This window comes from Nocardia sp. NPDC059691 (assembly GCF_042733915.1).
GTDB lineage: Bacteria > Actinomycetota > Actinomycetes > Mycobacteriales > Mycobacteriaceae > Nocardia > Nocardia sichangensis.
The window spans coordinates 273366-330192 of the sequence record NZ_JBHWFB010000009.1 but is presented as its reverse complement, the minus strand read 5'-3'; the positions used below and the strand labels follow the sequence as shown (position 1 = coordinate 330192).

Below are 56827 nucleotides of genomic sequence, written 5' to 3'. Positions count from 1 at the left end.
GACCACCGCCGATCTGCTCGCCGCGCTGCACGCTCCGCCGGGCCACGGCCACCGGTACGGCCAGGATCAAGGGACGGCGATGGGCTCGTGCTGAGCTGTTCGGCACGCCACTCGCCAGCGACCGCCATAGAACATGTTCTAATTTCTTCATGGCCTTCGTCATCGACCTCGCCGCCGACATCGACGCCCCAGCCGACCTGGTGTGGCAGGTGATCACCGACTTCCCGCGCTACGGCGAATGGAATCCCTTCGTCACGGAGTGCCGCAGTTCGCTGGTGCCCGGCGAGCCGATCGACATGCTCGTCCAGGTCTCCGGCTCGAAGCCGCGCAAGCAGCGGGAATGGATCCGCTCGCACACCCCCGGCAGCGAGCTGAGCTACGCGATGAAACCCGTGCCCCTGGGCGCGCTGCACAGCCTGCGCTCGCACACTGTGACGCCGCTGCCGGACAACCGCACGCGCTACGAATCGCACTTCGAACTCGGCGGATGGCTGCACCCCGTGGTCGTCGCCTCGCTCGGCAAGAATCTGCGCCGGGGTTTCGAGGGCATGACCGACGGCATCAAGAAGCGGGCCGAATCGCTGCGCGCTTCCTGAGGGCCGCCGCCCAGCCGTCCGACCGGACCGGGGAAACTTGATGAAAGCTGTTGCGAACGCCAAGGAGACCGCCCAGTTGACGGACGATCGATCAACCCCACCCGAGCAGTCTTTCGACGACGATGACTACGACGTCGGCCTGGAAGATCCGGTCATCGAGGGCGACGCGCCGACGACGTGGCAGGAATTCGCCGCGGACGCCCGCACGAGTGGGTCCAGCGATCTCGCGCCGATCGTGCAGAGCCTGGAAGCCGGGGACGCCACCCTCCCGTCCAACGCCCGTCTGATCGAGTAGACACCCGCGGACTCAGGCACGCAGATAGGCCAGCGCGGCGTCGAGGGCGGCGTCGGCATAGTCCTCGGTGAGACCACCGAGGCCGAGGGACCACCGCATCTGCACCGGACCGAGCAGCAGATCGATGGCGAGCTCGAGATCCAGATCCGCGCGCACTTCGCCTGCGGCGACGGCGGCGGCCAAGCGGTCGGCGACAGCGGCGCGCTGGGGCAGCAGCAAACGCTCACGGTAGGCGGCCCCCAACTCGGCGTCCTGCTGGATTTCGATGTACATCGCGCGGAGGAAGGATTCGAACCCGGGATCGGTCAGCGCGACGACCGAACCGCGCAGCAACTGGCGCAGATCGGCGGCGATGTCGCCGGTGTCGGGTAGCGCGGGACCTTCCGGCCCCGAATCGGATTCGAGCATGGCGTCGAACACCACCGCCCCCTTCGACGGCCACCAGCGGTAGATCGTCTGTTTGCCGACACCCGCGCGGGCCGCGATGGCCTCGATGCCCAGCTTCGCGTAGGACACCTCGCGGATCAGCTCGGCGGTCGCGGCGAGTATCGCCGCACGGGAGCGCTCGCTGCGGCGCGCGGCGGTGGCAGTCTCGGGCATGCCGTCACGGTAGCAGGTGACGAGACGAAACGTATCGTCTTGACAAGGCGCGAGCGAATTGGCACGGTATTCGACGAGACGGAGCGTCTCGCGACGAAGGGATCACCCATGACCAGAACGTGGTTCATCACCGGCGCAAGCCGCGGACTCGGCCGCGCCTTCACGACGGCCGCGCTCGCCGAGGGGGATCGCGTCGTCGCGACCGCCAGAAACCCGGAGGCCCTCGCGGGCATTGCCGACGACCGCCTCACCGTGTTGCCTTTGGACGTTCGCGACCGCGCCGGCGTGATCGCCGCCGTGGACAAGGCGTTCGCGCTGACGGGCACGATCGATGTGCTCGTGAACAACGCGGGTTACGGCTTGGTCGGCGCCGTGGAGGAACTGACCGAGACACAGATACGCGACCAGATGGACACCAACTTCTTCGGCGCCCTCTGGGTTTCCCAAGCGGCGGCGCCCCATCTGCGCACGCAGGGTTCGGGACACATCGTGCAGATCTCCACGGTCGGGGCCGTGGGCAGTCTGCCCCTGTTCGGACTGTACAACGCGAGCAAGTGGGCACTGGAGGGATTCAGCGCCTCGCTCGCGGACGAACTGCGCCCCTTCGGCATCCGGGTCACGCTCGCGCAGATGGGCGGCTTCGACACCGACTGGGCCAAGTCGAGCATGCGATTCGCCAGCGGCATTCCCGCCTATGCGCCGGTGCGCAACGCCATCCTGGGCATGCCGGACTACCCGGCCGAGGCGACCGGAACGGAGTCGACCGAAGCCGAGCCGGCGAACACACCGAACGAGCCCGCCGCTCCGGTCGAATCGGGCACCGACACCGAGCCCGAGTGGATCGAAGCGCCTCCGGAGGTCGGCGCCGCGGGTCTGATCGAGTTGGTGAACATGCCGAACCCGCCGCTACGCAAGATCATCGGGCCTGGCGCGCACCAGATGGTCGCACTCGCGTTGGATCAACGACGCGCCGACTACGCCGGCGACCCCGAATTCACCTGGCCCGCCTGATTGTTCACCGAGCCGCTCGGCACCGCGGGTGCGGTGAGCCGAGCGGGTCGGTGCGAAATATCAGGCGACGGGACCGCGGGCGGCCTCGTAGGCCGCGCCCACCCGGTAGAGGCGATCGTCGGCGAGCGCGGGGGCCATGATCTGGAGGCCGACGGGCATGCCGTCGTCCTTGCTCAGCCCGGAGGGGACCGACATGGCGGGGTGACCGGCCAGATTGGTCGGGAGGGTGCACAGGTCCGACAGGTACATGGCCAGCGGATCGTCGACCTTCTCGCCCAGCTTCCACGGCGTGAACGGGCTGGTCGGCGAGACGAGCACGTCGACCTGCTCGTAGGCCTTGTCGAAGTCGCGGGCGATCAGCGTGCGCACCTTCAGCGCCTGGCCGTAGTAGGCGTCGTAGTAACCCGCCGACAGCGCGTAGGTGCCGATCATGATGCGCCGCTTGACCTCGGGGCCGAACCCGGCCGCGCGCGTGGCCGCCATGACCTGCTCGGCGCTGTGCTGACCGTCGTCGGCGACGCGCAGGCCGTAGCGCATCGCGTCGAACCGCGCGAGGTTCGACGACACCTCCGACGGCATCACCAAGTAGTAGGACGACAGCGCGTATTCGAAGTGCGGACAGGACACTTCGATCACTTCGGCGCCGAGATCCTTCAGCACCGCCACGGCGGCGTCGAAGGAGGCGAGCACGCCGGGCTGGTAGCTGTCGGAGTGCAGTTCCTTCACCACGCCGATCTTGACGCCGCGCAGATCGCCCCGCGCCCCGGCGCGCGCGGCGGCCACCACCGGCGGCACCGGCACGTCGCGCGAGGTGGAGTCGCGCGGGTCGTATCCGGCGATCACCTCGTGCAGCAGCGCCGTGTCCAGCACCGTTCGACCGCACGGACCGCCCTGGTCCAGCGACGACGCGCACGCGACCAGGCCGAAGCGCGACACCGTGCCATAGGTGGGTTTGGTGCCGACGGTGGCGGTGACGGCCGCGGGCTGGCGGATCGATCCGCCGGTGTCGGTGCCGATGGCCAGCGGGGCCTGGTGCGAGGCCAGCGCCGCCGCGGAGCCGCCGCCCGAACCGCCCGGGATGCGGGTGGTGTCCCACGGGTTGCGGGTGGGACCGTAGGCGGAGTTCTCGGTGGAGGAGCCCATGGCGAACTCGTCCATGTTGGTCTTGCCGAGGATCGGGATGCCCGCCGCGCGCAACCGCGTGGTGAGGGTCGCGTCGTACGGCGACACCCAACCCTCGAGGATCTTCGACGCACAGGTGGTGGGCATGTCCGTGGTGGTGAACACGTCCTTGAGCGCCAACGGAACTCCGGCCAGCGGCGAGGCGGGCTCGGCGCCGGAGGCGATCGCGGCGTCCACCGCGGCCGCGGCCTCCAGCGCCTGCTCTCCCGCGACGTGCAGGAAGGCGTGGTACTCGCCGTCGACCGCGGCGATCCGGTCCAGGTGCGCCTGGGTGACCTCGACCGAGGACAGCTCGCGGCCGTGGATCTTGTCGGCCAGCTCGGCCGCCGACAGCGTCGTCAAGACGGAATCGTGATGCGATGCTGCGCTCATTCGCCCTCCCCCAGAATCTGCGGCACCATGAACCGCTGCTCGTCCACGGCGGGCGCGCCCGACAGCGCCTCCCGCGGGGTCAGGCCCGGCACCACCTCGTCGGGACGGGTCACATTGGTCGCCGGGTTCGGCGACGCCGTAGCCGGGACGTCGGCGGCGGCTACCTCGGAAATGGTCCGCACGTGGCTCAGGATCGAATCCAGCTGTCCGGCGAACTGATCCAGTTCCGCGTCGGACAGCGCGAGCCGGGACAGCCGGGCGAGGTGTGCGACCTCGTCGCGGGAGATGGCGGGCACCGCGGGACCCCTTTCGGCTTCGTTATCAACAGTGCTCAACCCACACAGCCTAGCCACCGGGGACCGGGTCACCACCCGGCACCCGGGCTTCGTCGGCGCGGCGGAGGAACCATCGCCCAGCAGGCCCCCGGCAACCCCCTCCGGCGCGCGACACGGCCGCTCGGACTAGCCCGACACGCCGGTTTCGCGCGAATTCATCGAGTGGCGCGCGTCACTCGCCGGTCTTCGACTCGATAACCGGCCGTAAGGGGTGTAAGTATTGCGTCACCCGGGTATCCGTTCAGAGCCTCGGCCGCCCTAAGAAAGGAAACGCACGTGTCGTATCTGCTCCGCGTGCAACTTCCGGATCGACCGGGAAGCCTCGGTGCGCTCGCCCTCGCACTCGGCTCCGTCGGTGCCGACATCCTCTCGCTGGACGTGGTCGAGCGCGGCGCGGGCTACGCCGTCGACGATCTGGTCGTCGAGGTGCCCTCCGGCGCACTCCCCGACACCCTCATCACCGCCGCCGAATCGATCGGCGACGTGCACGTGGACTCGATCCGCCCGTACTCCGGCGTGCTCGACACCCATCGCGAACTCGAACTCATCGATCATGTGGCCAGCGCTCGCGACGACCGGATGCAGGTGCTGGTGGACGGTGTGCCGCGGGTGCTGCGGGTCGGCTGGAGCACGATCATCGACATCGGGCCGCACGGCGCCTACCGGGTGGTCGGCAGCCCGAGTGCGCCACAGACACAAGCGGGTTCGGCACCGTGGATGCCGCTGGAGAAGCCGACGGTGCTCGACCCCGAAGCCGACTGGGTGCCCGAGATCTGGCGGGACATGGACACCAAACTCGCCGCCGCTCCGCTCGGCAACACCGGCAAGGTCCTGCTGCTCGGCAGGCCGGGCGGCCCCGACTTCCGGCCCTCCGAGGTGGCCCGGCTCGGCTACCTCGCCGGGATAGTCGCCACCGTCCTCGGCTGATTCACAAGCGGCGCAGCGGATTCCGCGCCACGGACGACTACCTAGGCGGAATCGCCAGAAGGGCCGAGCGGTAGCCGGAGCACATGCAGCAGCTCCCCCGCGGGAGTACGCCAGTCCCGGCTCGGTACGGGGAGGAAGCCGAAGCGATCGTATATCCGCCGGGCGTCGACCATGGCGGCCATGGTGGTGAGGGCGACCGCCGCGCAACCTTCCGCGCGGGCGAGATCGAGCACGCTGCGCACCAGTGCCGTCCCGGCGCCGAGTCCGCGCGCGGTCTTCGCGACGGCGAGCATGCGGAACTCGAGTTCACCCGGCAGCGCGATCTCCGCGTACGGATTACCCGCGGGTGCGACCGTCAGCGAGCCGACGATCCGGCCCGCGTGCGTGGCGACCAGGACCCGGGCCGAGGCGGCGCGGCGGGCGGTGTCGGCCAGCTCGCCCGCGTACCAGCTGCCCGCTTCCACGTAGCTTTCGCCGACGTAGACCTCCACCGTCAACTCGCCGATCGTCGCGTACTCCTCGGGCCGCGCCGCCCGGACGACGACACCCGCGTCCCGCTCATCCATACCCGGCATGATGCCATCGACCATAGTGTGGGCTACGGCACGGCGACCGCTCAGCCGGGACGAGAAATCTGCCAGCGGTCGGGCTTGCCCGCCGGATAGACGACGGTGAGCAGGTCGCCGATCGACGGCCAGGAACTCGTGTCCCAGGCGAAACGGCCGTACACGACCTTGCCGGAGACGGAAGGACCGCTCAGATTCCCGGTGATGGTCACGTACTGTTCGCCCGTCGCGTCGGGGCGCGGGCTCACACCGGTGACGTACAGCGTCCCCTCCTCCGGGTTCGCCGGGCGGTAGCCCCGCTTGCCGCGGATGGTGAACACGATCAGCGACACCAGCACCGCGGTCAGGGTTACCAGCGCGACGAACTCCAACATGCCCCCATGCTAAGTCGCGTCACACCGGCGTGAGCTCGCTGGCGCCCTGAGCCGTGCGCCGGACCTGCCAGACCGATGTGCGGGTGCGTTGCGATCGTCCGTTGCCCCGATCGATCAGCGTCCGATTGTTCGTGGTGAAGATCAACTGCGCCCCGCGCGCATTCGTCTCCGGATTCTGGAACAGCTGGATCAACCGATCGGTCTCCTCCGCGGGCAGGCACGCGCCGATGTCGTCGACGGCGAGTACACGGCCCTCGTCCAGCGCGTCGAGCATGGCGGGCAGGACCCGCAGCAACGACAGCGTTGCGGAGGATTCGTCGCCGATGCCGAACGGGGCGTCGATGCCGTCGTGCACCAAGCTCAGACCGACACCGCGCCGGGCCACCATGCGCGTGTACAAGGCGTCGCGCGCGGCCTTCAGATTGGTCAGCTCACGTTCGAGCAGCACCGGGGTCAGGCCGTTGTCGCGAAGCAACTGGTCGGCGTGGCCGGGCGAGGAGGCGCACAGATCGATCTGCTTGCCCAGACCGGCGATGTCGGCGTCCAGATCACGCAGGTAGTCGGCGTACAACGGGTCGTGTTCGGCGACGAGCAGGTCGGTGATGCCCAACTCGGCCGTGCGCAGCAGCATCAGCAGCCGCGCCGCGTTGTCCGGGGATCGGGAGATGTGACTGCCCAGCCGATGGGCGATGGCGTCGGGTTCGGCGGGACCGCGCTGCACTTCGAGCATGGAATCGAACCAGCGGTAGGCGGGCACGAGCGCGTCGGAATACATCTGACCGGCGAGGCTGAGCAGCAACGCGTTCGGGCGGACCAGCGGAGCCAGGGCGGTGATCCCGTAGCGCGCGGCCTCGAACATCGGGCCGATCTTGATCTGTTCCCCGTTGCGCTCGAACACGATTCGCTTGCGCGAGCGCGGATGGGTGTGCAGCCATTCCGCCGTCACGTCGGCGTTGTCCAGCCGGAACCCGTAGGTATACGGCACGCCCTCGGCGACGAACGCCGCCACGAACTCCGAAGGCCGGTCCGGGAATCCGAGGTGCGGCGCCCGCACCGGGCCCGCGTACGGGTCCCACCCGGTCACCGAGTGCAACACCGCGTCGCGCATCTGCCCGAGCGCATCGATCAGGTTCGTCTTGCCCGCAGCGGCGCCGCCGTGCACGGCGGTCACCGGCACCGCCACCGGCCCGCTTCCTCTGGTGAGCCGCAACTCCTGCTCGTCGGCCAGCGATCTGTGATTGGTCACCTGAAAACTGCGCAGCATGCCGCCATACTTCCGTCTGTGGCATGGGTGGGCGACATCAGGCCGGTAGCGTCCGCGATCCGCGCCTGATCTTCCCCCACGTCGGCGACACTCGCACCGAGCCCACACACGGTTCGCCGAAGGCTCGAACGTCCTCCCTCTCTTTGTTCGATCACGAGCATTACCTGGGCGAACAGGTCTGCGACCGATGGCTGCGCGATCGGCGGCACGGTACCCTGATCGCATGACCGAGGCTTCGATCGCCTACCGCTGGACGCGCAGCGAGTTCCTGCGCGCGTGGGAGGCGGGCGCGTTCGACCATCGTGTCGAACTCGTCGAGGGGGAGGTATGGCCGGTGGTTATCGGGTCGTGGCACGGCCGAGCGGTGTTTCGCATCGCGCGGGAGCTTCCGACCAAGGGGGTCGAGGTGACCAGCGAGACGCTGCCCACCGCCCAGTCGCTACCCGATCCCGACTGCTGGGTACTGCGGGCAGACGCGGATCAGGTCGATTTGATCGGTTCGAAAATCGCTGTGTGGGATCCGGCTGATGTGCTCCTGGTCATCGAAATCTCCGACGAAACGGTGATGCAAGACCTCGGAGTCAAAGCGAAACTGTATGGCCGCGCCGGGTATTCGACCTACTGGGTAGTCACGAGAACCGTGATCTACGAGCACACCGAACCGATACCCACGGGTTACCGGACTCGCAAAGAGTACCGGCCCGGCGACCACATCCCGCTCCGCTATGCGGACACCACCATCGCCGTCGACAACCTGCTGTTTCCGGAGTAGCTCGACAGCAGTCGCCAGGACAGCAGGCGTGATAGCGGGTTAGCATGCCTGCACGCTGCGGTCTTGCCGCGGCGTACTGCCGAAGTTGTTCGATGGGATGAGGGTAACGATGGGATCGACGGTTCGTCGCGTAGTGGTCGGAGGCTCCGCCGTCGCCGCGCTCGCGCTGGGCTCGCTGACCGTGGCGCCGGAGGCGGTGGCGGACGCGCCGTGTCCGGAGGGCACCGCACGCGTGTTCCTGGCCAACAGCACGAACACCTGCCAGGGCGGAGGGACGGTCAGCTACGACCCGCCCGGCGTGGTGTCGAAGGTGTGCTCGACGGCGAGCGCCGACGTGTCCGCCGAGGCGACGTTCAAGAATCGCCGCGGCAAGATCATCACCCAGAAGCTCGACCTGAGCGACGGCCGTTGCGGGCGATTCGACATCGCGGGCCAGCTGGGCGCCACGGTCACGGTCCACTGAGCGGGCCACGCCCGAACAGCAGAGCGCTGTCGCCGAACTCGTGCCACAGGTAGCCGGTGTCCACGGCGGCGGCATACGCGGCGGCGACGGTTTCCTCCCCCGCCACTGCTACCAGGAGATCCAGGTGTGACGCGCCGGGCGCGTGCCAACCGGTGATCAGACCATCCACCACACGAGCCGGTCGCCGTGCGCCGAGCACCAGGTCGGTCCACCCGCGCGACGCGTGGACCAGTCCCGCCGGGTCGGCGGCGGTCTCCAACGCCCGCGTCACCGTCGTGCCCACCGCGACGACCCGCCCACCGGCGGCTTTCGTGTCGTTCACCAGCCGCGCCGTCGAGGCGGCAACGGCGAACCGTTCCGGGCTCGGCGGTTCCCCGGCCTCGGGCGAGGAGACGCCGGTATGCAGGGTGATCGGCGCGAGAGCAACCCCTGCGGTGATCAGATCCAACACCACACGCTCGGTGAACGGCCGTGCCGCGCTCGGCATTTCCGCGCTGCCCGGAACCCTGCCGAAGACCGTCGTGTAATAGGCCGCCGACCACCGCTGCGGCACATAGGCATACGTGATGGGGCGGCCGTGTGCGGCGAGCAACCCGAACACGTCGCCGGTGACGTCCGCACTCCAGAGACGACGTCCGCCGGGAAGCCAGGGCGCCCGCAGTGTGGCCGTCGCACCCGGCAATCGCAACACGGTCCCGGCCGAGAGCCCCTCGGACGGATAGGGAGTGCGTTCGGTGGTCCGGACCTCGACCACCCAGCGGCCGTCGTCCAGCCAGGTGGAGAAATGCAGCACGACCGGCTCGCCGTCCATCGTGGCGTCGACCGCCGACGACATGGTCGCCGAGTTGTTCACCACCAGAAGGTCGCCCGGGCGCAGGCGGTCGGGCAGCTCTCGGAATCGGGCGTGCGTCAGACCGTCCTCGACGACGAGCAAACGGACCTCGTCGCGCGCCATCCCTCTCGCCTCGGGCGGGAGGGTGGCGTTGCGATCCGGGGACAGATCGAAGAACGGCAGTTCGGTCCGCACCGTCATGACGCCCGCCCGGCCACGAAATCCGCGGCGGCATAACGCCCGCTCTTCGGCTTCTCGGCGAGCAACCGCAGCAGCGCGGGCACCACTGTCGCGGGCTCGGGCCGGTCGGAGATGTCGACGCCGGGAAACGCGGCCTGATGCATCTCGGTACGCATGTCGCCGGGATCGAACGCGTAGATGGACAGGCCCGGATGTTCCGCACCGAGGATCGCCGTGAGCTGGTCGAGCGCTGCCTTCGACGAACCGTATCCACCCCACGTGGGATACGGCTCAACCGCGGCGTCGGAGCTGATGTTCACCACGACGCCGTCCGGCCGCAGCAGCGGCAGCACGAGCCGCAGAATGGCCAGTGGCGCGACGACATTCGTGCGCAAGACGCGCTCGAACTCGTCGAGTGGATAGTCCGCGAGGCCCAGCAACGGACTCGGCCCGAGACGGCTGGCGTTGTTCACCACCAGAGCGAGTTCCCCCGCACCGCGCGCGGCGTCCGCCAACCGGGCCCGATCCGCCGGATCCGTGACGTCGCCGGGGACCGCCTGGAACGACGGCCCGAGTTCGGCGGCCACCCGCGTCAACCGGTCGGCACGACGCCCCGTCCCCAGCACCCGCCACCCTTGTTCGATCAGCGCCCGCGCGAGCGCAGCGCCGAATCCGGCCGATGCGCCGGTGATCAGTGCGGTAGCACGAGACATGATGACCTCCTGGTAGTCGCCTACCAGTCGATCCTCATACCTCAACGTACCTTCAGGTCAAGCGCCGATCACTCCTCGGCTTCGGCGTCCTCCGCGGCCGTCTCCGGCGTGACCGCCTCGGGACCACCGGCCAGCAGCCGCTGGAACCCTTCCTCGTCGAGAATCGGCACACCGAGTTCCTCCGCTTTGGCGGCCTTGGACCCCGGCGCGTCACCGATCACCACGAACGCGGTCTTCTTCGAAACCGAACCGGCCGCCTTGCCGCCGCGCACCAGGATCGCCTCCTTGGCGCCGTCGCGGGTGAAGCCTTGCAGCGAACCGGTCACCACGATGGACAGACCCTCCAAGTTGCGCTCGATGGATTCGTCCCGCTCGTCTTCCATCCGCACACCCGCGGCCCGCCACTTCGCCACCACGGCGCGGTGCCAGTCGACGGTGAACCACTCCGCCACCGCGGCCGCGATGGTAGGGCCCACGCCGTCGGCGGCGGCCAATTCCTCGACCGACGCCGCCTCGATGCGGTCCAAGCTGCCGAACTCGGCGGCGAGCGCCCGCGCCGCGGTGGGGCCGACGTGCCGGATGGACAGGCCGACCAGCACCCGCCACAGCGGCCGGTTCTTGACCGCGGCCAGGTTCTCCAGCAGCCGCTTGCCGTTGGCGGAGAGGCTGCCGTTCTTGTTGGCGTAGAGCGACGTGGTGAGCAGCGTCGCCTCGTCCAAGTCGAACAAGTCGCCCTCGTCGGTGATGGCGCCGGACTTCAGCAGATCGATCGCGCCTTCGTAACCGAGGGCCTCGATGTCGAAAGCGCCGCGGCCTGCCACGTGGTAGACGCGCTCGCGCAATTGGGCCGGGCAGAACTGCTGGTTCGGGCAGCGGATGTCGGCGTCGCCCTCCTTCTCCGGGCGCAGTTCGGTGCCGCACTCGGGACAGTGCGTCGGCATGACGAACTCGCGCGCGTCTTCGGGGCGCGCGTCCACCACCGGCCCCAGCACCTCGGGGATCACGTCACCCGCCTTGCGGATGGTGACCGTGTCGCCGATCAGCACGCCTTTGCGCTTGACCTCGGCCGCGTTGTGCAGGGTGGCCATCGCGACCGTCGACCCCGCGACCGACACCGGCTCCATCACCGCGAACGGCGTCACCCGCCCGGTGCGGCCGACGTTCACGTGGATGTTCAGCAGCTTGGTCGTCGCCTCCTCGGGCGGGTACTTGTAGGCGATCGCCCAGCGCGGAGCGCGCGAGGTGGAGCCGAGGCGGCGTTGCAGCGCGGTCTCGTCGACCTTGATCACCTGGCCGTCGATCTCGTGCTCGATGTCGTGCCGGTGCTCACCCCAATACGCGACCCGCTCGATCACCGCGCCGATGCCCTGCACCCGTCTGGTGTGCTCGGACACCGGCAGGCCCCACGCGGCGAGCGCGCGGTACGCCTCGTATTGCGAGGTCGGCGTGTAGCCCTCGATCCGGCCGAAGCCGTGACAGATCATGCGCAGCCTGCGCCGCGCGGTGACCGCCGGATCCTTCTGCCGCAGCGAACCGGCCGCGGTGTTGCGCGGGTTGGCGTAGGGCGGCTTGCCCTCGGCCACGATGGCGGCGTTGAGCGTCTCGAAATCCTCCAGCCGGAAGTACACCTCGCCGCGGACCTCCAGTAGTCGCGGGATCGGGAACTCGTCGCTGGGGTTCAGCTCGCCGGGGATGTCGTCGATGGTGCGCGCGTTGAGCGTCACGTCTTCACCCGTGCGTCCGTCGCCTCGGGTGGCGCCACGGACCAGCCTGCCGTTCTCGTAGACCAGGTTCAGCGCGACGCCGTCGATCTTGACCTCGCACAGATAGTGCAGGTCCGGCCCGGTCTCCGCCTCCACCCGGGCGGCCCAGGCGCGTAGCTCGTCGACGTCGAACACGTTGTCCAGCGACAGCATCCGCTCGAGGTGGTCGACGGCGGTGAAATCGGTCGCGAACCCACCGCCGACCAGCTGGGTCGGCGAGTCCGGCGTGCGCAGGTCCGGATGCTCGTCCTCCATGGCCTGCAACCGCCGCAACAGCGCGTCGAACTCGCCGTCGGAGATGATCGGCGCGTCCCGGACGTAGTAGCGGAACTGATGCTCACGCACCTCGTCCGCGAGTTGCTGCCAGTCCACCCGCTGCTCTGGCGTCGCCGGGGCCGCCGCGCTCTCGCTGTCACTCACCCATCGCACATTAGCGGAGGCCACCGACAGGGAGCCGCCGTGTTCGCGCACGTCGCCGCCCTGGCGGACACGAATTCCGGCCGGTCCGTTTCTCGGCGCGAGCACAGCGTTCCGGCGGTGTGGCGGCATCGACGCGCGGCATGCCCGTCTCGACGGTGTGGCGCCCACACCGGCAGATCGAGTTCGAGAGCTGTCATCCAGGCGAACAGACCTGACCCGAAGGCCCGGACAATATGATGACGAAGCCGAACCCACACATCATGGCGAGAACTCCGGAGCCGCTCGACAAGAATCGAAGTCGGCTGATCCGATGGCGATGAGCCGATAGATCAGCCAGCAGAGCGAACCCGGCGACCAGCATGGTGCTCGCGCCGGCGATTTGAAAACCTTGCGCCGCTCCGAACGCCCCTTCGCGTGCGGCGCGATCGCAGTAATCCATGAGCCCGTCGGTGAAAAGTAAATATCCACCCAGGTAGATGGCCGGGCCGAGCAGGATCCCCAGATCAGGGCCTTCCCGAACTGCCCGCGACCGAGCTTGTTCCCGTCACGGAACTGGTCGGCCTGGGCGGGGATTTGCGTCCGGGAACGTCAGGAGAACGAAAGCTCCTCCGGCTCCTCGGCATACGCCCGCGCGACGTCCGCGGCCAAGCGCAGCGCTCGTCTGCTCCACTCCAGCGGCGCGCCCGCCAGTCCGCATGCCGGGCTGACCGCGACCCGCTCCGCCAGCGTGCGGCGGCCGAAGCCGAGCCGATCGATCAGCCGCACGCCCGGTTCGGCGAAGGTCCGCCAGGTGACCGTCGTGGCAGGCGCCTCGGTGGGGACGACACCGAGCACCAGCTGCTTGCCCGCTTCCAGGGCCTCCCCGACCTCGTCGAGTTGCCCGGTGCCGATGATGCTCAGATCGAACCCGATCCCCGCGGCGGCGCTGCGGCGCAGCGCACCGAGCGCGGGCGGCTCGGCGCAACTGTGCACCAGCACCGGCGCGGACTGGGCGGTGATCACCGCGTCCAGCACGGCCAGCGCTTCCGGTTCGGGCAACGCGCGCACGGTGTTCAGCACGCTCACCCCGCGCAGGGAGCCGTCCAGCACGGCGGTCAGCGACGGTTCGTCCAGCTGCACGACGACCTGCGCGCCGAGCCGCTTGCGCACCTCCGCCACGTGCTGCGCCAGCCCCTCGGCCAGGGACTCCGAAAGGTCGCGCACCGCGCCGGGATCGGTGAGCACGCGATGACCGCCGGGCAACTCGACCTGCGCGGCCAGCGTCAGCGGGCCCGCCGACTGCACTTTCACCGTCCGGCCGCGACCGGACAGGCCCGCGTTCTCCCACGCTTCCTCGAGCGCGTCCAGATCGGTCCGCAGCAGGTCATGGGCGCGTCGCGAGACCGAACCCGGGCGCGGCGCCAGCCGATAGCCCCTGGACGTGGTGTCGAAACGCAGATCGACCAGCAACGCGGAGGCGCGGCCGACCAGGTCCGCGCCCGCGCCCCGACCGGGCAGCTCCACCAGGTGCGGTAACTCACCGAGTTCGCCGACGATGGTCGCGGCGGCCTCGCGCGGGTCGGTGCCCGGCCAAGAGCCGACGCCGGTGGCGACGCCGCCTCGCAAACGCACCGGCTCGGCGGTCACGTCCGTCCCGCTGTCTCGCGTCACGTCATCCGTGCCGGTCTCGTACACCGTTACCGCACTCCATCCGATCGATTCCGCCATTACGAGGCCCGCCGTCCTCGACGGTCACAGCCCAGTTTTCCGCACCGGACGACACCGGAGGATGGTGCGGGATCACCGCGCCGCCTCGGCCCCCGTTTCACTCGTGACAGGCTCTTGCGCGGTGGCGGAGATGGTCCCGCTGCCGATCACCTCGTCACCCGCGGGATCCGGACGGTAGACGACCACGGCTTGGCCGCGCGCGACGCCGGTCAGCGGCTCGCGCAGCCGCACGAGCAGTCCGTCGCCCACCGCCTCGGCCACCGCGGGCGCGGTGCCGCCGTGCGCGCGCACCTGCGCCACGCACTCGATCGGGCCCGCGGGCGCGGAGCCGGACGTCCAGATCGCGCGCTCCGCCTCGATCGTCCAGACCTGCAAGTCCTCGGCCGACCCCACGCGGACCGTGCCGGACTCGGGATCGATGCCGGTGACGTACCGCGGCTTGCCGTCGGCGGCGGGACCCGGCAACCCCAGACCCTTGCGCTGGCCGATGGTGAATCCGTGCACGCCCTCGTGCCGCGCGAGCTCCCGGCCGTCGGCGTCGACGACCGCGCCGGGCCGGACGCCGATCTTCGCGCCAAGGAAGGCGCGCGTATCGCCGGAGGGGATGAAGCAGATGTCGTGGCTGTCGGGCTTGTTCGCGACGGCGAGCCCGCGCTCGGCGGCCTCGGCGCGGATCTGCGGCTTGGGGGTGTCGCCCACCGGGAACATCGCGCGCGAGAGCTGCTGCGCGGTCAGCACAGCCAGCACATAGGACTGGTCCTTGTCTGCGTCGACGGCGCGCCGCAGCACACCGTCCTCGAGCCGCGCGTAGTGCCCGGTGACCACGGCGTCGAAGCCGAGCGCCACCGCGCGGTCGGCCAGGGCGGAGAACTTGATCTTCTCGTTGCAGCGCAGGCACGGGTTCGGCGTCTCGCCCGCCGCGTAGGCCGCGACGAAGTCGTCGATGACGTCTTCCTTGAAGCGGTCGGCGAAATCCCAGACGTAGAACGGGATGCCGAGCACGTCGGCGGCGCGCCGGGCGTCACCGGCGTCCTCCTTCGAGCAGCAACCGCGCGATCCGGTGCGCAGCGTGCCCGGTGTCGCCGACAGCGCCAGATGCACCCCGACCACCTCGTGACCGGCGTCGACGGCACGCGCCGCCGCCACGGCCGAATCCACACCACCGCTCATCGCGGCGAGTACCCGCATCAAACACCTCCTCTCGCACCGGCCAGGCCCGCGGCCTTGGCCCGCTCCACCACTTGCGGCAAGACTTTCAGTACTGCGTCGACGTCGGCACGCGTCGAGGTGTGCCCCAGCGAGAAGCGCAGCGATCCGCGCGCCTGCCAGGGTTCGACACCCATCGCGATCAGCACGTGACTGGGCGTGGCGACGCCTGCGGTGCACGCCGAACCGGTCGAGCATTCGATCCCCGCCGCGTCCAGCAGCATCAGTAGCGAATCTCCCTCGCAGCCGGGAAAAGTGACGTGCGCGTTGCCGGGTAGCCGCCGTTCGCCGGCCGGACCGTTGAGCACCGCGTCGGGCGCCGTCGCGCGGATGCCGTCGATCAACGCGTCCCGCAACGCGACCAGCTCGGCGGTCCGGGCGTGTAGCTCGATCGAAGTCTGGCGCAGCGCGGCGGCCAGCCCGATCGCGGCCGCCGTGTCCGAGGTGCCCGACCGCAGGTCGCGCTCGTGCCCGCCGCCGTGCAGCAGCGGCACGCACGGCACCTGCCTGCCGAGCAGTAGCACCCCGATACCGTGCGGGCCGCCGACCTTGTGCCCGGCGAAGCTGGCCGCGGACAGGCCGCTCGCGGCGAAGTCGATGGGCAGCTGCGCCGCCGCCTGCACCGCGTCGCTGTGCATCGGCACGCCGAATTCGGCTGCGACGGAAGCGAGTTCGACGATCGGCTGGATCGTGCCGACCTCGTTGTTCGCCCACATGACGGTGACCAGCGCGACCTCGTCGGGATGGGCGGCGAGCGCGGCGCGCAGCGCTCCGGCCGCGACCACGCCCTCGGCGTCGACCGGCAGCCAGGTGACTTCCGCGCCCTCGTGCCGCTCCAGCCACTCCACCGCGTCGATCACCGCGTGGTGCTCGACCGAGCTGGCGATGATCCGGTTCCGGCGTGGATCGGCGTCGCGGCGCGCCCAGAAGATGCCCTTCACCGCCAGGTTGTCGCTCTCGGTGCCGCCGGAGGTGAAGATGACCTCCGAGGGCCGGGCGCCCAGGTCGGCCGCGATCGACTCGCGCGCCTCCTCCAGCAGCCGACGGGCGGCGCGCCCGGAGCCGTGCAACGAGGACGCGTTGCCCGTGCTGCGCAAGGCAGCCGTCATCGCCTCGATGGCCGCGGGCAGCATCGGTGTGGTGGCCGCGTGATCGAGGTAGACCGTCTGGGGCGCAGCACCGTTGACCGGACCCGAAAAAGCCGACTTCATGACCAGTTAAGGATAGCCGTCACCCTCCGCCGGTTATTCCCCCCTGCTCGCCCGCTCGCGCGGGGTCCGTTCACGGACCCGGTTCAGGCTTGAACGCCCTGCGACCGGCGGAATCTCAGGGTTTTCACCTATTGAATGTACCGCTATTTAGCGGTACGTTATTCAGCGTGTTGATCGCCGATCCGTTCCGTTCCGGGAGTGGATCCGAGGCCGGGACGCCGAGCGGTCGACGCCCGGACGAATCGATAGTGAGGAAGTTCCGATGGACCATCACACCCATGGACGCACGCGACGCGTGCTGGCACGCGCCGCGGTCGCGTCCGTACTCGCCCTGATGCCGGTCGCCGCCGTCGCGGTGCCCGCGCTCGCCGACCCGATCGTGCTCGAGCAGGCCGACCAGCTCGATGCGACCCACGGCCGCCACGGCCACGACGACTGGAATCGCGGCAGGCACAACGACTGGGATCGCGGCCGCAACGACGACTGGTTCCGCGGCCGCGACCGCCACGACGACTGGGATTACGGCAGGCCCGGCTGGGACAACAGGTGGCGGCCGCCGACTGGAAGCGGCTTCTGAGGTCTTCCACGATTCACGGGGCGAGCCGACATCGGCTCGCCCCGTACGTCGACCCGGACGCCCGATGCCGACGGTCCCGACCAGCGCGCGATCCCGCTCGGCCGCCGCGAAGTTGCCCGTCGCGCGTTCGAGCCTTTTGCGGCCCGACACCCTGCGGCGCAGAGCGACCCGCGGCGCACGGCTGCCTCCAGCGCCGACAGTCCGCGGCGCGTCCGTCAGTAGGCGCTGATGGCCTCGCCCGGGGTGATGCCGTGGTGCAGCAACGCGACCTCCGGGTGGGCGCGGGTGCGGGACTTCCACGCGTTCGCGCCGTAGGTGTCGAAGATCGGGTTGTCCGGATCGGCCTCGACGCCGCGAGAGCGGGTCGCGAGTTCGGGCGGCAGCTCGATGATCGGGATGGTGGCGTCCAAAGCCGGGTTGAGGAAGAACGGGATCGAGACGCGATCGGTGCCCGGCTCCGGCGCCAGTACGCGGTGCCGGGTGGCGCGCAGATATCCCCCTGTGGCGACTTCCAGCAGCTCGCCGATGTTGACGATGAACGCTCCTGGCAGTGGCGGCACGTCCACCCATTCTCCCGGCGACAGCTCCGCCTGCAGTCCCCGTGAACCCGGCTCGACCAGCAGCAGCGTGAGCACACCCGAATCCTTGTGCGCCCCGACCCCCTGCGGGTTCTGCTCGTTGCCCGGATACCGCACCACTTTGATCAGGGTGGCGGGCAGGTCGGCGAACGCGGCGTCGAAGAGGTCCGCGGACGCGCCGAGGGCCACCGCCCACTGTCGCAGCAGCCGCATGCCCACCTCGGAAAGCGATTCGCTCCACGCTTCGAATACCTCGCGTAGTTCCGGCAGCGCGGACGGCCACAAGTTCGGTCCTTGCAGCCGCCAATACCCCTCCGCGCCGTCGATCACCTTCTGCTCGGGACCGATATCGATCTGCTCGCGCCAGTCCACCTTGCCGTTGGTCAGCTCACCGCCGAGCCGGGAGTATCCGCGGAACTGCGGACTCTTCAGCTGACTGATCTCCTCCTTCGCGGCGGCGGGCAACGCGAAGAACCGCCGCGCGACGGCCACCACCTCGTTCGACCGGTCGGCGGCGATGCCGTGACCGACCAGATAGAAGAATCCGGTCTCGTGTGTGGCCGACAGAAGATCGGCGCGGAACCGTTCCGGATCGCGGTGGGCATCGGCGAGATCGAGAACTGGAAGCATACGAACCACTATCGCGCGTTATGCCGCGCCACGTAGCCCGCGTTCGTCTCCTACCGCACGGCCGCGGTATTGCGGCGCCCGCGCAACATGCGCCGCGGCCTGCGCACCTCCGGGGCTACGGTCGCTACCGACGGGTCCTGCACTCGGGTGTGCCCCGCCTCGATCCATTCCGTGGTTTCGTGGCGCGGCGACGCGGTGCCGCGAACGACGGCTTCGCAGCGGCGGGCCAGTTCGCGCCGGTCGGGGCCGGGTTCCAGCACCGGTTCCAGCACCACTTCGGCGACCATTCCGCGCGAACGCAGCACCCGCCCGGCGGAGGAGCCGAAGGTGTCGACGCCGACGAAAGCGGGCACCGTGCACGGCACACCGTGCCGGTCCAGGTACCGCAACCGCACCGGCTGCACGGGGGTGCCGGTATCCACCGCCGCCTGGAGCAAGGCGGGACGCATGCTGCCGTAGGCGCGGCCACACCATGTGGTGCCCTCGGGGAAGACGCCGATCCGCTCACCGGCGGCCAGCCGCGCTCCGACCGCGGCCACTACGCCCGGCAACTGCCGTAGGCTCTCGCGTTCGATCGGGATCACCCGCATCAACTTGGCGAGTTTGCCGATCATCGGCCAGTCCAGCATGTCGGCGCGGGCCACGAAGCCGAGCGGCTGCACCGAGGCCAGGGCGACGATGTCGGTCCAGCTGATGTGCCCGGTGACGATCAGCACACCCCGGCCTGCGGCGCCGAAACCGGCGGGTGCGAGCGTGGCGTCGCCCTCATCGACGACACCGCGCTCTTCCGCGGTCACCCGGTTGTCGACGACGCGCAACCGCAGGCCGATGGAACCGAGCAGCAGGCGCGCGTAGCCGCGCTGCAACGGCGCGCGCTTGCCGCGCGGGGTCAGCGCGTGCGCGATCGGGTAGCTGAGCAGCAGGCCGGCGACTCCGGCCAGCCGGGCGGCCACCCGCGCCGGGCCGACCTGGTCGATCGAATCGATGCAGCCGGAACCGCAGGGGCTCGACGGCATCCATGCGTGCGCGGCGGACGTGGCGGGTGGCGCGTCGAAGACCACTGTCCTCACCGTCCCCCGTCGAACGACGCGGCGGCGTCTTGTAGGCGATTGAGGTAGCGGGTGTTGATGGTGTTCAGCCCGAGCAGCACGACGAAGTCGGCGACCGCGAAGGCGGGATCGTGGGCGGGCTCGCCGCAGATCTCCGCGCCCAGCCGCAGGTAGCCGCGCACCAGCGGGGGCAGTTTCGGCCGCGACGGCGGGGTCAGTTCGTCGAGGGTCTTGCCGTCGACGATCACCGGGTTGTAGGGGTGCACCCGGCGCTCCGGGTCGGAGGAGTGCCGCCCGAGCAGCATGTCGCGCACGCCGCGCACGTTCACTCCGGGCGGGTCGGCCGGGGTGTCCTGCATCGGCACCGACACGCAGCCCATCACCCACTCGTAGCCGGTGAGCTGGATGTAGTGCAAAATCCCCGCCCACATGAGGGTGAGCACCGAGCCGTTGCGGTGGTCGGGGACCACGCACGCGCGGCCCATCTCGACGATCCGCATGCCTTCCGGATCCAGTTGAGCGAGATCGAATTCCGTCGCCGTGTAGTACCCGCCCGCCGCGGCGACCTTGTCCGGCGGCAGCATCCGGTAGCAGCCGACGAATTCCCCGCTGGCGTCGTCGCGCACCAGCATGTGGTCGCAGTGCTCGTCGAAATGGTCGGCGTCCAAACCGCTGCCGTCGTCCGGAATCCGGAAACCCGGCTCGTTGGCGAACACGTTGTAGCGCAGGCGCTGCGCGGCGACGCGGTGATCGAGGTCGGAGGAGACCACCAGCGAGTAACGCGACCGTCCCTCCCCGGAGTCCGTCGGTCGAGCCGGGGCTGTCAGCACGGACGAAATAGTCATATCCACGATGAAGCCAGCCCGACAATGCGCCCCAGCAACCTCGAAGTGTCGCCGCGATGCCGGTTGGGTGAACGAGACGGCTGTCACACCGAGCGTTCACCGAACGGTTCCACCGCGTTCGCCCTCCCGCACCGAAACCGCTTCCGACATGCGGTTTACCGTGCGAATCGCGGTTCGTTCCTGGGCAGCGTGAATGCCGCGCGCACCGTGAATCGCGCCGCCTTTCGATTGTGCGCGACGCGATTCTCAGGTGCGAGAAGCCATTTAAGCGGCTCGACTCTCCGCGGCGAGTACCTTCGGCGCGGTCGCGTCCTCCTCGGCGAAACCGGGGCGCCCGGTGAAGATGAACGCGACCAGCCAGGACGCGACCGCGGCGAAGCGGTTGCGGAAACCGACCAGGTAGAACAGGTGCACCGCGAGCCACATGAACCAGGCGATCACACCGCGGAAGGTGATGCGGTCGTTCAGCTTCGTCACGGCGCTGAACCGGCTGATCACCGCCATGCTGCCCTTGTCCCAGTAGGTGAAGGGCGTGCCGGGCTGCTTCTTGCGGCGGATGATGTCGGCGGCGTGCCTGCCTTCCTGCATGGCCACCGGCGATTGCCCGGGGTAGCCGTTGAGCGAGGTCATGTCGCCGATGGCGTAGATGTCGGCGTAGCCGCCGACGGTGAGATCGGGGTTGATCAGCAGTCGGCCGGCCCGGTCGGTCGCCACGCCCGTGGCCTCGGCCAGGATCTTCGCGAACCCGCCCGCCTGCACGCCCGCCGACCACACCACGGTCTCGGCCGCGATGGCGTGCTCGACCCCGTCGGCGCTCTTGACGGTGACCTTGCCGTGCTCGATGTCGGTGACGAAGGTGCCGAGCAGCACCTCCACGCCGCTGCCGGTCAGCGACTTCTTCGCGTACTCCGACAGCCCGCCGCCGAACGGCGGGAGCACCTCGCCCGCGCCCTCCACGAGCGTGACCGAAACCTCCTGGTGGTAATACCGTTTCGCCAGCTCCTTCAGCTGACCGGCCACCTCGACGCCGGTCGCGCCCGCGCCGACCACGACGAAGCTCAGCAGCTTGCGCTTGGTCTGCTCGTCGGCCTGCGCGGCTTCGGCGAAGACGCGCGCGATCTGGGCGCGCAGCCGCCGCGCGTCGTCGATGGTCTTGAGCGAATAGGTCTTCTCCGCGAAGTCGTCGCGGCCGAAGTAGGACTGGCTCGCGCCGGTGGCCGCGATCAGCGAGCCGTAGCGGATGCGGTGCGAAACGCCCTCGTGTTCGTAGGTGACGATGGCGCGGTCGGGATCGATGCCGACCACGGTGCCGAGGCGAACGTCGGCCTCGCGATGGCGGCGCAGGATGCCCGCGATCGGCGGCGCGATCTCCTCCGATGTGAGCACACCGGTCGCTACCTGGTACAACAGCGGTTGGAACAGATGCTCGGGCGTGCTGGAGATCAGCACATAGTCCACCCCCGACTTGGCCAGTTGCTTGGCGGCGGCGAGCCCGCCGAACCCCGATCCGACAATGACGACACCCGCGGTTTCGATTCCCGCGTCCACGTACTGCATGACAGCCTCCTTCTCTCATTACGAACCGCGATCCGGAGGGCGGATATTTCAGGTGTGTGGGCGCATAATTAAGATGACTCTTATCTCGATTCGTAATTAATCAGGAGGCGCCGTGGAACTTCGGCAGCTCACCTACTTCGTCGCGGTGTGCGAGGAGCTCAGCTTCAGCGGCGCCGCGGCGCGCTGCTTCATCTCGCAGTCGGCGATCAGCCACCAGATCTCCCGGCTCGAACGCGACCTCGGCGTGCAACTGTTCGAGCGCTCGACCCGCTCGGTCGTGCCCACCGACGCCACCGCACGGCTACTTCCCCTTGCGAAACAAATGCTGAGTCTGGAGTCGGCGATCCGCGCCGCCGTGCGGACGGTCGGCCCACGCATCCGGCTGGCCGCGAACATGTCCTTCGCCACCCGCTCGCTGTCGGCCATCGCGGGAGCGCGCGCCGCGCATCCGGAGGCGGAGATCGAGTTCGTCATCAAACCCTTCCGTCAGCGCATCACCGCGGTGACAGACGGCGACTGCGATCTGGCCCTGATCCGCGGCCGCGTCGACCAGCCCGGCCTCGTGGTCGAGCAGCTGTGGGTCGAGGATCTGGTGATCGCCACCTCCAGCGCGCATCCGCTGGCCACGAAGGACACGGTGACCCTGGCGGATCTGGCCTCCTACCCCCTGCTACTCCCCCCGGAGCAGGAACAGGTGTTGCTACACACCGTAATTCGCAACGCGTTCGCCGAACTGCCTACCGGCCCCACCTTCGGACCGCCCATCCCGCCGGACCACACCGCGACGATGGAGCTGATCAACCGGCCCGAGGCGTGGACGGTGCTCTACGCGGAGAGCACGACCGAGGGTCTGGTGGTGCTGCGGCTGGCCGAATCCAAGCTGCGCATCCCCGTGTCGGCGGTCCTGCGCGCCGACGCCCGGCGCTCACCGATCCTCGACACCCTGCTCACCGCATTGCATCGTTGCTGATTCAGGCCGCGAGGGACGACGACGCCCCTCGCGGCGACATGGTTGTCGTTGAAGTTGCTGTGGGTGGTCTCGTCCGGACCGAGTCGTGCTCACGTCCGGCCATCGCGGCAAATGGTGGAGGGTCGATGGCACGGGAAAAGGCGTGACCAGAAGTCGTGGCGAACCGCGTCCCATAGTCCGGTCAATTCCGGCAGCAGTTCGCGGGCTTGCGCGAGGTCGGGGTACGAGCCGGGGTGGTACGAGGCGATCGGCGTCATGTCGGATGCGTCCCGCACGACCAAGATCGCGATGCGGTGGCCTTCCAGTCGCCAGGTAGCCCGAAAGCCCTCGGCTTCGGTGTGGTGGATGTGGCGCATTCCACATCAGTCCCGCTCGCTTCGCGCGACATCGAACGGACGGGATACCGGGGTTCGGGAATCCGCGACGGAAGCGGTGAGCGCGTCCAGCACATTCAGCAGTGTTTCCAGCTCGGGGCCAGGCGAGAAGGGCAGTCGATCGGCGGATTCGAACGCCAGACCGCGAGCGGCGGCACGTTCGCGTGGGCTCGAAACCGGCGGAACGAGCTTGCCCGCCCGCACCAGGCAGCTGAGCGCCGACGCCTTCCGCGGACAGGTGGCGGCACGACAACCTCTGTGCTGCTGCATGATTCGATGTGACTCGGCGATGGTGAGCGAGTGGTCGGGGTGGGTGTGGCCGGGGCCGGTCGCACCGGGCTGAGCACGCGCCCAGGTCATCGCGGGACACACCGTTTCGAGGTCGCAGGTTTCACAGACTCGTGCGGGGGTGTTGTCCACGGCGGTCAGGTCGTGGACGACGAGAGCGGCAGCCTGCACGCCGACCGCGACGGCCAGCGCGTATCCGACCGGATCGACTTCACCTGCCGGGGGCCGGACGGTGTAGAGGTAGTGGTAGCCCAACTGCTCGGCGTGGCGGCGTATTTCGGTCGCATGCCGAGATGTGTGCAGACTGGATATGTCGGGCCGTACCAGCCCTACGGCATTGGGCTTCTGTATCTTCTGCGTGGCGGGTCGGCCGTTCGTGCCGATCTTCTGGGTACGCATCGTCGCTCCCGAATCATCTTGACAGCGTGCGGGTTTCGGATTCGTTCTGCTGAGACGCCCCCCTGCGCGGGTTTCCGCCTCGAACGCCGAAAACCAGCACACCACCCGTGACCAGCGGATACGCTCGAAAACGAGCACCCACTCCTGATCGGCTCAATTACCCAGGACGGTGCTCGGTTCTCGAGCTGACCGAGATCGGTTTGCAATCCCGCACGACTCACTTTTAGGAGACCTGCGTGACCAACCCTGATGAAGAAGGCCCCTCATCGACCCTGCCGCGTCGCCAACTCGGACGCTTCCTGCGCGACCGCCGCGAAGCGGCGGGCTTCACCATCGCCGAGGCCGCCAAGCTCGTAGATCTATCGCGGGCCGTACTCCAACGCTTGGAGACCGGCCAGATCCAAAAAGTCCGCAAGCAGGATGCGCAGGCGCTCTGCGAGCTGTACGGCGTAGATGCCACGGACACCAAAGCGGCGGTCGACCTTGCTGTGCAAGCGAAAGCCAAGAGCTGGTATCACGCGTATGGCGGCCTGTACAGCGGCGCTTTCAACATGTACGTCGGACTTGAAGCCGCTGCGCGGCGATTGACCATGTACCACGAGCACGTCCCTGGTCTATTACAGACCGCAGACTATGCACGCGCGGTGATCGCGGCGTATCCGGAGTTCAGTAGCGAGGACATCGAGCGGCGTGTCGAGCACCGATTGAGGCGGCAGGCCATCGTCACTCGCAAGACCAAGCCGATCACATTGGAAGTCCTACTGCACGAATCGGCACTCCACCGCATGGTCGGCGGACCCAAGATCATGTCAGCGCAGCATCGGCACCTCGCCGAAACCTCGAAGTTGCCCAACGTCACACTGCGGATACACCCCTTCAGCGCGGGGCTGACCTGGGGGATGCCACACGGCTTGTTCATCATCATGGAGTTCGCCTCGAACGCCAAAGGGGTACCGGTCGAACCGCCGATCGTCTACTTGGAGGGAGGACCGGCGCAAGATGTATACCTGGAGAAAGCCGGGGAGATTCGGCTTTATAGTGAGCTCGCCTCGGGTATCCGGGATGCTTGCCTGGGTGAAGTGGAATCGCGGGACCTGCTCCGGCGGGTGGCAAGGAGTTACGAGCGGTGAACGATGACCTATCCGAGGCGAAGTGGTTCAAGAGCAGCCGCAGCGAGAGTGGTTCGCAATGCGTCGAAGTGGCTTGGCTCGAAGACGGCATGATCGGCGTACGGGACAGCAAGAACCCGAGCGGCCCAGCGTTGGTGTTCGCACCAGGTGAGTGGGACGCCTTCACTACAGGCGTACAGAGCGGTAAATCGAACCGCCCCGCCTGACGAGACTCGCACACCTAACGGAATCGACCGGCCCCGCACCGCCCACCACACGGGCGGAGCGGGGCCGCTCCACTTGCGTCCATCGAATCCCTTCCGACGACAGAGCGAGATCGGCAAGGGGCTCCCCTACAGCGCAACGACCTGCTGCGCATCTGCGCTGAACAATCCGGCAACCGCAATCCGACTTCTCGCCGAACGAAACCGGCCCCGGTTTAACCGGGGCCGGTCGCCCGAGTCACCCCAGGGTCAGACGCCCAGTTCCGTCGCCGCCAGCGCCGTGCCCTCGATGCGCGCGCGGATCTTGGCGAACGCGGTCTCACGCGAGGTGGAGGTGTCGTCGGCGAACGGTGCGAAGCCGCAGTCGTCGCAGGTGCCCAACCGATCGACGGGCAGGAAACGAGCGGCGAGCAGCACCCGGTCGCGGACCTGTTCGGGTGTCTCGACCTGCGGGTCGATCGGGTCGGTGACACCGATGAACACCCGCGCCTCGGCGGGCAGGTGCTCGGCGACCACTGCGAGCACCTTCTCCGGATCCGGCTCGCTCGCGAACTGGAGGTAGAACGCGCCCACTCGCAGTTGCAGCAGCTTCGGCAGCAATTCGACGTAGTCCACGTCCAGGCTGTGCGTGGAGTCCTGGTCGCCGCCCGGGCAGGTGTGCACGCCGATCCTGGCTCGCTCCTCGTCCGAGAACCGGTCGAGCACTGTGTTGTTCAGCTCGATGAACTGGTCGAGCACACCGCCGCTCGGATCCAGCTTGAGCGACAGTCGCCCTTCGGTGAAGTCGAGTTGCACCAGGTGCGCGCCCGCCTCCAGGCAGGCGCGGATGTCGGCCTCCGCCGCGTCGGCGAGGTCGGCGAGGAACTGCTCGCGGGGGTAACCCTCGATCCCGTCGGCCGGATACAGCAGGCTCAGCGCCGATGGCGCGATGACGGCCTGCTTCACCGGAACGGTGGCGTGCTGCTGCGCGTCGCGCAGATAGTCCGCCGCGTGCGCGGCATAGCGGAACGGACCGGAGGCCAGCCGGGGCAGCTGTCTCTGGTGTCCGTCGGCGAACGGGATGATCGCCCCGTCCGGGGCCAGATTATCGAGCCCGGCAATCGGATAGGTGGCGAAGCTCGGCTTGGACTGCTCGCCGTCGGTGACGACGGGAGAGCCGAGTTCTTCCAGCTTGCGCACGGTCTCGGCGACCGCGCTGCGCTGGAGTTCGGCGAGCGCGGTGGCGTCGCCGGATTCGTCGGCCATGGCGGCCAACAGATCGTGAGGTCGAGGGATGCTACCGATCGGTTCCGTTGGGATGCTCACCGGCCGAGTGTAAGTCCGCCACCCGCATCGCCGACGCGAAATCGCCTGCACCGTAATTTCTTTCGCAGCGGTCACGATTTTCGCTCACCTGGCCTCGAGAGTTCGCCTCTCGACAGGCCATCATCGGTCTCACGCTCGAGTTCGGGCGGCTGGACCAGGCCGAATGGCAGTCGGAGGCGGACGTTTCGGCGGTGGTCGAAAAACGGAACAGGACCACCGCTCGACGCGGTGGTCCTGAGGTCGTACGACAGATCGTGCGGCGAGGGCGGTGCAGACCAAAATCAGCCCGCCCTCACCACTTCGATCAGCGGAAGATGCCCATCCGCCAGCCGTTTCCTGCGGCCTTGCAGCTGTAATGGGGGACGTTGATGTCGCCCTCGGAAACGCGCCGCGCCTCCTCTCGCTTCGCGGCGGCCAGGCATTCCTTTTCGTTCGGATACACCTCTGCCTGCGCCGCAGGCGCCAAGGCGATCAGTGCCCCCGTGGCCAGCGCGCCCATCAGCAGTCCCGTAACCGTCTTCTTCATCTCTGATCCCCTAGTGTCGATGACTCCCCCCCTTCGGGGGATTTGACGCCAATGAAACTAGCAAGCAACGCAGGAGATCGGCGAATGGAGTCGTCAACCGTGCCGATCACGAGCAGCGCCGGGCCATCTGACCGGTTATGCCACTGCACCCCAACCGATCACACGGCGCATGGGTGGGCAGTGGAAGTGCTGCTGCCGCAGCAGACTGACCAACTCAGCGAAAGGCGGCCCCGGCCTCTGAAGGTCGGGGCCGCCTTTCGACCGGCCGAAGGGTGTCAGCCCTTGTGCGTCTTGACCGCTTCGGTCAGCTGCGGCGCGACGTTGAACAGGTCGCCCACGATGCCGTAGTCGGCGATCTCGAAGATCGGCGCCTCTTCGTCCTTGTTGACGGCGACGATGGTCTTCGAGGTCTGCATGCCCGCGCGGTGCTGGATCGCGCCCGAGATGCCGAGGGCGATGTACAGCTGCGGGGAGACCGTCTTACCGGTCTGGCCGACCTGGAACTGGCCCGGGTAGTAGCCCGAGTCGACGGCGGCGCGCGAAGCGCCCACGGCCGCGCCGAGCGAGTCGGCCAGGGCCTCGACCACCGAGAAGTTGTCGGCGGAACCGACGCCGCGGCCACCGGAGACCACGATGCTCGCCTCGGTGAGTTCCGGGCGGTCACCGCCGACGACCGGCTCGCGCGAGGTCACCTTGACCACGCCCTCTTCCTGCGCGGGCACCTCGACGGTCACCTTCTCGCCTGCGCCGGCCTGCGCGGAGGCCTCGACGGCGCCCGGGCGGACCGAGATCACCGGGACATCGCCGGTGACCTTGGCGTCGACGGTGAACGCGCCACCGAAGATGGAGTGCACGGCGGTGCCGTCGGACTTCACGTCGATGACGTCGACCAGCAGACCGGAGCCGATGCGGGCGGCCAGGCGACCCGACACCTCCTTGCCCTCGGCGCTGGCGGCGACGATGACGGCGGCGGGCGAGACCGACTCGGTCAGCGCGGCCAGCACGTCGACCTTCGGGGTCACCAGGTAGTTCTCCACATCGTCGGACTCGGCGATGTAGATCTTCTCGGCGCCCGCGGCGGCCAGCGCGTCGGCCAGCTTCTCGCCGGTGCCCGCCGTGCCGAGCACGACGGCGGCGGGCTCGCCAAGGGCGCGAGCGGCGGTGAGCAGTTCGGTGCTGACCTTCTTGATCGCACCCTCGGCGTGCTCGACGAGCACGAGTACTTCAGCCATGTGTTCTCTCCTAGGAAGTCTGCAGCGCTACCGAGATCAGATGATCTTCTGGCCGATCAGGTACTGGGCGATCTTGGTGCCGCCGTCGCCTTCGTCGGCGATCTTCTCGCCCGCGGTGCGCGGAGGCTTCGGCGTGGCGGCGGTGACGGCGGAACCCGCGTTCGCGACGCCAACGGTCGAGGGGTCGACGCCCAGGTCGGCCAGCGTGAAGGTCTGCACTTCCTTCTTCTTCGCGGCCATGATGCCCTTGAAGGACGGGAAACGCGGCTCGTTGATCTTCTCGGTGACGCTGACGATGGCGGGCAGCGAGGCCTCCAGCTTGAACACGCCCTCGTCGGTCTCGCGCTCACCGGTGATCTTGTCGCCGTCGACGACCAGCTTGCGCAGGTGCGTCAGCTGCGGCAGGCCGAGGTACTCGGCGATGATCGCGGGCACCGCGCCCGCGCGGCCGTCGGTGGCCTCGTTGCCCGCGATGACCAGCTCGACACCCTCGACCTGACCGAGCGCACTCGCCAGCACCCACGCCGTCTGCACGGCGTCGGAGCCGTGGATGGCCGGGTCGTTGATGTGGATGGCCTTGTCGGCGCCCATGGACAGCGCCTTGCGGATGGCCTCGGTGGCGCGGTCCGGACCGGCGGCCAGCACGGTGACCTCACCGCCCTGGGCCTCCTTGATCAGCAGCGCCTCTTCGACGGCGCGCTCGTTGATCTCGTCGAGGACGGCGTCGGCGGCCTCGCGATCGAGCGTGAAGTCACCATCGGTGAGCTTGCGCTCGGACCAGGTGTCGGGAACCTGCTTGATGAGTACGACGATGTTCGGCATCGGTCTTCGTCGACCTCCTGTTCTGGTTACACGTATGTGGTGGTCGCACGAACTGCGCCGTACGCCCGGGTGGGTGGCTCAGGCCGTGACATTACCTTACGTTAAGTTACCCGTGGGTAACTTAGTGGCTTCTCTCTCACAATTGGTTACCACGCACTACAGTGCGCGGTTCCGGCGACCCCTTTCCCGGCGAGCGAAGCCGCACTCCGGGGCAGCCGGGTGGGGTATGCCCCGCGGATGCGGTGCCAGTAACGTCGGAGTGATGAGCGAGGCTGTGATCCCTGCCGCAGTGGACGACCCGTCCGGCATCACCGTGGCATCCGAGACGAGCACCGGCGCCGTCGAACCACTGCCGCTGACCGGCGAGCGCACCGTTCCGGGCATCGCCGAGGAGAACTACTGGTTCCGCAGGCACGAGATCGCCTACGCCCGTCTGCTGGACCGTTGCGCCGGAAAGACCGTGCTGGAGGCGGGTTCCGGCGAGGGCTACGGCGCCGACATGATCGCCGGCGTGGCCACCAAGGTGATCGGCGTCGACTACGACACCGGCGCCGTCGAACACGTGCGCGTGCGCTACCCCCGCGTGGAGATGCTCCACGGCAACCTCGCCGAGCTGCCGCTGGAGGACGCCTCGGTCGACGTCGTGGTGAACTTCCAAGTGATCGAGCACCTTTGGGATCAGGCCCAGTTCCTGCGCGAATGCCTGCGCGTGCTTCGTCCCGGCGGTGAGCTGCTGATCAGCACCCCCAACCGGATCACCTTCTCGCCCGGTCGCGACACTCCACTCAACCCGTTCCACACGAGGGAACTCAACGCGGCCGAGCTGACCGAACTGCTGGTCGAGGCCGGATTCGAGGTGCCGGAGATGATCGGCGTGCACCACGGGCCCGGCCTGAAAGCGTTGGACGCCAAGCACGGCGGGTCGTTCATCGACGCGCAGATCGAACGCGCGCTGGCCGGGGAACCCTGGCCCGCGGAACTCACCGCGGACGTCGCGAGCGTCACGGTGGACGATTTCGAGTTGCTGGCCGCGAACATCGACGCGAGCCTGGATCTGATCGCCATCGCGGTGAAGCCTTGACCGATCGCGGTACCGTGCCCGGCGGGCACGCGGCAAGTCCCGTGCCGGGCCAGTTCACCTTGGTCCTGCACTCCCACCTGCCCTGGCTGGCACATCACGGTCGCTGGCCGGTCGGCGAGGAATGGCTCTACCAGTCCTGGGCCGCCTCCTACCTGCCCGTCGTCGAAGTGTTGCGAACCCTTGCGGCCGAAGGTCGTTCGCATCTGCTCAGCCTCGGTATCACACCGGTGCTCGCGGCCCAGCTGGACGACCCGCACTGCCTGGCGGGCATGCACCACTGGCTGGGCAACTGGCAGCTGCGCGCCGACGAAGCCGCCATGGCGGGCAATGTCGCGCTGGGCAGGCACGAACACCGCCTGGCCGCCGCCGCCCTGGCCGAGTTCGAGCAGTACTGGCGGCACGGCGCCGCGCCGGTCTGGCGCGCGCTCGTCGACGCGGAGGCCATCGAACTGCTCGGCGGCCCGCTGGCCCACCCGTTCCAGCCGCTGCTGGACCCACGGCTGCGCCAGTTCCAGCTCACCGAGGGCCTGGCCGACGCGCGACACCGCTGGGGCCACACACCGACCGGCATCTGGGCGCCGGAATGCGGCTACACCCCCGGCATGGAGGTCGGCTACGCCGCCGCGGGTGTGACGCATTTCATGGTCGACGGCCCCGCGCTGCGTGGCGATACCACGCTCGGCCGACCGGTCCGGGATTCGGACGTGGTCGCGTTCGGGCGCGATTTGCAGGTGAGTTACCGCGTGTGGTCACCGAAATCCGGCTATCCCGGGCACGGCGCCTACCGTGACTTTCATCACTATGACCACGCCACAGGTCTCAAACCCGCGCGGGTCACCGGCAAGACCGTCGCGGGCCCGGACAAGGCTCCCTACGATCCGGAACTCGCCGCCGCGGCCGTCGTCCGAGATGTGGACGACTTCGTGCGGACGGTGCGCGAGCGGTTGATCTCCGAGTCCGAGCGGATCGGCAGGCCCGCCCTGGTCGTCGCCGCGTTCGACACCGAACTGTTCGGCCACTGGTGGCACGAGGGCCCGCAGTGGCTGGCGCAGGTACTGCGGGCGCTGCCGGAGGCGGGCGTCACCGTGGGCACCCTCGCCGACGCCCGAGCGCGCGGCTACCTGGGCGAACCGGTGCCACTGGCCGACTCGTCCTGGGGTTCGGGCAAGGACTGGCGGGTGTGGGCGGGCGAACAGGTGCGCGACCTGGTCGAGCTCAACGACGACATCGTGCGGCTGACCCTGGACACCGTCGACAAGATGCGCGCCGCCCAGGGCGGCGCACCCGGACTCCGCGATCACGTCGCCGATCAGCTGCTGCGCGAAGCGATCCTGACCGTCTCCAGCGACTGGGCGTTCATGGTCAGCAAGGACTCCGCCGCGGGGTACGCGCGCGACCGCGCGCACCGCCATGCCCACGCCGTCCGGGAAATCGCCGCGGCCGTCGGGGCGGGCCAACTCGCGAAAGCACGGCAGTTGGCGGCAGGATGGGGGGCAGCTGACGGACTCTTCCCCGGCGTGGACGCGCGACGACTCACCTCCGCGGGGTCCGTACCCAGCGCCACCGGGGCAGTATCCGCCGCCGAGCAAGGCCCGGACTCCGCCACCGCGGACCACGGACCGGTTCCGGCGGACCCGGGCTCGGCCGCAGAAGGACTTGCATGAAGATTTTGATGGTGTCGTGGGAGTACCCACCCGTCGTGGTCGGCGGGCTGGGTAGGCACGTGCATCACCTCGCCGTCGAACTCGCCGCGGCCGGCCACGAGGTGGTCGTCCTGTCCCGGCGCCCCTCCGGCACCGACGCCTCCACCCATCCCACGCACTCCTACATCGCCGAAGGCGTGCTGGTGGTCGCGGTCGCCGAGGACCCGCCGGTGTTCGACTTCGGCGAGGACATGCTCGCCTGGACGCTGGCCATGGGACACGCCATGGTGCGCGCGGGCGTCGCGCTCGGGAAGCCCGGCATCGGCGACGGCTGGACGCCGGACGTGGTGCACGCGCACGACTGGCTGGTCGCCCACCCCGGCATCGCCCTGGCCGAGTACTACGACGTGCCGCTGGTGTCGACCATCCACGCCACCGAGGCCGGGCGGCACAGCGGCTGGGTCGCGGGCAAGGTCAACAAGCAGGTGCACTCGGTGGAGTGGTGGCTCGCCAACGAGTCCGACGCGCTGATCACCTGCTCGTCGTCCATGCAGGACGAAGTCGAGCGGCTCTACGGTCCGGAGCGGATCCCGATGACGGTGATCCGCAACGGCATCGACGTGGGCGCGTGGACTTTCCGCCCGCGCGCGCCGCGCAGCGGTCCGCCCCGGCTGCTGTACGTGGGCAGGCTCGAGTACGAGAAGGGCGTGCAGGACGCGATCGCCGCGCTGCCGCGCATCCGCCGCGCCCACCCCGGCACCACCCTGACCGTCGCGGGCGTCGGCACCCAGTTCGAGTGGTTGCGCGAGCGCGCCCGGGTGCACCGCGTCGCCCGCGCGGTGAACTTCGCCGGTCAGCTCGACCACGCGGAACTGCTCGGCTGGCTGCACGGCGCCGACGCGATCGTGCTGCCCAGCCGATACGAACCGTTCGGCATCGTCGCGCTGGAGGCGGCCGCGGCGGGCACCCCGCTGATCACCTCGACGGCGGGCGGCCTGGGCGAGGCCGTGATCGACGGCGTCACCGGCGCCTCCTTCGCGCCCGCCGACGTCGACGGCTTGGTCGAGGCGGTCCGCGCCACCCTCGACGACCCCGCCGCCGCGCAGCAGCGCGCCTACGCCGCCCGGGAACGGCTCACCGCCGACTTCGCCTGGGACGTGGTGGCCGCCGAGACCGCTCAGGTGTACCACTCGGCCAAGCGGCGGGTGCGCAACCCGTTGGGCCGCCCGTCCATCGTGGAACGCCCGCTGCCGGAACGCGATCCGAAGTAGCCCGCTAAGCCGCCAGTTTCTTGACGACGCGCTCGATCGTGAGCCAGGTGCGGGTGGTGATGTCCTTGCCGTATGTCTTCTCCAGCCAGGCCATGAAGTCGGGCGTCTTGCCCGGCTGACTGTTGTCGATGACCGCGAGGAAGGCACGGGCCGCCTCGTCGTAGCCCACGACCCGGGTGAGCGGGTCCGGCCGCTCGGGCAGGGTTGCCGGAGGCTCGGCCGTGTCCTTGAGGAACGTGGCGATCAGATACGTGCCGCGTCCGTGGGTCAGGCCGTGGAAAGGGTCGGTGTCCAGCAACGCGCGCAGCTCGTCGTGGCTGCGGATGATCGTGCCGCCGCCGATGCCCAATTCCTGGACCAGCGCCTGCTGGATACGCTCCTCGAGCGCGGGCACGTCGGTCTCCGCGCTGCGGAACACGATGTTGCCGCTGGTCAGCACCGAACCGACGCCCTCGAATCCGAGCGATTCGAACACCGCGCGCAACTTCGCGTTGCTCATGTTCGGATTGCTCGGCATGATCCCGCGCAACAGGGCGGCGTAGGCAGTCATAGCGCGAACCTACCCGCCCGCACCGACGAACTCTCAGGCGTTCTGCGCGGCACCGTTCTTCTTGCGCGCGATGTCCTCCAGCGCGGCAAGGTATTCGGCGCGCTGCTCGGCGCCCGCCTCCCAGGCCGCCTTGCGGTTCTTGACCACCTTGGCCGGCGCGCCGACGGCGATGCTGAAGTCCGGGATCTCGCCCTTGACCACGGCGTGCGCGCCGAGCACGCAGCCGCGCCCGACGCGGGTGTCGCGCAGCACGGTCACCTTGGCCGCGATCCAGGTGTCGGGGCCGATGCGCACCGGGCTCTTCACGATGCCCTGGTCTTTGATCGGCACGTTGATGTCGTCCATCTTGTGGTCGAAGTCGCAGATGTAGCACCAGTCGGCGACCAGGGTCGATTCCCCGATCTCGATGTCGAGGTAGGTGTTGACCACGTTGTCCTTGCCGAACACCACCTTGTCGCCGATGCGCAGCGAACCCTCGTGGCAACGAATCGCGTTGCCGTCGCCGATGTGCACCCAGCGGCCGATCTCCATGCGGCTCAGTTCCGGCGTGGCGTGGATCTCGACGCGGCGCCCGAGGAAGACCATGCCGCGCAGCACGATGTGCGGATTGGCCAGGCGGAACTTGAACAGCCGGTAGTAACGCACCAGATACCAGGGCGTGTAGGCCCGGTTCGCGAGCACCCAGCGCAGCGACGCCCGCGTCAGAAAACGCGCCTGCTGCGGATCCCGGCGGCGCGATCCCCGCCAGCGCGAGCGCAACGGTGCGCCCCACATGCTCGTCACGAACGGTTCTCCTGTCGTGGTCCTACCGGCCGTCGCCCGCCTCGGCGGCGACGGATAGAGCCTATCGCCCGTGGCGAGCATCGCGACGAGCACCCGCTACGACAACGCCGGGACTCGTTCACCCGCGCAAAGGCCTCCCGTACAGTGACTCCTGCGCCGGACAGGGCGCGGGTGCGAGCCAACGACGACAGGAGTACGGCAGGTGCGAAGCGGCGGCGTACTGGCTACTTCCATGTGGCGACCGTCCCGGAAACGCGCCGCGGTCGTGCTGGCCGCGGTCGGCGCGCTGACGCTGGCCGGTTGCGGCACCGACTACGACGACATCACCGTCGGCACCGGCAAGGGCTGGACCGCCGCCTACCACGACGGCCGCAACAGCGGCACCGCTCCGGTCACCGGGTCGCGGAAACTCGGACTGAGCTGGCAGCGGCCGGTCGGCGGACCGATCGCACAGCCGATCACGCTGGGGCCCGACGGGCAGCTGTTCGTCACCACGCGCCTGGCGAACTGCTCGATCTTCTCCTTCCAGATGGCTACCGGCCGCAAGCGGTTCTGCAACGCCCTCGGCCCGAGCGCGATCTCCTCGCCGTCGGCGGTCGACTGGATGTCCAATGTCTACATCGGCGACGACAGCAGGGTGATCTCGTTCAACTACCTGGGGCAGCCGCGGTGGGCGACGCCCGTGGCCGGAACGCCGGTCTCGGTGCAGTTCACCGGGGACGGCAAACTGCTGACGATCAGCCAGTCCGGTCAGGTCGACGTGCTGTCCAGGCAGACCGGCGACCGGGCGGTTCCGAGCGTGCAGTTGCTCGGCGAACCGGACTTCCTCGCGCACGCGGGCCTCGGCTGGCCGGACGCGGGACAGGGACTGGACGACTGCGCCACCGGAGGGCCGCACTGCCCGGTCGCGAACATCTCCCCCATCGACGCCGCCAGTGGCCGTTTCTACGTGACGTTGTGGCAGCCGGGGCGGCCTGCCGCGTCCCTCGTCGCGCTGCGCTACACCGGCGCGAAGGTCGCGCGGGAGTGGAGCGCCGAGTTGTTGCTCGGTGGCAGCGCGACCAGTCCGGCCCTGTCCGCCGACGGCGGCACCGTCTACGTCGGCGACAACAACAACCGCCTGATCGCGCTCGACACCGTTGACGGGCGGACCAAGTGGGTGCACCGGCTGGATTGGACTCCGCGCGGCGGCATCTCGGTGTCCGACGACGGCCTGATCATCCCGTCGGGCGAGGAAGGCTACCTGCTCGCACTGCGGGACAACGGCGACACTGTCGAGACGGTTTGGGAACGTAAGGATCTGGCGCTGCGCGGCCCTGCGGCGCAGACGGCGGGCGACACCGGCTACGTCACCGCGGCGATCGGCGACGGCCTGAACCTCGTCACCTTCGACACGCGGACCGGAACCACCATCGATTCCGACGTCCTCCCGGGCGCGAAGGGTACGACCACCGGTACGTCGGTCGGCGCCAAGGGTGAGGTCGTGGTCGCCACCCGCATCGGCGAGATCTTCGCGTTCACACCGGAGTAGCGCCCGGTCGCGAGGTCCGGGTGCGGTGCCCGCTGGAGCGGCCCGCGCGCGGATACCAGCCGGGCAGACTCGTTTCGGATACCGGGCCCGCAGTGCAGACACTGATCCGCGCGGGCGACGCGGACGGTAGAGTCGCCGATCTTCGGCAGCGATCTGCCCGCACAGCCGACGGACCAACCGGGGCCGACGCCGCACGGCTCGTCGTCGCGGGACTTCCGGCGGAGGGCACGATTCGCCCCGGATGGTCACGGGGTGACACAGAGGAAGACCGTCGCGCTACGGCCTATGCGAGTGATCACCAGCGTATGCGGTTGACTGCCACGAGGTTTGAGGCGCGATCGGAGGGCATCGGGGTCGATGTCGACACCCCGGGCGAGGATTTCGAGGGGGCCGCAGTCACGGCGATGCAGTTCGGCGCGGAGGGCCTTCTCGCGGAAGTCCATGCGGTCGAGGACGCGGAAGCCACGTACTCCCTCGGGCACGGTATCGCCGGTGAGATAGGCGATGCGGGGATCGAGTTGCCACAAGCCGTTTTTCGCGGCGTAGTGGCGGACGAGACCGGCGCGCACGACCGCGCCGTCCGGGTCGACGATCCACTGCCCCGGCGGGCGCTCGTCGATGATGTCGGGTTCGGCGTCGGTGATAGTCCAGGCGGCGGCCTTGGAGGAGAGCACCGTGGCACGACGGGTGACGCCGGGCTCGGTGAGTCCCGACGACCAGAGGCACGCCTCGCGCACGGAGCCGTCGAGCGACACCACCTCCACCTCGCCGGGCCAGCCGAGACGGTCGAAATCCAAACCGGGAGCGCACTTCACAGCGAGATCGCGCCCACGATAGGCGTCGAGCAGATCCGGCAGTGGCGGTTGCAGTTTGGCCGGGTCGTGGGTGCGGCGGCCGTCGGCGCGCCGGGCCGGGTCGGCGGTCACGACGGTGTCGACACTGCACGGCGTCAGCGCATCCGCCTTGGCCAGCAAGACATTCCGATGACCGGACAGATTGCGGGACGCCATCGCCAACCGTACGTCGTCCAGATCGCTGCCGAGCACGGCGGGACAGTGCGGCGCCAGGGCCGCCAGCTCCGCGCCGATCGAACAGGTCACGTCGTGCACCGCCCGCCCGGCCAGGCGCGCGGCCCGGTGCCTGGCGACGGCGGTCGGGGTCGCCTGCTGCAAGGCGTCGTCGGTGAACAACCACTCCCCCGCGTCGGCCAGTTTGGCCGTGGCGCGGCGGCGCAACCGGACCGTCTCGACCAGCGCCGCGGCGCGGTCACCATAGGCGCCGCGCACCTGCTCGAGATCCTTCAGCAGGGACACGGACGTCAGCGCCAGGCGATCCACATCGGCCAGTGCGGCCCGACCGGTCGCGCTACCCAGGTACCCGACGTCGTCGCGGGTGAAGAGATAGCCCACTATCGGTCCCGCATCGGGATCGAGTCGACCCGCCTGATTCCGGCGATCGTGATCGTGCCGGTTCGGATCGTGGAAGACCGAGCCCGGTCACGGCATTCGAACCGGCGCGGCGACATGGGCTCGTGTACACCCACCGCGGCAGCCCCGATGGCGCTGCCGCGATGAGCGATGCGGTCGCGACAGGTATCGCGCGCCACTACTTTCCGGCGGAGGTGGGCTTCACGCCGGTGATCATGGCGTTGTAGAAGAACTGGCGCGGGACGACACGGCGCATGACGTTCTCGTCCACCCAGCTCAGGCCCAGCCAGGCGCGGTACATCGCCATCCGGTAGCGCCAGGTGAGCTTCTCGGCGGGGACCGCGGCCTCGAAGGTGCGCACGGGCCAGCCCCACAGGGCGGCCGCGAACTCCTCGGTCTTGGCCGCCACCTCGACGGCGCCCGCCGAGCGAGCCATCGACTCCAGGGAGCGCGGATCGAAGGTGTGCAGGTCGACGACGGCCTCGAGGGCCGCCGCGCGCGAGGACTCGTCCAGCTCCTCCTGCGGACGCCGCCAGTCGCTGAGCATCGGCAGCTTGGTCACCGTGGTGGTGGCCTTCCACGTGATGCGGCCCAGCCAGCGGGCGTAGAAGTTGCCGACCGTGGTCGGCTCACCGGCGAACACGAAGCGGCCGCCCGGCTTCAGCACGCGCAGGCACTCCTTGAGCGCCAGCTCGACGTCGGGGATGTGGTGCAGCACCGCGTGGCCGACCACCAGATCGAAGGTGTCGTCGTCGTAGGGGATGGTCTCCGCGTCGGCGACCCGGCCGTCCACGTCCAGGCCGAGGTTCTGCGCGTTGCGCAGCGCCACCTTCACCATGCCCGGCGACAGGTCGGTGACCGAGCCCGATTTCGCCACGCCCGCCTGCATCAGGTTCAGCAGGAAGAATCCGGTACCGCAGCCCAGTTCGAGCGCCTTGCCGTAGGGCAGCGGCGCGGGACCGACGGCCAAGTCGAACCGGCCGCGCGCGTATTCGATACAGCGCTCGTCATAGGAAATGGACCATTTGTCGTCATAGGTCTCGGCTTCCCAGTCGTGGTAGAGCACCTGGGCCAGCTTCGTATCCTTGAGCGCTGCTTCGACCTCTGCCTCGGTGGCGTGCGGGTTCGGCGCGGGGTCGTCGGGACGTACCGTCATGGTCGGCAAGCCTACCCAAATCCGCAGTTGACGCCTGCTATCGGCCCACGAATTCGGCCGACCCTGGACCGTTGGCCAGATAAGAACCTGTTCCTATCAGGCGATCTTCCGTCGTGAACAGGGCCGACCACTCGCCGCGGGCGCGATCGAGGCCGTGCGGGCCGGCTTCGAAAACCGCTTTCGCGGCGGCCAGCGCGCGGGCGGGACCGTCGGCGAACTGGCGCGCCCACCGCATCGCGGCGGTGTACACGTCGTCCGGCGCGACGACCTCGTCGACGAGGCCGAGCGCCTTCGCCTCGTCCGGTTCGACGAAACGACCGGTGTAGACGAGGTCCTTGGCCGCGCCCGGCCCGATCAGCAGGGACAGGCGCCGGATGCCCGCGAGCGGGATCAGTCCCGTCTCGATCTGCGGCAGGCCCAGTTTGACGTTGTCACCGATGATGCGGCGGTCCGCTCCCAGAGCCAACTCCAGCCCGCCGCCGAGGCAGTAACCGCTGATCGCCGCGACGGTGGGTTGCGGGATCCGGGCCAGACAGCCAAGGGCGTGCTGCAGGTCGGCCGCCATGGCGGCGGCCTGGGCGCTGCCGAGCCCCAACAGTTCGGCCACGTCGTCGCCCGCCGAGAATACTCGTTCGTCGCCGTACACCACCACCGCGGCGACACCCTGGTCCGCCGCGACGGCGTCCGCCGCCTCGGCCAGCTCCCGCGCCAGCTGCAGGTTCAGCAGGTTCATCGGCGGGCGGGCGATCCGGAGGACGGCCACGCGCCGCGCGGCATCGCCTTCGGTCAGCTCCAGGGTCACGAATTCGGCCATGGGACGCACGCTACCGGGTGCTGACCGGCGTGAGCGGTGGGCCCTGGGAACGCGGCACGATGTCAGCGCGAGGGTCCGCCGATGCGGACAGGAGGCACAGCGCGGGCGGTCGGACCCGGCAGGCGGCACACCCCTCGCCGGTGTCCTACCACTACCGGGCAAGCCCGCACGGCAAACCTGTGCACGGCCGGCACGCACCGCAGCATGGCCGGAAAGCCCGCTCAGGCGGGGAGCGCCCGGACGGTCACGGGCGCGCCGAGCCCTTGAGCCGCCCGGCATCGGGGAGATCGGCGAAATAGCGTCGGTTGTCCGGGAAGGACAGCAGCTGTTTGCCGTCCAGATCGGCCAGCACCGGCATGATCGGATCGATAGTCCGCCGCGCGGCGAGGATGTCGGCGGTGGAGCCGAATTCGCCGAGCGCGATCAGCTGCGACCAAGTCGGTGGCAGCAGAACGTCTGCTCCCGAGCGCCACCGTGCCAGCGCCTCGGCGGGGGTGCGCCACTGCACCTCCGCCGCCTCGGAGGTGGCGCCGTCGGCGAGCTGCCCCTGCGGCAGCACCGCGACGAAGAAGCGAGTGTCGTAGCGACGCGGCTCGATGACCGGGGTGATCCAGTTCGCCCACGGCCGCAGCAGGTCGGCGCGCAGCACCAGCTTCTCCTCCGCGAGGAAGGACGCCAGCGACAGTTCCCTGCGCTCGAGCCTTGCGCGGGCCTCGTGGTAATCGGTGGTGTCGGAGACGACGCTGTCGGCGGTCGGTCCGGCCAGCAGCACGCCGCACTCCTCGAACGTCTCCCGGACGGCAGCGCAGACCAGCGCCTTCGCCCTGGTTTCGCTGGTCGCGAATTGTTCGGCCCACCATGCGGGTTCGGGGCCGGCCCAGGCGATGTCGGCGGTTCCGTCGGACGGGTCGACGCCGCCGCCGGGGAACACGGTCATGCCCGCGGCGAAGGCCATCGCGCCGACCCTGCGCTGCAGGAAGATCTCGGGCCCGTCGGCTCCGTCGCGCACCAGCATCACGGTGGACGCGTCCTTGAGCGGCGGTTCCGGTTGCTGAGAGTCTGCCTGCGCTACTGTCTCACTCACCCTTGCACCTTAATAGGTGCAGTCGGAAGTCCGTCCTCAGCCCGCGCACGGCCGGAGCGAAGGCGAAAGTACGCACAACAGGCGAAGTCGGACGTCATCCAACCGCAGCCCGCCCACGGCCGCAGCGAAGGCGGAGGTACGCACAACGCCCACGGCCGCAGCGAAGGCGGAGGTACGCACAACGCCCACGGCCGCAGCGAAGGCGGAGGTATGCCTGACGCACCCGAACTGCGCGGTCGCACGCCGCCCGAGTCAGCGGGTGCGGTGACTGCCCGCCCGCCGCGAACGCCGCGCGAAGTAGCGGCCGTCGACTCGATCCAGCGCGATCGACTGGCGGAAGGCGTCGCTGAGGTTCTCGGCGGTGAGCACGTCGGAGAGCAGGCCCTGCGCGATCACTTCGCCCTCGTTGAGCAGCAGGCCGTGGGTGAATCCGGGCGGGATCTCCTCCACGTGGTGGGTGACCAGCACGATCGCGGGCGAGTCCGGATCGGCGGCGAGATCGCCGAGCCGCTCCACCAGTTCCTCGCGGCCGCCCAGGTCCAAGCCCGCGGCGGGCTCGTCGAGCAGCAGCAGCTCGGGATCGGTCATCAGCGCGCGGGCGATGAGCACGCGTTTGCGTTCGCCCTCCGACAGCGTTCCGTAGGTGCGGTCGGAGAGATGTTCGGCTCCGAGGCTTTCCAGCATGTCGATGGCGCGATCGGTGTCCACCTCGTCGTAGCGCTCCCGCCAGCGGCCGAGCACCGCGTAACCCGCGGACACCACCAGATCGCTGACCTTCTCGTCGGTCGGAACCCGGCTGGCCACCGCCGCCGACGACAGCCCGATGCGCGGGCGCAGCTCGCTGATGTCCACCTTTCCGATGCGCTCACCGAGCAGATGGGCGATGCCCGCGGTGGGATGCAGTTCGGCGGCGGCCATACGCAGCAGCGAGGTCTTGCCCGCGCCGTTGGGGCCGAGGACCACCCAGCGTTCGTCGAGCTCGACCTGCCAGGTGACCGGCCCGACGAGGGTACGGCCGGAGCGGCGGACGGTCACGTCGGTGAAATCGATGAGCAGATCGGGATCCGGTTGCGGCACGCGCTCCATCTTGGCCCACCTCGGGGGGCACTTGCCAACGCAGGGAGGGAAAACCGACCCGGTCGGTCGGATCTGTGCTGGAACGCCGCCGTCCCGGCCGGATCGGCCGCACCGACCGACACGCGCGCCGCGCCGTAGCGGAGGGTTCACCAGGACCGGGCGGGCACCGCGATCACCGTCATGGAGCCCGGCGCCACTTCGGTGTATCCCGCGTCGCGCACCGCGATCGCCGCGCCCTCCGTCACATGCTCGGCCAGCGACGCCCAGCGCCGCGGGTCGGCCTCGCGGACCGCGCAGCGGAAGCCGAGTTCCGCCCAGCGCAGCGCGTGCTCCACCGGCAGCGCACCGGCCAGCAGCATGCTCGCGTGACCCACCTGCGCGGCGGCCTTGCCCAACGTCATCCCGAGCCCGGCGTTCACCCATAGCACCGGCAGTTCGGGATCGGGCGGGCCGGGCTCGTCGTGCGCGAGGTCGGTGCCGCCGATCTGCAGACGCTTGATCCGCGGGTCGACCTGCCCCACGGGCCCCGGGACCAGCGCCCGCGCCTGCGCGCCGTCGATCTCTACCGTTACGCCCGCGACAGCGCAAGTCGCCTGCCACTGTGCGCCGCGAGCGCGCCGAGCCACCTTGCGGATCCGGGAGCGCTTCCACGCCAGATAGCGTTCTTCCCACTCGCCGCCAGGCCCGACTCGTTCGTCCAGGCACAGTGCCACCGCGGCCGACGCGGCGGCGGCGAGCAGCGCACTGCGCGGCGGCGGGTCGATCTTGGGCAGATGCAGGACCATCTGCATCGCCTGCACCATGGCCGGGTCGTCCGGATCGCCCGCGCCGTAGCCGCCGGCCAGCTCCGCGTGCCGGGCCCGGAACCCTTCGACGTCCGATGCCGTTGCCACGCCGCGGATCTCGCCGTTCTCACGGACTTCGGCGCCGCATTCCGGAATGCTCGTCATCGCTCCACCTCGATCGTCGACGAAAACGTCCGGGCCGGTTCGGAACCCGGCTCCCACGGACGCGCGTACCCCATCGTCAGCGGCGACGCACGGGACGCCACGCCGACGAAACTCCACACCCACGTCCTGCCCGCGCCCGGCGCGGGTGGGTCGGGTTCGAGATCCGCCGCTCCGTCCTGCTTCGCCACGGCCGCACCGGCTTTCGCGATGCTCCCCGAGTAGGCGGTGGACGGATTCGCGGGGTGCGCGATCACCAGCCGCCGCCCCATGCGCGGTGGTCGCTGTTGTCGACCGTTCGCTTCGCTCATGCGGACAACGGAATTCGCGGACTCTGTCGTCACATCCGGCAAGCCGCACTCCGCCGCCGATCGGGCGGGCAGCACAAGCAGGGACTTGCGCACCCGTCCTCCGATCGCCGCATGATCAACAGCAGCGAGCCTACCGACACAGGCGTACCTCCGCCTTCGCTCCGGCCATGCGCAGAGCTATCGACAGACTGCGCCCGACAGCGCCCATCCATGCGTACCTCCGCCTTCGCTCCGGCCATGCGCAGAGCTATCGACAGACTGCGCCCGACAGCGCCCATCCATGCGTACCTCCGCCTTCGCTGCGGCCATACGCGGAGCTACCGACGGACTGGTCCCGCGTTTATCGAGGCGGAACCGGGCCGGATGTTCAGCCCAGCGGGACGCGGCGCAGCAGGCCGTCCCTGGCGTCGGCGGCCTCCACCTCGTGCCGGGTGACCCCGAGGATGAACAGGACCGCGTCCAGATACGGATGGGAGAGCGCGGCGTCGGCGACCTCGCGCAGCGCCGGTTTGGCGTTGAAGGCGACGCCGAGGCCGGCGGCGTTGAGCATGTCGATGTCGTTGGCGCCGTCACCCACCGCGACGGTCTGTTCCATCGGCACCCCGGCGTCGGCGGCGAACTTGCGCAGGGCGGTCGCCTTGGCCGCGCGGTCGACGATCTCGCCGACGACGCGGCCGGTCAGCTTGCCGTCCACGACTTCTAGGGTGTTCGCCTGCACGAAGTCCAGTTCCAGCTCGTGTGCCAGCGGTTCGATCACCTGCCGGAAACCGCCCGACACCACGCCGCAGCGGAAACCGATCCGGCGCAGCGTGCGGATGGTGGTGCGGGCGCCGGGGGTCAGCTCGATCCGGTCGGCGACCTCCTCGATCACCGACTCGTCCAGCCCGGCCAGCGTCGCTACCCGCTGCCGCAGCGATTCGGCGAAATCGATCTCGCCGCGCATGGCGGCCTCGGTCACCTTGCGGACCTCGTCCTCCACGCCCGCGTGCGCGGCGAGCATCTCGATGACCTCGCCCTGGATCAAGGTGGAGTCGACGTCGAACACGATCAGCCGCTTGCCCCGGCGCGCCAGCCCGGCCCGCTCCACGGCGACGTCCACCTGCTCGGCCACCGCGACCTCGGCCAGCGCCGTGCGCAGCCGGAAATCGGTGTCCGGGCCGGAATCGGGCGCGGTGACCATCAACTCCATGCCGGTCACCGGGTAGTCGGCGATACCGCGGATGGTGTCGATGTTGGCTCCCAGCGCGGCCAGTTGCCGCGACACCGCGCTGAACGCGCGCGCGGTGACCGGGCTGCCGAGAATGACCACCGCGTGGGTGGACATCGGCTGCCTGCCGATCGCCGCGTCCACCTCCACGTCGACGTTCATGCCGACGGTGTTCATGGCCTCTTCGAGCTCGTCCTGCAACGCCTCGGCGTCGGTCGGGCAGGTCACCAGGACACCGAGGGTCAGCCTGCCCCGGATCACGACCTGCTCCACGTCCAGCAGGCTCACTCGGTGCCGGGACATGGCCGCGAGCAGCACGGACGTCACACCGGGGCGGTCCGGCCCGGTGACGGTGACGAGGACGGTGGTGTCGGCCAACTGATGCGCTCCATGTTCGATGTTCGCCGTCGCTGTGCTGGACGTCGTTGTCGCAACGCACGGTGCGTACTGATCTCCACAAACGAGTGTGCACCCGCTGGTGACCAGCGGGTGCACACTCGTCGCGATGAATCCTACGGCGCGGCCGGACGTCACCCGTCCGGCCCCGCCGGGGAAGCGCCCTACTGTGCGAGGACGTTCGGCTCGTGCAGGTCGGTGGCGTGCTTGCCCGCGCCCCAGCCGACGTGCGCCTCGGCGCGCATGCGCTCGACCATGTGCGGGTAGTGCAGCTCGAACGCGGGACGCTCCGAGCGGATGCGCGGCAGCTCGTAGAAGTTGTGCCGCGGCGGCGGGCAGGTGGTGGCCCACTCCAGCGAGTTGCCGTAGCCCCACGGGTCGTCCACGGTGACCACCTCGCCGTAGCGGTAGCTCTTGAAGACGTTCCACAGGAACGGCAGCATCGACGCGCCGAGCACGAAGGCGCCGATCGTGGAGATCGTGTTCAGCGTGGTGAAGCCGTCGCTGGGCAGGTAGTCGGCGTAGCGGCGCGGCATGCCCTCGGCGCCCAGCCAGTGCTGGACCAGGAAGGTGGTGTGGAAGCCGATGAACGTCGTCCAGAAGTGCCACTTGCCCAGGCGCTCGTCCAGCATCCGGCCGGTCATCTTCGGGAACCAGAAGTAGATGCCCGCGTAGGTGGCGAACACGATGGTGCCGAAGAGCACGTAGTGGAAGTGCGCCACGACGAAGTACGAGTCGGTGACGTGGAAGTCCAGCGGCGGGCTGGCCAGGATGACGCCGGACAGACCACCGAAGAGGAAGGTGACGATGAAGCCGATGGAGAACAGCATCGGCGATTCGAAGGTCAGCTGACCGCGCCACATGGTGCCGATCCAGTTGAAGAACTTCACACCGGTCGGGACCGCGATGAGGAAGGTCATGAACGAGAAGTACGGCAGCAGCACGGCGCCGGTGGCGTACATGTGGTGCGCCCACACCGCGATCGACAGCGCGGCGATGCCCAGGGTGGCGTAGACCAGCGTGGTGTAACCGAAGATCGGCTTACGCGAGAAGACCGGGAAGATCTCCGAGACGATGCCGAAGAACGGCAGCGCGATGATGTACACCTCGGGGTGGCCGAAGAACCAGAACAGGTGCTGGTAGAGCAGGATGCCGCCGGTCGCGGGGTCGTAGATGTGGCCGCCCAGGTGACGGTCGTAGGCCAGGCCGAACAGCGCGGCGGTCAGCAGCGGGAAGGCCAGCAGCACCAGGACGCTGGTCACGGCGATGTTCCAGGTGAAAATCGGCATCCGGAACATGGTCATACCGGGAGCACGCAGGCAGACCACCGTGGTCAGCATGTTCACGCCACCGAGGATGGTGCCCAGACCGGACACCGCCAGGCCCAGGATCCACAGGTCGGTGCCGACGCCAGGCGAGTGCAGGATGTCGGTGAGCGGCACGTACGCCGTCCAGCCGAAGTCCGCGGCGCCGCCCGGGGTGATGAAGCCCGCGGTCGCCATGCTGGCGCCGAACGCGTACAGCCAGTAGCTGAAGGCGTTCAGGCGCGGGAAGGCGACGTCGGGGGCGCCGATCTGCAGCGGGAGGATGATGTTCGCGAAGCCGAACACGATCGCGGTCGCGTAGAACAGCAGCATGATCGTGCCGTGCATGGTGAACAGCTGGTTGAACTGCTCGGTCGAGAGGAACTGCAGGCCCGGCCGGGCCAGCTCACCGCGCATCAGCAGGGCCATCAGGCCACCGATGAGGAAGAAGCCCATCGACGTGGTCAGGTACATGACACCCAGGACCTTCGGGTCCGTGGTGGTGACCATCTTGTAGATGAACGAGCCCTTCGGCCCGGTCCGAGCCGGATAAGGCCGAGTCGCTTCCAACTGAGGGACTGGCTGGGGCTCTACGGCAGTCACTGATCCTCCTGAAAGGTGCCTTTAGGTCGCTCCGCAGGCTCCGCTGATCGCATCCATCCCGATGTCGGAACAGACGACAGTTCGCTTGCGCTCTCCGAATCGTAAACCCGTGAAGATGGGCCCGACCGAACGGGTCCTACTCTCTGTCGTAGCTGTGTTGTTTTCCGGGACCGATGAGTTCTGTGGGTGGCGGGCGTCTGTAGAGGTGACACGAGTTCACCTCAGGCCAGGAGAGCAGCGATGACCGGAACCAACCGCACGAAGATCGGCGATCCCTGTTGGGTCGATTTGTACAGCTCCGACCTCGATCGGAGTATCGCGTTCTACCGCGAACTGTTCGACTGGACCGCCGAGAGCGCGGGCGAGGAGTTCGGCGGGTACGTCACCTTCCGCAAGGACGGGCGCGCGGTAGCGGGCGCGATGGCCAGGATGCCCGGCGACACCGACAGCCCGGAACAGTGGACGGTGTATCTGGCCAGTTCCGGCGCACAGGCCACCGCCGACGCGGCGACGGCGGCGGGGGCGTCGCTGGTCGTGCCGCCGATGGCGGTGGGCGAGCTGGGCACGATGGCCGTGCTCGGCGACGTCGGAGGTGCGGGCGTCGGCATCTGGCAGGCCGGGACGTTCCCCGGCTTCGAGACCATGGGTCTGGTCTCCGGCGGGCAGTGGCGTGAGCACGCGGGCGCGCCGTCCTGGTTCGAGCTGCACACCCGCGCCTACGACGCCTCGTTGACCTTCTACCGGGAGGTCTTCGGCTGGTCGGACGTCTTCACCGTCTCCGACGCCCCGGAGTTCCGCTACTCCACCATCCACGCCGAGAGCCCGATGCTCGGCGGCGTCATGGACGCGTCCGCCTTCCTGCCCGAGGGCGCACCCGCGGGCTGGATCGTCTACTTCGGCGCGGACGACGTGGACAAGACCGTCGAGCGGCTCACCGAACTGGGCGGGACGGTGCTCTCGCCGCCCCAGGACACGCCCTACGGCCGGATGGCCGCGGTCACCGACGCCACCGGCGCCCGCTTCAGCATCGGGGGCAATAGAGCCTGATCCCGGCGGCCCGCACGCAGACCGGCACCGACCGGGGCGTTGCGCGTCTGCTGAACCTTCACGTCGGGTTCGCGCACGACCTTGTTCGAACCTCGCGACCCCGACCGACTTCCCTCCATCGGATTCTTCGAATCGGGTGGCGGATTCCTGCCCGCGAAGCGCGGCGCACGGACGCCAACCACCGCGACCTCACCCGGGGGCCGGACGGCGCCGACATGTACCCTCACTCGCATGCCGGTGAGCGACGTGATGCAGGTACGCACCCGAATTCGCGCGATTCGTCATCGGAACGGCGCGGCCGGTCACCGGTTCCTGGCGGTCGTGGCCGGGTGTGCCGCGCTCGTGCTCGCGGGCTGCGGCGGCGCCACCGACGACTCCGCCTCCATCGTGCGCACCACCACCAACATCGCGGGCGCGGGCGTGGTGGGGCTGGAGCGCGACACCACCAAGGCCTGCGCGCTGCCGAGCGCGCCCGACCCGGCGGGCGGGGACACCCGCAGCGTCACCCATGCGGCGGGCGTGTCCGAGGTCCCCGCCGACCCGCAGCGCATCGTCGTGCTCAGCACTTCCGCGCTGGACGCCGTCTGCGCGGTCGGCCTGTGGGAGCGGGTCGTGGGGACGGTGACCCTCGACGGCCCGAGCCCGCAACCGGCCTATCTGGGCACCGGCGTGCTGAAGATCCCCGGCGTCGGCACCGCCGCGCAGCCGGACCCGGCCCGGATCGCAGCCCTGCATCCCGATCTGATTCTGGGCGAGAATCCCACGGGCACAGCGAGTTTCAGCGCGTTGCAAGCCATCGCACCGACCGTGCTTGTCGGTTCGAACAACAGCTGGCAAGCCGAGTTCGCCGCGTTCGCGGCGGGCATGGGACGGCGCGACGCGGCGGACACCGCACTGCAGAACTACCGCACCGAGGCGCGCGACACCGGCACCACGCTGGCGGCGGGCCAGACCCAGGCATCGATCCTCCGGTTCACCGCCGACGCCCAGCGGGTACAGGGCGGTGACAGCTTCTCCGGCCAGGTGCTCGCCGACGCGGGCGTGCAGCGTCCTGCCGCGCAGCGCGGCGTCTCGTTCGACGTGCGCGAGAGCGAGTTCGCCACCAAGGCGGAGGGCGACCTGATCTACGTGATCCTCGCGGGCCAGGAGGGCAAGAAACACGGTGAAGCGGTGCTGCGCACCGACGAGTGGAAGGAACTCGGCGCCGCCACCGATCGCCGGGTGTTCGCCGTGGAGGACAGCGTCTGGCACGGCGACGGCCTCACCGCCGCCCGCGCCCTGCTCACCGACCTGCGCAACACGCTCAACGGTTACGTGACCGACTGACCGCCCACCCCTTGGGTGAGGTTTCCCGCACCCTTGGAGTGCGCGGACCAGCGCTGGGGTTGCTGTCGAAAAGTCCGCTCGAGGACGAGATTCAGAGGTACGCCGAGAACCTCTCAATCGACCCCTAGGACACGACATGCACACGCTGACCGATTCGCTCGCCGACAACCTGTACTCCCTGCCGGTGGCACAGCCCGTCGCCGAGGTCGATCCGCACGCGGTCGTGGCATCCACCGCCGGTTGCGACCTGACCTACGCCGAGCTGGACCGCTGGTCCAATCGCCTGGCCCGGCTGCTGCTGCGCCTCGGCGCCGGACCCGGCACCCGGATCGCGGTCGCGATCGACCAGGCGATCGAGTCCGTCGTGGCCGAGCGGGCCGCCACCAAGATCGGCGCCATCGCCGTCCCGGTGACCGACGACGGCTCCTACGCGCTCGGCACCTCGGTGGGCGTCACCACCAAGGACCAGCAGCCCGAGTCCGCGGAAGCGATCACCTGGCTGGTGCTGGACGAGCGCTCCACTCTGCAGCGCTACCTGACCAGCTCCGCCGCCCCGCTGGGCGCGGCCGACCTGGATCTTCTCCCGAAAGCCGCCTGACCGGACACAACCCCTCCCCCGCGACCCGAACAGCGATGTTCGGGTCGCGCAGTGTGCCCAATACCCCCGCAGCGTCGACCGCGCCGGTTCAGAATTGAGTTGCCGCGTGCTGTGCGGCGGCAGGTACTACCGCTACCGCGGTGGCTACGGGCGGTCACTGCCGATCGGCCGGATCGCGGTCAGAACGTAGGACACGTCATGCAACAGCCTTCCCTTTCGGCGAAAGATTCCGACACAGTTCTTCCCGATGGGGCTTTCGCCCTATCGGCGGCACAGCGCGGCATCTGGTTCGCCCAGCACGTCGCCGGCGATACTCCGATCTCGATCGCCCAGTACGTCGAACTGAACGGTCCGATCGACCTCGACCTGCTCGCGCGGTCGGCGCGGCAGGCCGGGCGCGAGTTCGGCACCGGCTACCTGCGCCTGGTCGAGGTGGAGGGACATCCGTTCCAATTCGTCGACCCCACGCTCGACGACAGTCTGGAAACGCTGGACTTCCGTTCCGAACCCGATCCCGAGGCGGCCGCGCACGCGTGGATGCGCGCGGAGTACGAGGCCCCGCTGGAGCTGACCCGCGACCGGCTGGTGCGCATCGCCATGCTGCGCGTCGGCGCGGACCGCTGGTTCTGGTATTCGCGCATCCACCACATCGTGCTCGACGGCATGGGCGCGCTGACGATGGTGCAGCGCACCGGAGAGCTGTACAACGCCGCCGTCGAGGGCCGCGAAGCGTCGCCCGCGAAGGCCGAGGACCTGCGCAAGATCGTCGAGGCCGATCTGGCCTACCGCAGTTCCGAGCGGTTCGGCGCGGACCGGGAGCACTGGCAGGCGCATCTGGACGGCATGGCCGATCCGGTGAGCCTGGCCGGCCGCACCGCGGGCGTGGACGGGCATCCGCGGCGGGTCACCGGCGCGCTGCCCGCCGACACCGGCACCCTGCTGGACGCCGTCGCCGAGCAGGTGTCCTCCGGTGTCGCGCCGACCGTGGTCGCCGCCTTCGGCGCGTATCTGTCCGCGATGACCGGCGCGCCGGAAGTCGTGCTGAGCCTGCCGGTGTCCGCGCGCACCACCGCGACGCTGCGGCGTTCCGGCGGCATGATCGCCAACGTGGTCCCGCTGCGGCTGCGGCTGACGCCCGCCACGACCGTCGGCGACGTGATCCGGGCGGCCCAGGGCGAGCTGACCGGGGCGCTGCGGCGCCAGCGCTACCGGCAGGAGGACATCTTCCGCGATCTGGGCTGGCCGATGGACGAGGCCGGGTCGTTCGGCCCGTCGGTGAACCTGATGATGGTCGACACCAGAATCCAACTCGGCCCGGTGACCGGGCGGCTGCACGTGCTGACCTCCGGGTTGATCGACGACCTGTTCGTCAACCTGTATCCGGGCGTCGGCGGCGAGAGCACGCACATCGACTTCCAGGCCAACGGCAACCTCTACACCGAGGCCGAGCTGACCGGGCAGCATCGCCGCTTCCTTTCGTTCCTGCACCGTTTCCTGGCCGCCGGGCCGGACGCGCCGCTGGCGAGCGTGCCGGTGCTGTCGGACGACGAGCGCACCGGCTTCGCACCCGCCCGGGGACCCGCTGGCGTCGCGGCGCGGACGCTGCCCGCCCTCCTCGCCGAAGGCGCGGCCCGCGATCCGCTGGCGACCGCGCTGATGGAGGGCGAGACCGCGCTGACCTACCGTCAGGTCGACGAGTACACCAACCGGCTGGCCCGGGTGCTGATCGCCGCGGGCGCCGGGCCCGAGCGCACCGTGGCGATCTCCATCCCGCGGTCCATCGGGTCGGTGCTGGCGACGATCGCGGTGGCCAAGACCGGCGCGGCGTTCGTGCCGATCGACCCGACCTACCCCGCCGACCGGATCGAGCACATGGTCGGCGACAGCGGCGTCGTCGCGGGCATCACGACGGCGGCCGCGCGAAAGTCGTTGCCGCGCCGGGTGTCCTGGCTGTCGCTCGACGACGAGGGCACCGAACGGGCGATGGCCGAGCAGGATGCCGCGCCGCTGACCGACGCCGACCGCACCGCGGCGACGCACCCGGACCAGGCCGCGTACATCATCTACACCTCCGGTTCCACCGGGCTCCCGAAAGGCGTGCTCGTCCCGCACCGAGGGCTGGCCAACCTGGTGGCGAGTTCCGGCGCCGGATTCGGCATCGACGCCGAGTCCGTCGTCGCCCACGCCGTGTCGCCGAGTTTCGACATCTCGGTCGAGGAGATCCTGGTCACCCTGGCCACGGGCGCGACGCTGGCCGTGGTGCCGCCGTCGGCGTACGCGGGCGAGGAGCTGGCCCAGGTACTGCGCGCCCACCGCGTCACCCACCTCAACGTGACCCCGGCCGTCGTGGGTTCGCTGGACCCGGCGAGCCTGCCCGAGCTGCGTACCGTGATCGTGGGCGGCGACGCCTGCCCGCCCGAACTGGTGACCAAATGGGCGGGCCGGACCCTGTTGAACGGCTACGGGCCCACCGAGACCACCATCACCGTCACCCTCAGCGCCCCGCTGACGCCGGACGGTCCGGTCACCATCGGCAGTCTGGCCCGCGACGTGTCGGCGGTGGTCCTGGATCCGTGGCTGCGTCCGCTGCCGCCGGGCACCGTCGGGGAGCTCTACCTCGCCGGTCCCGGCGTCGCGCGCGGTTACCACCGGCGCAACGGGCTGACCGCCGACCGTTTCGTCGCCGACCCGTACGGCACGGGCGAGCGGATGTACCGCACCGGCGATCTCGTGCGCTGGGTGCACAACGACGGCCGCGTCGAACTGGAGTACCAGGGACGCAGCGACTTCCAGGTGAAGGTGCGCGGCTTCCGCATCGAGCTCGGCGAGATCGATGCCGCCTTGCAGCGGCAGCCCGACGTCGACTTCGCGCTCACCCTCGGCGTCGAAACAGGTTCGGGCGCCACCGCGCTCGTGTCGTACGTGCTGCCGGAGCCGGGTGCGCAGATCCACCCCGAGGCGCTGAAAGCCGCGGTAGGAGAGTCGCTTCCGGCCTACATGGTGCCCGCCGTGATCATGGTGCTCGACCGTCTTCCGCTCACGCCGCTCGGCAAGGTGGACCGCAAGGCGCTGCCCGCACCGGAATTCGGCGCGCGCACCACCGCGAGCAGGCCGCCGTCCACACCGCGCGAGGAGACGCTCGCCGCGCTGTTCGCGGAGGTGCTCGGCCTGGAATCGGTGGGAGTGGACGAGAGTTTCTTCGCGCTCGGCGGCGACAGCATCGTCTCGATCCAGCTGGTGTCGCGGGCGAAGGCGGCCGGGCTCGGGTTCGGCGCACGGGATGTCTTCGAGCGCAAGACCGTCGCCGCGCTAGCCGCGGTGGCCACCGATGTGCCGACCGGAGTCGTGCACGAGCTGCCCGGCGGCGGAGTCGGCGACGTAGAGCTGACGCCGATCGTGCACGCGATGCTCGAGACCGGTGACACCTGGCGGCGGTTCGCCCAAGCGGTGCTGATCGAGTTGCCGTCGGGCATGGAACGCACGGATCTCGTCGCCGCGCTCGCAGCGCTGTTCGACCGGCACGACCTGCTGCGTTCGACGCTGCGCCGCACCGGCGACGGCTGGAACTGGGTGGTCGCCGAGCCCGGTGCGGTGAACGCGGGCGCCCTGCTCGAAATCGTGCCCGCGGACGCTGATCTCGACGCGACCTGCGAGCGTGCGTTGCAGCGCGCCGCCGACCTGCTCGACCCGGAGGCCGGCGTGGTCGCGCGATTCGTGTGGATCGAGCGTGCCGACGCCGCCCCGCTGCTGTGGCTGGTGCTGCACCACCTCGTCACCGACGGCGTTTCCTGGCGGATCCTGCTGCCGGACCTCGCCACCGCCGCGCTGGGCGCCGAGCTCGCTCCGGTCGGCACCTCGTTCCGGCGCTGGGCGCACGGCCAGCGCGAGCACGCGGCCTCGCGCACCGGCGAACTGCCGTTGTGGCAACGTGTCCTGGCGACACCCGACCCCGCGCTCGGCTCGGCGCTGATGGACCCGGCCGTCGATGTGGTGAGCTCCATGGCGCACCTGACGACCGTCGTACCGCCGGACATCGCGCAGTCCGTGCTCACCACCGCGCCTGATCGTTTCCACTGCGGCGCCGACGACGTGCTGCTGGCAGCCCTCGCGCTGGCGGTGGCACGGTGGCGCGAGCGCAGCTCCACGCTGTTCACGCTGGAGGGCCACGGCCGCGCGGAAACCGTCCTGCCGGGCGCCGACGTGGCGCGCACGGTGGGCTGGTTCACCAGCGTCTACCCCGTCGCGGTCGATCTGACCGGCATCGACGTGGCGGACGCGTTCGCGGGCGGGGCCGCGGCGGGCGCCGCGATCAAGGCGACCAAGGAACAGCTGCGCGCGCTGCCGGACAAAGGCGTCGGATTCGGGATGCTCCGCTACCTGGTTCCGAGCACGGCGGCGGCGCTCGCGGACGCGCCCACCCCGCAGATCAGCTTCAACTACCTCGGGCGCGCGTCCACCGGCGGCGACGCGGAACCGTGGCTGCCGCGCCGGTTCGCCGCGACCCAGGACGACCGCGCGCCGCTGGCCGCCGCGGTCGACATCAACGCCGTGCTCACCGATGCCGGACTCGAGGTGACCTGGGGCTACGCCGGACGGCTTTTCGAGGAGGCGGATCTCGGCGAACTCGCCGCGCTGTGGGAGCAGGCGCTCGGCGCGCTGGCTCGGCATGTCGCGTCCGCGAGCGCGGGCGGACGCACACCGTCGGACTTCGATCTGGTCACCGTCACACAGGCGCAGATCGACGACTGGGAGCGCGCCTACCCGAACCTCGCCGACGTGTGGCCGCTCTCGCCACTGCAGTACGGCCTGCTCTTCCACGCGCTCTACGATTCCGACACCGCCGACGGCTACACGGTGCAGTCGCTGCTGACCTTGGCAGGCACCGTCGACGCGGCCCGGTTGCGCCGCGCCGCACAGGCTTTGGTGACCCGCCACGAGAACCTGCGCGTCGCCTTCGTCGAGACCGAGGACGGCCCGCGCCAGCTCGTCCTGGCCGACGCCGAGATCGACTGGCGGGAAGCGGATCTCAGCGGTATCGCCGGCGAGACCGAGCGCGCCGGGGAAGTCGACCGGTTGATCGCGGTGGACGCCCGCACCCGGTTCGAGCTCACCCGGCCCCCGCTGCTGCGCTGCACGCTCATCCGGATCGCCCCGGACACCTACCGTTTCGTGCTGACCAACCACCACCTGGTGCTGGACGGCTGGTCGACGCCGCTGCTGGTACGCGAACTGCTCACCCTCTACGTCACCGACGGTGACGCCGCGGCCCTGCCGCCCGCGCATTCCTATCGCGAGTTCCTGACCTGGTTGGAGACCAAGGACGACGCGGAATCCCTCGCCGCATGGACCGAGTCGCTGGCCGGTGTCGACACGCCGACCCGCGCGGTGCCCACCCTCGCCGGGATCGAATCGACCGAAACCGGCATGACCTCCGTCGACCTGGCCCGCGACACCGTCGCCGGGCTGGAGGCCACGGGCCGGGAAGCGGGCGCGACGGTGAACACCCTGGTGCAGGCCGCGTGGGCGATGCTGCTGGCCATGCTCACCGGACGCACCGACGTGGTGTTCGGCGGCACGGTCTCGGGACGGCCGCCGGAGCTGGCCGGGGTCGAGGAGATGGTCGGCCTGTTCATCAACACGCTGCCGGTGCGGGTGCGGCTGAATCCGGCGGAAAAGGTCGCCGACCTGCTCGCGCGCGTGCAGGCCGAGCAGGCGCGGCTGATGGACCATCAGCACGTCGGATTGGCCGCCATCCACCAGGCGGTCGGCCTCGCCGAATTGTTCGACACGCTCACCGTATTCGAGTCCTATCCCATCGACCGCGAAGCGCTGTCGCAGGCGCTGGACATCGCGGGCATGCGGGTGCTCGACGTGGAGGGCACCGACGCGACGCCGTACCCGCTGAACCTCATGGTCATCCCGCTGCGCGGCGACGACGGCCGGGACACGCTGCGGATCACGCTGAAGTACATGGCCGACCAGCTTCCGGCGGAGGAGGCCCGGCCGCTGCTGGATCGCTTCGTCCGGCTGCTGACCCAACTCGGGGACAACCCGCACGCGCTGGTCTCCCAGTTGCAATACTGCGACGACGCCGAGCGCGCCGCGCTGGCGCCGGTACGCGGCCCGGAGTCCGTGCCGCCCGCCACGCTGCCCGAGCTGCTCACCGCGGGCGCGCGCATCGATCCGGACGCGATCGCGATCACCGCGGGCGAGCTCACCATGTCCTACGCCGAACTCGACGCCTGGTCCAACCGCTTCGCCCGGGTACTGCTGCGCCGCGGCGTCGGGCGGGAGGTGTTCGTCGTGCTGGCGCTCACCCGTTCGCTGGAGTCGGTGGTCGCCGTGTGGGCGCTGGCCAAGACCGGCGCGGCGTTCGCTCCGCTGGACCCGAACTACCCGGTGGAACGCATCGAGCATATGCTCAGCGACTCCAAGGCCCCGATCGGCGTGACGGTCACCGCGACCGGCGAGACGCTTCCCGGCACGATCGACTGGCTGCTGCTCGACGACCTGAACACCATCCGCCGGGTGATGACGGTGTCCGAAGCGCCGATCACCGACGAGGAGCGCGGCGGCCCGATCGACCTCGATCAGACGGCGTACCTGATCTACACCTCCGGCTCCACCGGCAAGCCCAAGGCCGTGCTGCTCAGCCATCGCGGCATCGCGAATCTCGTAACCGCGCAACGGGAGACGCTCGCGCTCGACCACACCACCAGCGCGCTGCAAGTGGCCTCGCCGAGTTTCGACGCCTCGGTGTTCGAACTGCTCATCGCGCACGGCGCGGGCGGCAGGCTGGTGGTGTCGCCGCCGGATGTCTACGGCGGGACGGAACTGGAGACGCTGCTGCGCACCCAGCGCGTCACCCACGCCGTGATCACGCCGTCGGCGCTGGCCACCATGGAACCCGCCGGGCTGGAACACTTGCGCGTCCTCGCGGTCGCGGGCGAGGCGGCGACGCCGGAGCTGATCGAGCGGTGGGCGCCGGGCAGGCGGATGGTGAACCTGTACGGCCCCACCGAGTTCAGCATCTGGGCGACCGGGCCGGGCGAACTCGTCAGCGGCGAGCCGATCACGATCGGCGGCCCCATCCGCGGCGCGGACACCGTGGTGCTGGACGCCTGGCTGCGTCCCGTGCCCATGGGAGTGCCCGGTGAGCTGTACCTCGCGGGTCCCGCGCTCGCGCGCGGCTATTTCAACCGGTTCGAGATGACCGCGAGCAGGTTCGTCGCCGACCCCTTCGGCGAACCCGGCGAGCGGATGTACCGCACCGGCGACATGGTGCGCTGGGTCGACAACGGCGCCGGTCCCGAGCTGGAGTACCTGGGCCGCAGCGATTTCCAGGTCAAGATCCGCGGCCTGCGCATCGAGCTGGGCGAGATCGACGCGGTGCTCTC

At 69.5% G+C, this 56827-nt stretch carries 51 protein-coding genes (2 of these 51 only partly in view); 19 read left to right on the top strand and 32 right to left on the bottom strand.

The annotated features are described in order from the left end of the window. The 3 genes in view from ACFV2O_RS21815 to ACFV2O_RS21805 are tightly spaced (at most 55 nt apart) and all read left to right on the top strand, a layout consistent with a single transcriptional unit that may run on beyond the window. On the top strand, nucleotides 1-94 hold the 3' end of the coding sequence (locus ACFV2O_RS21815) for an alpha/beta-hydrolase family protein (protein WP_379253356.1). It extends 1271 nt beyond the left edge of the window; the window shows 94 of its 1365 coding nt (coding positions 1272-1365); its start codon lies off the left edge, out of view; its stop codon occupies nucleotides 92-94. Nucleotides 95-149: 55 nt separating this feature from the next. Next, nucleotides 150-596, top strand: coding sequence for an SRPBCC family protein (locus ACFV2O_RS21810; RefSeq protein ID WP_379253355.1), 447 nt, complete (start codon nucleotides 150-152; stop codon nucleotides 594-596). 40 nt (nucleotides 597-636) lie between these two features. Next, on the top strand, nucleotides 637-891 hold the full coding sequence (locus ACFV2O_RS21805; RefSeq protein ID WP_379253354.1) for a hypothetical protein: 255 nt from the start codon (nucleotides 637-639) through the stop codon (nucleotides 889-891). A gap of 12 nt (nucleotides 892-903) precedes the next feature. Here ACFV2O_RS21805 and ACFV2O_RS21800 read toward each other — a convergent pair whose 3' ends face one another. After that, nucleotides 904-1491 (bottom strand): TetR/AcrR family transcriptional regulator, encoded by a 588-nt coding sequence (locus ACFV2O_RS21800; RefSeq protein WP_379253353.1) that lies wholly within the window; start codon nucleotides 1489-1491, stop codon nucleotides 904-906. A 108-nt stretch (nucleotides 1492-1599) separates the two neighbouring features. On the opposite strand from ACFV2O_RS21800, the gene ACFV2O_RS21795 reads away from it, so the two are divergent. Further along, nucleotides 1600-2502 (top strand): SDR family NAD(P)-dependent oxidoreductase, encoded by a 903-nt coding sequence (locus tag ACFV2O_RS21795; protein WP_379253352.1) that lies wholly within the window; start codon nucleotides 1600-1602, stop codon nucleotides 2500-2502. A 60-nt stretch (nucleotides 2503-2562) separates the two neighbouring features. Here ACFV2O_RS21795 and gatA read toward each other — a convergent pair whose 3' ends face one another. Together gatA and gatC are read right to left on the bottom strand one after the other, a co-directional pair. Further along, nucleotides 2563-4056, bottom strand: a complete 1494-nt coding sequence (gatA, locus tag ACFV2O_RS21790) for an Asp-tRNA(Asn)/Glu-tRNA(Gln) amidotransferase subunit GatA (protein WP_379253351.1) — start codon at nucleotides 4054-4056, stop codon at nucleotides 2563-2565. Further along, the gene (gene gatC / locus ACFV2O_RS21785; RefSeq protein ID WP_067797657.1) at nucleotides 4053-4352 is read right to left on the bottom strand and encodes an Asp-tRNA(Asn)/Glu-tRNA(Gln) amidotransferase subunit GatC; all 300 of its coding nucleotides are present in this window, start codon (nucleotides 4350-4352) and stop codon (nucleotides 4053-4055) included. Before gatC ends, gatA begins: the two co-directional genes overlap by 4 nt. 315 nt (nucleotides 4353-4667) lie before the next feature. Here gatC and ACFV2O_RS21780 point away from each other — a divergent pair, with 315 nt between their 5' ends. Beyond that, on the top strand, nucleotides 4668-5318 hold the full coding sequence (locus tag ACFV2O_RS21780) for an amino acid-binding protein (RefSeq protein WP_355078799.1): 651 nt from the start codon (nucleotides 4668-4670) through the stop codon (nucleotides 5316-5318). A gap of 41 nt (nucleotides 5319-5359) precedes the next feature. Here the strand turns inward: ACFV2O_RS21780 and ACFV2O_RS21775 are convergent, their stop codons facing one another. Genes ACFV2O_RS21775 through ACFV2O_RS21765 form a run of 3 tightly spaced genes read right to left on the bottom strand, consistent with a single transcriptional unit; the run spans nucleotide 5360 to nucleotide 7522 of the window. Continuing rightward, nucleotides 5360-5884, bottom strand: coding sequence for a GNAT family N-acetyltransferase (locus tag ACFV2O_RS21775; RefSeq protein ID WP_379253350.1), 525 nt, complete (start codon nucleotides 5882-5884; stop codon nucleotides 5360-5362). 50 nt (nucleotides 5885-5934) lie between these two features. After that, a complete protein-coding gene (locus ACFV2O_RS21770; protein ID WP_355078797.1) occupies nucleotides 5935-6258 on the bottom strand; it encodes a hypothetical protein in 324 nt (107 codons plus the stop codon). Between the two features lie 19 nt (nucleotides 6259-6277). Beyond that, nucleotides 6278-7522, bottom strand: a complete 1245-nt coding sequence (locus ACFV2O_RS21765; RefSeq protein WP_355078796.1) for an ATP-binding protein — start codon at nucleotides 7520-7522, stop codon at nucleotides 6278-6280. 223 nt (nucleotides 7523-7745) lie between these two features. Between ACFV2O_RS21765 and ACFV2O_RS21760 the strand changes: the two genes are divergently transcribed. Next, nucleotides 7746-8294, top strand: coding sequence for a Uma2 family endonuclease (locus ACFV2O_RS21760; RefSeq protein ID WP_379253349.1), 549 nt, complete (start codon nucleotides 7746-7748; stop codon nucleotides 8292-8294). Nucleotides 8295-8403: 109 nt separating this feature from the next. After that, nucleotides 8404-8757, top strand: coding sequence for a hypothetical protein (locus ACFV2O_RS21755; RefSeq protein ID WP_157170886.1), 354 nt, complete (start codon nucleotides 8404-8406; stop codon nucleotides 8755-8757). Here ACFV2O_RS21755 and ACFV2O_RS21750 read toward each other — a convergent pair. The 6 genes from ACFV2O_RS21750 to ACFV2O_RS21725 form a co-directional block, all read right to left on the bottom strand. Beyond that, on the bottom strand, nucleotides 8744-9790 hold the full coding sequence (locus tag ACFV2O_RS21750; protein WP_379253348.1) for an S-adenosylmethionine:tRNA ribosyltransferase-isomerase: 1047 nt from the start codon (nucleotides 9788-9790) through the stop codon (nucleotides 8744-8746). The two genes, ACFV2O_RS21755 and ACFV2O_RS21750, sit on opposite strands and share 14 nt — an antisense overlap. After that, nucleotides 9787-10482 (bottom strand): SDR family NAD(P)-dependent oxidoreductase, encoded by a 696-nt coding sequence (locus ACFV2O_RS21745; protein ID WP_379253347.1) that lies wholly within the window; start codon nucleotides 10480-10482, stop codon nucleotides 9787-9789. Before ACFV2O_RS21745 ends, ACFV2O_RS21750 begins: the two co-directional genes overlap by 4 nt. A gap of 68 nt (nucleotides 10483-10550) precedes the next feature. After that, the gene (ligA, locus tag ACFV2O_RS21740) at nucleotides 10551-12665 is read right to left on the bottom strand and encodes an NAD-dependent DNA ligase LigA (protein WP_379253346.1); all 2115 of its coding nucleotides are present in this window, start codon (nucleotides 12663-12665) and stop codon (nucleotides 10551-10553) included. A 588-nt stretch (nucleotides 12666-13253) separates the two neighbouring features. Beyond that, nucleotides 13254-14339: a methionine synthase gene (locus tag ACFV2O_RS21735; protein WP_379253345.1), complete on the bottom strand. Its 1086-nt coding sequence runs from the start codon at nucleotides 14337-14339 to the stop codon at nucleotides 13254-13256. Between the two features lie 105 nt (nucleotides 14340-14444). Continuing rightward, nucleotides 14445-15560 carry a tRNA 2-thiouridine(34) synthase MnmA gene (mnmA, locus tag ACFV2O_RS21730; protein WP_379253343.1) on the bottom strand — a complete coding sequence of 372 codons (1116 nt, stop codon included), beginning with the start codon at nucleotides 15558-15560 and terminating at the stop codon, nucleotides 14445-14447. After that, on the bottom strand, nucleotides 15560-16789 hold the full coding sequence (locus tag ACFV2O_RS21725) for a cysteine desulfurase family protein (protein ID WP_379253342.1): 1230 nt from the start codon (nucleotides 16787-16789) through the stop codon (nucleotides 15560-15562). The genes mnmA and ACFV2O_RS21725 overlap by 1 nt, the downstream gene beginning before the upstream one ends. Before the next feature lie 262 nt (nucleotides 16790-17051). On the opposite strand from ACFV2O_RS21725, the gene ACFV2O_RS21720 reads away from it, so the two are divergent. Next, nucleotides 17052-17366: a hypothetical protein gene (locus ACFV2O_RS21720; protein ID WP_379253341.1), complete on the top strand. Its 315-nt coding sequence runs from the start codon at nucleotides 17052-17054 to the stop codon at nucleotides 17364-17366. Between the two features lie 215 nt (nucleotides 17367-17581). Here ACFV2O_RS21720 and ACFV2O_RS21715 read toward each other — a convergent pair whose 3' ends face one another. The 4 genes from ACFV2O_RS21715 to ACFV2O_RS21700 form a co-directional block, all read right to left on the bottom strand. Next, nucleotides 17582-18574, bottom strand: coding sequence for an isopenicillin N synthase family dioxygenase (locus tag ACFV2O_RS21715; protein WP_379253340.1), 993 nt, complete (start codon nucleotides 18572-18574; stop codon nucleotides 17582-17584). A gap of 50 nt (nucleotides 18575-18624) precedes the next feature. Further along, a complete protein-coding gene (locus tag ACFV2O_RS21710) occupies nucleotides 18625-19644 on the bottom strand; it encodes a lysophospholipid acyltransferase family protein (protein ID WP_379253339.1) in 1020 nt (339 codons plus the stop codon). Further along, nucleotides 19641-20468 (bottom strand): GNAT family N-acyltransferase, encoded by an 828-nt coding sequence (locus ACFV2O_RS21705; protein ID WP_355078785.1) that lies wholly within the window; start codon nucleotides 20466-20468, stop codon nucleotides 19641-19643. The genes ACFV2O_RS21710 and ACFV2O_RS21705 overlap by 4 nt, the downstream gene beginning before the upstream one ends. A 264-nt stretch (nucleotides 20469-20732) precedes the next feature. Further along, nucleotides 20733-22025 carry an NAD(P)/FAD-dependent oxidoreductase gene (locus tag ACFV2O_RS21700; protein ID WP_355078784.1) on the bottom strand — a complete coding sequence of 431 codons (1293 nt, stop codon included), beginning with the start codon at nucleotides 22023-22025 and terminating at the stop codon, nucleotides 20733-20735. A gap of 112 nt (nucleotides 22026-22137) precedes the next feature. Between ACFV2O_RS21700 and ACFV2O_RS21695 the strand changes: the two genes are divergently transcribed. Further along, the gene (locus ACFV2O_RS21695) at nucleotides 22138-22995 is read left to right on the top strand and encodes a LysR family transcriptional regulator (protein ID WP_355078783.1); all 858 of its coding nucleotides are present in this window, start codon (nucleotides 22138-22140) and stop codon (nucleotides 22993-22995) included. Nucleotides 22996-23357: 362 nt separating this feature from the next. Here ACFV2O_RS21695 and ACFV2O_RS21690 read toward each other — a convergent pair whose 3' ends face one another. Beyond that, complete coding sequence (locus ACFV2O_RS21690) at nucleotides 23358-24056, bottom strand: hypothetical protein (RefSeq protein WP_379253338.1); 699 nt, start codon at nucleotides 24054-24056, stop codon at nucleotides 23358-23360. A gap of 236 nt (nucleotides 24057-24292) precedes the next feature. On the opposite strand from ACFV2O_RS21690, the gene ACFV2O_RS21685 reads away from it, so the two are divergent. After that, a complete protein-coding gene (locus ACFV2O_RS21685) occupies nucleotides 24293-25186 on the top strand; it encodes a helix-turn-helix domain-containing protein (protein WP_379253337.1) in 894 nt (297 codons plus the stop codon). Beyond that, nucleotides 25183-25392, top strand: a complete 210-nt coding sequence (locus ACFV2O_RS21680; RefSeq protein ID WP_379253336.1) for a DUF397 domain-containing protein — start codon at nucleotides 25183-25185, stop codon at nucleotides 25390-25392. The genes ACFV2O_RS21685 and ACFV2O_RS21680 overlap by 4 nt, the downstream gene beginning before the upstream one ends. Before the next feature lie 246 nt (nucleotides 25393-25638). On the opposite strand, the gene ACFV2O_RS21675 is transcribed toward ACFV2O_RS21680, so the two are convergent. From ACFV2O_RS21675 to ACFV2O_RS21660, 4 genes are all read right to left on the bottom strand, one after another. Then, a complete protein-coding gene (locus ACFV2O_RS21675; RefSeq protein ID WP_379253335.1) occupies nucleotides 25639-26694 on the bottom strand; it encodes a cobalamin-independent methionine synthase II family protein in 1056 nt (351 codons plus the stop codon). Nucleotides 26695-26998: 304 nt separating this feature from the next. Continuing rightward, nucleotides 26999-27220, bottom strand: a complete 222-nt coding sequence (locus tag ACFV2O_RS21670) for a hypothetical protein (RefSeq protein WP_355078777.1) — start codon at nucleotides 27218-27220, stop codon at nucleotides 26999-27001. Nucleotides 27221-27495: 275 nt separating this feature from the next. Next, complete coding sequence (locus tag ACFV2O_RS21665; protein ID WP_355078776.1) at nucleotides 27496-28452, bottom strand: electron transfer flavoprotein subunit alpha/FixB family protein; 957 nt, start codon at nucleotides 28450-28452, stop codon at nucleotides 27496-27498. Nucleotides 28453-28488: 36 nt separating this feature from the next. Then, a complete protein-coding gene (locus ACFV2O_RS21660) occupies nucleotides 28489-29274 on the bottom strand; it encodes an electron transfer flavoprotein subunit beta/FixA family protein (RefSeq protein WP_355078775.1) in 786 nt (261 codons plus the stop codon). A gap of 262 nt (nucleotides 29275-29536) precedes the next feature. Between ACFV2O_RS21660 and ACFV2O_RS21655 the strand changes: the two genes are divergently transcribed. Genes ACFV2O_RS21655 through ACFV2O_RS21645 form a run of 3 tightly spaced genes read left to right on the top strand, consistent with a single transcriptional unit; the run spans nucleotide 29537 to nucleotide 33269 of the window. After that, entirely contained in the window at nucleotides 29537-30355 is an 819-nt protein-coding gene (locus tag ACFV2O_RS21655; RefSeq protein ID WP_379253334.1) for a class I SAM-dependent methyltransferase, read from the top strand. Continuing rightward, the gene (locus tag ACFV2O_RS21650; protein ID WP_379253333.1) at nucleotides 30352-32019 is read left to right on the top strand and encodes a 1,4-alpha-glucan branching protein domain-containing protein; all 1668 of its coding nucleotides are present in this window, start codon (nucleotides 30352-30354) and stop codon (nucleotides 32017-32019) included. Before ACFV2O_RS21655 ends, ACFV2O_RS21650 begins: the two co-directional genes overlap by 4 nt. Then, nucleotides 32016-33269, top strand: a complete 1254-nt coding sequence (locus tag ACFV2O_RS21645; protein WP_039795312.1) for a glycosyltransferase family 4 protein — start codon at nucleotides 32016-32018, stop codon at nucleotides 33267-33269. Before ACFV2O_RS21650 ends, ACFV2O_RS21645 begins: the two co-directional genes overlap by 4 nt. Before the next feature lie 4 nt (nucleotides 33270-33273). On the opposite strand, the gene ACFV2O_RS21640 is transcribed toward ACFV2O_RS21645, so the two are convergent. Then, nucleotides 33274-33819 (bottom strand): DUF1697 domain-containing protein, encoded by a 546-nt coding sequence (locus tag ACFV2O_RS21640; RefSeq protein ID WP_355078772.1) that lies wholly within the window; start codon nucleotides 33817-33819, stop codon nucleotides 33274-33276. A 33-nt stretch (nucleotides 33820-33852) separates the two neighbouring features. Beyond that, entirely contained in the window at nucleotides 33853-34602 is a 750-nt protein-coding gene (locus tag ACFV2O_RS21635; RefSeq protein WP_355078771.1) for an acyltransferase, read from the bottom strand. Between the two features lie 232 nt (nucleotides 34603-34834). On the opposite strand from ACFV2O_RS21635, the gene ACFV2O_RS21630 reads away from it, so the two are divergent. Next, entirely contained in the window at nucleotides 34835-36133 is a 1299-nt protein-coding gene (locus ACFV2O_RS21630; RefSeq protein WP_379253332.1) for a PQQ-binding-like beta-propeller repeat protein, read from the top strand. Between the two features lie 245 nt (nucleotides 36134-36378). Here ACFV2O_RS21630 and ACFV2O_RS21625 read toward each other — a convergent pair whose 3' ends face one another. The 9 genes from ACFV2O_RS21625 to ctaD all read right to left on the bottom strand — a co-directional run bounded on the left by ACFV2O_RS21625 (nucleotide 36379) and on the right by ctaD (nucleotide 46459). Next, complete coding sequence (locus tag ACFV2O_RS21625; RefSeq protein WP_379253331.1) at nucleotides 36379-37542, bottom strand: class I SAM-dependent methyltransferase; 1164 nt, start codon at nucleotides 37540-37542, stop codon at nucleotides 36379-36381. 196 nt (nucleotides 37543-37738) lie between these two features. Continuing rightward, nucleotides 37739-38716, bottom strand: coding sequence for a class I SAM-dependent methyltransferase (locus ACFV2O_RS21620; protein WP_364429365.1), 978 nt, complete (start codon nucleotides 38714-38716; stop codon nucleotides 37739-37741). A 37-nt stretch (nucleotides 38717-38753) separates the two neighbouring features. Beyond that, nucleotides 38754-39530, bottom strand: coding sequence for an enoyl-CoA hydratase-related protein (locus ACFV2O_RS21615; RefSeq protein WP_379253330.1), 777 nt, complete (start codon nucleotides 39528-39530; stop codon nucleotides 38754-38756). A gap of 244 nt (nucleotides 39531-39774) precedes the next feature. Next, nucleotides 39775-40545: an NUDIX hydrolase gene (locus ACFV2O_RS21610; protein WP_355078832.1), complete on the bottom strand. Its 771-nt coding sequence runs from the start codon at nucleotides 40543-40545 to the stop codon at nucleotides 39775-39777. 321 nt (nucleotides 40546-40866) lie between these two features. After that, on the bottom strand, nucleotides 40867-41700 hold the full coding sequence (locus ACFV2O_RS21605) for an ABC transporter ATP-binding protein (protein ID WP_379253329.1): 834 nt from the start codon (nucleotides 41698-41700) through the stop codon (nucleotides 40867-40869). Nucleotides 41701-41837: 137 nt separating this feature from the next. Next, on the bottom strand, nucleotides 41838-42641 hold the full coding sequence (locus ACFV2O_RS21600; protein WP_379253327.1) for an aminoacyl-tRNA hydrolase: 804 nt from the start codon (nucleotides 42639-42641) through the stop codon (nucleotides 41838-41840). Then, nucleotides 42638-42949: a protease inhibitor I42 family protein gene (locus ACFV2O_RS21595; RefSeq protein ID WP_379253326.1), complete on the bottom strand. Its 312-nt coding sequence runs from the start codon at nucleotides 42947-42949 to the stop codon at nucleotides 42638-42640. The genes ACFV2O_RS21600 and ACFV2O_RS21595 overlap by 4 nt, the downstream gene beginning before the upstream one ends. Before the next feature lie 367 nt (nucleotides 42950-43316). Next, nucleotides 43317-44534, bottom strand: coding sequence for a phosphoserine phosphatase SerB (gene serB, locus ACFV2O_RS21590; RefSeq protein WP_379253325.1), 1218 nt, complete (start codon nucleotides 44532-44534; stop codon nucleotides 43317-43319). 182 nt (nucleotides 44535-44716) lie between these two features. Next, nucleotides 44717-46459 (bottom strand): cytochrome c oxidase subunit I, encoded by a 1743-nt coding sequence (ctaD, locus tag ACFV2O_RS21585; RefSeq protein WP_355078763.1) that lies wholly within the window; start codon nucleotides 46457-46459, stop codon nucleotides 44717-44719. Between the two features lie 240 nt (nucleotides 46460-46699). Here ctaD and ACFV2O_RS21580 point away from each other — a divergent pair, with 240 nt between their 5' ends. The 4 genes from ACFV2O_RS21580 to ACFV2O_RS21565 all read left to right on the top strand — a co-directional run. Next, on the top strand, nucleotides 46700-47506 hold the full coding sequence (locus tag ACFV2O_RS21580) for a VOC family protein (protein WP_379253324.1): 807 nt from the start codon (nucleotides 46700-46702) through the stop codon (nucleotides 47504-47506). Between the two features lie 231 nt (nucleotides 47507-47737). Continuing rightward, on the top strand, nucleotides 47738-48832 hold the full coding sequence (locus ACFV2O_RS21575) for an ABC transporter substrate-binding protein (RefSeq protein ID WP_379253323.1): 1095 nt from the start codon (nucleotides 47738-47740) through the stop codon (nucleotides 48830-48832). A 136-nt stretch (nucleotides 48833-48968) separates the two neighbouring features. Further along, complete coding sequence (locus ACFV2O_RS21570) at nucleotides 48969-49430, top strand: AMP-binding protein (RefSeq protein ID WP_355078758.1); 462 nt, start codon at nucleotides 48969-48971, stop codon at nucleotides 49428-49430. Nucleotides 49431-49628: 198 nt separating this feature from the next. Next, a protein-coding gene (locus ACFV2O_RS21565; RefSeq protein ID WP_379253322.1) for an amino acid adenylation domain-containing protein crosses the window boundary here: on the top strand, nucleotides 49629-56827 show its 5' portion. It continues 6103 nt past the right edge of the window; only the first 7199 of its 13302 coding nucleotides appear in the window; the start codon lies at nucleotides 49629-49631; its stop codon lies off the right edge, out of view.

Bases quoted from the DNA above. Each gene is read 5' to 3' on its own strand.
- ACFV2O_RS21670 (WP_355078777.1), bottom strand. From the start codon at position 27,220: ATGAAGAAGACGGTTACGGGACTGCTGATGGGCGCGCTGGCCACGGGG.
- ACFV2O_RS21690 (WP_379253338.1), bottom strand. From the start codon at position 24,056: ATGCGTACCCAGAAGATCGGCACGAACGGCCGACCCGCCACGCAGAAG.
- ACFV2O_RS21605 (WP_379253329.1), bottom strand. From the start codon at position 41,700: ATGGAGCGCGTGCCGCAACCGGATCCCGATCTGCTCATCGATTTCACC.
- ACFV2O_RS21745 (WP_379253347.1), bottom strand. From the start codon at position 10,482: ATGTCTCGTGCTACCGCACTGATCACCGGCGCATCGGCCGGATTCGGC.
- ACFV2O_RS21725 (WP_379253342.1), bottom strand. From the start codon at position 16,789: ATGAAGTCGGCTTTTTCGGGTCCGGTCAACGGTGCTGCGCCCCAGACG.
- ACFV2O_RS21705 (WP_355078785.1), bottom strand. From the start codon at position 20,468: ATGACTATTTCGTCCGTGCTGACAGCCCCGGCTCGACCGACGGACTCC.
- ACFV2O_RS21660 (WP_355078775.1), bottom strand. From the start codon at position 29,274: ATGCCGAACATCGTCGTACTCATCAAGCAGGTTCCCGACACCTGGTCC.
- ACFV2O_RS21760 (WP_379253349.1), top strand. From the start codon at position 7,746: ATGACCGAGGCTTCGATCGCCTACCGCTGGACGCGCAGCGAGTTCCTG.
- ACFV2O_RS21800 (WP_379253353.1), bottom strand. From the start codon at position 1,491: ATGCCCGAGACTGCCACCGCCGCGCGCCGCAGCGAGCGCTCCCGTGCG.
- ACFV2O_RS21630 (WP_379253332.1), top strand. From the start codon at position 34,835: ATGTGGCGACCGTCCCGGAAACGCGCCGCGGTCGTGCTGGCCGCGGTC.
- ACFV2O_RS21775 (WP_379253350.1), bottom strand. From the start codon at position 5,884: ATGGATGAGCGGGACGCGGGTGTCGTCGTCCGGGCGGCGCGGCCCGAG.
- ACFV2O_RS21810 (WP_379253355.1), top strand. From the start codon at position 150: ATGGCCTTCGTCATCGACCTCGCCGCCGACATCGACGCCCCAGCCGAC.
- ACFV2O_RS21575 (WP_379253323.1), top strand. From the start codon at position 47,738: ATGCCGGTGAGCGACGTGATGCAGGTACGCACCCGAATTCGCGCGATT.
- ACFV2O_RS21645 (WP_039795312.1), top strand. From the start codon at position 32,016: ATGAAGATTTTGATGGTGTCGTGGGAGTACCCACCCGTCGTGGTCGGC.
- ACFV2O_RS21755 (WP_157170886.1), top strand. From the start codon at position 8,404: ATGGGATCGACGGTTCGTCGCGTAGTGGTCGGAGGCTCCGCCGTCGCC.
- ACFV2O_RS21750 (WP_379253348.1), bottom strand. From the start codon at position 9,790: ATGACGGTGCGGACCGAACTGCCGTTCTTCGATCTGTCCCCGGATCGC.
- gatA (WP_379253351.1), bottom strand. From the start codon at position 4,056: ATGAGCGCAGCATCGCATCACGATTCCGTCTTGACGACGCTGTCGGCG.
- ACFV2O_RS21795 (WP_379253352.1), top strand. From the start codon at position 1,600: ATGACCAGAACGTGGTTCATCACCGGCGCAAGCCGCGGACTCGGCCGC.
- ACFV2O_RS21620 (WP_364429365.1), bottom strand. From the start codon at position 38,716: ATGACGGTACGTCCCGACGACCCCGCGCCGAACCCGCACGCCACCGAG.
- ACFV2O_RS21665 (WP_355078776.1), bottom strand. From the start codon at position 28,452: ATGGCTGAAGTACTCGTGCTCGTCGAGCACGCCGAGGGTGCGATCAAG.
- ACFV2O_RS21640 (WP_355078772.1), bottom strand. From the start codon at position 33,819: ATGACTGCCTACGCCGCCCTGTTGCGCGGGATCATGCCGAGCAATCCG.
- ACFV2O_RS21700 (WP_355078784.1), bottom strand. From the start codon at position 22,025: ATGCAGTACGTGGACGCGGGAATCGAAACCGCGGGTGTCGTCATTGTC.
- ACFV2O_RS21580 (WP_379253324.1), top strand. From the start codon at position 46,700: ATGACCGGAACCAACCGCACGAAGATCGGCGATCCCTGTTGGGTCGAT.
- ACFV2O_RS21720 (WP_379253341.1), top strand. From the start codon at position 17,052: ATGGACCATCACACCCATGGACGCACGCGACGCGTGCTGGCACGCGCC.
- ACFV2O_RS21770 (WP_355078797.1), bottom strand. From the start codon at position 6,258: ATGTTGGAGTTCGTCGCGCTGGTAACCCTGACCGCGGTGCTGGTGTCG.
- ACFV2O_RS21765 (WP_355078796.1), bottom strand. From the start codon at position 7,522: ATGCTGCGCAGTTTTCAGGTGACCAATCACAGATCGCTGGCCGACGAG.
- ACFV2O_RS21600 (WP_379253327.1), bottom strand. From the start codon at position 42,641: ATGACGAGCATTCCGGAATGCGGCGCCGAAGTCCGTGAGAACGGCGAG.
- ACFV2O_RS21615 (WP_379253330.1), bottom strand. From the start codon at position 39,530: ATGGCCGAATTCGTGACCCTGGAGCTGACCGAAGGCGATGCCGCGCGG.
- ACFV2O_RS21715 (WP_379253340.1), bottom strand. From the start codon at position 18,574: ATGCTTCCAGTTCTCGATCTCGCCGATGCCCACCGCGATCCGGAACGG.
- mnmA (WP_379253343.1), bottom strand. From the start codon at position 15,560: ATGCGGGTACTCGCCGCGATGAGCGGTGGTGTGGATTCGGCCGTGGCG.
- ACFV2O_RS21570 (WP_355078758.1), top strand. From the start codon at position 48,969: ATGCACACGCTGACCGATTCGCTCGCCGACAACCTGTACTCCCTGCCG.
- ACFV2O_RS21655 (WP_379253334.1), top strand. From the start codon at position 29,537: ATGAGCGAGGCTGTGATCCCTGCCGCAGTGGACGACCCGTCCGGCATC.
- ACFV2O_RS21595 (WP_379253326.1), bottom strand. From the start codon at position 42,949: ATGAGCGAAGCGAACGGTCGACAACAGCGACCACCGCGCATGGGGCGG.
- ACFV2O_RS21610 (WP_355078832.1), bottom strand. From the start codon at position 40,545: ATGCTGGTGCGCGACGGAGCCGACGGGCCCGAGATCTTCCTGCAGCGC.
- ACFV2O_RS21805 (WP_379253354.1), top strand. From the start codon at position 637: ATGAAAGCTGTTGCGAACGCCAAGGAGACCGCCCAGTTGACGGACGAT.